We start from the raw sequence: 57,218 nt of genomic DNA, 5'->3' as shown, positions 1-57,218 counted from the left end.
TCATAGGAGTCTTTATGGTCAGGGTCGATCTCCGATAGAGCGTCGCGCGCGTTTTCGACCATTTGAATGCCTACGATCGGATCAAGAAAAGCATGAGGATTAATCTCCTCGTCTTTTCCGTCGGCGGTCGTAATATATTTCGGTTCCACACCAGCCATCAATTCATATACATCATTCTCATCTTTTCCGACGGAGGCGATCAGTTTGGAAAACCAACCAGTTTTTCCGCCTTCTAAATTCAGGCCATTGTAAAAGATTGCATCCGCATCAGCCGCTTTTTTGATATCTTCGGGCAACGGTTCGTACTCATGCGGGTCAGTGCCTATCGGAACCATGCTATGCACGGCGACCCGGTCGCCTCCCACTTCATTTACGATATCGGTTAATATGGAAAATGTAGCTACGATTTGGATTTCATCCTCCTCCGCCCCCTCTTTTTTCCCGCCGCAAGCACTGAGAAGCAGTGCCATTATGGACACAATGCTAAGTGTCAAAAGTTTACGTTTCATTCAAAAGACTCCTTCTTTCTAATAGTTGCTCCATTTCTATTTTTACGGATCCTGACATAACGCCAAAAGATGCCTTGTTTAGGTGAGAATACAAAAGCGATCAGGAACAAGACAGTTGTAACGAGAACAATGACCGCACCGGATGATAAATTATGCTCAAAACTGAAATAAAGTCCGACAATTGCTGAGAACGCGCCGAATGCCGCAGAAAGCACAATCATCACGGACAATCGGTTCGTCAATAAATAAGCTGTCGAAGCGGGAGTGATGAGCATCGCCACAACGAGAATGACACCGACCGTCTGCAGAGAGGCCACTGTCACCAATGTCAGAAGAATCATCAGGACATAATGGATCAGCCGATTCGGCAATCCGTAGGAAGCCGCAAATGTCGGATCGAACGTGCTGACGAGCAGTTCCTTATAGAACAGAATGACGACGAGCAACACGATCGTCCCGATGACCAAAGTCATCCACATATCTGAGGATCTAACGGAAAGTACATTCCCGAACAAAATGCTTGTCAGATCTATGGTTGATTTCGCTTTGGCAATCAAGATGATGCCAAGTGCGAAAAAAGAGCTGAAAACGATACCGATTGACGAATCATTTTTCACCCGGCTGTTTTGTGAAATGAAACCGATGCCTACGGAAGTCAAAAGCCCAGTGAAAACTGCCCCGTAAAGATAATTGATGCCAAGCATATAGGAGACCGCAATGCCAGGCAAAACCGCGTGTGAAATGGCATCTCCCATCAACGCCATGCCTCTCAGAATGATAAAGCAACCTATCACTCCACATATGATGCCAACCATAATTGAAGTAAACAATGCCTTCTGCAAAAATACATAATTTTGGATGTCGGAAATGAAGTCCATTATATAGTGACCCCCAATGTATCCCATAATCCATATTGTGACTGGTATGCGGTTTTCAATGATTCTGGCTGCATGACCCGTTCCACCGGACCAGATGTAATCAACTCTTTATTGAGTAGCAGAAGTTCATCGAAATAATCTTCCACTTTTGTTAAATCGTGATGAACGACAAATACCGAGTTCCCAGCATCTCTCAGCTCCTTCAGTATGCCGATGATGAGTGCCTCACTCGTGACATCAATGCCGACGAACGGTTCATCCAAGAAGAATATATTCGCTTTCTGTGCAAGTGCCCGTGCTAAAAACACACGTTGTTGCTGCCCACCCGACAACTCGCCGATCTGCCGCTTTGCAAACTGATCCATTCCGACCTTTTGCAGGCATTCCAGTGCCCACTGCTTTTCGGACCTTCCAGGACGTCGGAAGATGCCGACTTGTGGATAGGTCCCTAACTGAACAGTCTTCTGAACTGTTATCGGGAAATCCCAATCGATTGCAGCCCGTTGAGGGACATATGCGACTTTTTTTCGGACATCTTTCATCGGTTTGCCGTCTATTAACACCTCTCCATGATCTCGATGAATCAAATCCAAAACTGCTTTCATCAAAGTGGATTTGCCAGCCCCATTCGGCCCGATGATGCCGATCAGCTTACCGCCGTCAACGTTGAAATTAATATTTTTCAATACATTTTCCCCATCATAAGAAACCGATAAATCTTTCACCTCTACTTGATAGGTCATTTTAGCATCTCTCTTTCTGAATTCAATTTAGTTACTACTGTATGTCTGTATGTCGCAGGAAGTTTCCCGAAGGCAACTTTAAGCTCAAAAAAATAAATCATCCAAATGTTTCCCTAAGGAAACTTTGCTTCTCTATAATAATCGATTCATTTCACATTGTAAAGCAGTATTATTCATCCATATAAAAAAAGCCGATCGCCCATTTTTACATCGGGTGATCGGCTGCTTTCAGTTATTCGAAAAATACTTTATCTACATTATATTTTGCGCGCAATGTATTGATGATATACGTTTCATAGATTTCCCGTTCCATCGGATCTTCGATAACGATGACGGAGATTTTGTTTATTTCATCTCGGTGATTTTTCACAGGTGACACATTGTCTTCAAGATGTTTTTTTACGCGCTGACGAAGCTTTCTTGCTTTCCCCGCGAATAGTAGTTCATCACTTTTATTGTAAAAAAGGATAAGTCCCCCTTTGTCGCGCGGGATTTCATGCAGATCGATAAAGCCGTTGATCGGTTTGATCGGCGCTTCCTCTGCTTTCATTTCTTGCTGGCGCTGCTGAATGGTGACATCCGGCTTCGGAATTGTAATTGAGATCATTCATTTTCACGTCCTCTTCTTTTGTGAATCTAAATCCTACCATAATTTTGAACGAAATGCTAAATGTTATGCAGTATGTCCATAAACCGATGTATTTTTTCAAAGAAGTCATTTGTCATTCCTCTTCTCATATACTAGAGGACTTACGGAAAAGAAAGGACGTTGCCGAGTTGGATTTTCCGGTTTCCATATTGACGAAGAAACTTCCTCATTCCTCGCCCAAAATCAATGTCTATTACCCTGTTGTGACACAAATGAAAGATGCACTCATTCAACGGAAAATAAACAGCGCCATCATCCGCACCCTCAATGAAGTCCTTGTCGATCAACAGTTTTACAATCCTGTGCTCGTCGAACTGCTGGCCAATTTCGAAATAAAGAACAATCAGCGTGGGATTCTCAGCTTAAACTTAATTGTTTACTCTTTCACTGGTGGCGCTCATGGGCATACAATCATCAAGTCGCTTACGTTTGATACGAAAACCGGCAAACAATATGCACTCAAGGACCTATTCCAACCGGGAAGCGATTATGTAAAGAAGTTATCTGACATAATCCGAATAGACATTACTAAATGGGACATCCAGTTATTGGACCCCCCATTTACAATAATTCGACCTGATCAGGATTTCTATATTGCCGACACTTCACTAATCATTTATTTCCAGTTATACGAAATTACACCATATGCATGGGGGTTCCCATACTTCCCGATTCCCATTTTAGATATTGCGGATATCATTCTACCTCAAGGACCGCTCGATCAGATGATGGCATTCACATAACAAAACGCGCAGTGATCGTTAGCCGCGCGCTTTTTTTCGTTTATTCTTATATCGGAAACCAAGAAAAATAGCAAGTAAACCAAGAACGAAAAGTCCGAACACCCACCATCGAATGATGCCTTCATCTAAAGTTTCCTCTTGACTGCCATCATTGCTAACTTCCTGACCTTCTCCTAGTTCGTTCAAGTCTTCTGCCGCGTTGGAAAGTTCAGTCGTCCTATGACAAATCGTCGTGGATAAAGTGCCCGGTACATACATGTTACTTGCCGATGCATAAACAAGATATTTCTGCCCCTTTTCAAAGGAGTATCCACAATCCCCGTCATCATATCCGGTAGTAATGGACGTCTCGGATTCTTTTATTCCCTTCCAGGCTTTATCCACTTTGAGATGGACTGTTCTGCCATAAGCGCCCCCAAAGAACTTCTTATTCTCGACAATTTCCACCACTTCGCCACTGAATACTGCATCCGCCTTATCTAATGCTTCTTCCGGCGATGGCGGCATGATGCATGAGCAAGCAGAAACATCCAATGGTTTCCACCATAATAAAACCAACAACATTAGGCCGACAGGAAGTATATTCTTGCATCTCAAACGATTCCAACCCCTCTCCCTCATTAACAAGTAGACGTTAATTAGGAGAGATTCGTTTCAAATTTCAATCAACAAACCGGAACAATAAGATTTGCTTCATTATTCTTCGGTGAATTCACAGCAGATGAGACACTATAGGCATCCATCTGCTTCTCATCGAACGAACGTAACATATTCCCCAGGAAATCCACATCATCATTTAGCGGGTCAAGCCAAGCCGCCTCGTCCTCCCTCTTCAAAATGACCGGCATCCTGTCATGGATCGGTTTCATCAATTCATTCGGCGCGGTCGTAATCGCGGTGCATGTATGGATGACCTTACCGTCAGGAGATTTCCATGATTCCCACAGCCCAGCTATGGCGAACAACTCATCATTCTTAAGCCTGATGCGCATTGGAATCTTCTCTCCGTCTTTCCTTTGCCATTCATAAAATGAATCCGCCGGAAGAATGCAACGCTGTTTTTGGAAAGCTCTTCGGAAGCTTGGTTTTTCGGCTACCGTTTCAGCCCGGGCATTGATCATTTTATAACCGATCTTCTCATCTTTTGCCCATGGAGGAATGAGTCCCCAACGAAGATGTCCCAAACGGTTTTTCCGACCATCATTGATGACGGCAACCACTTGTTGAGAAGGGGCGATGTTGTAGCTCGGTATATAGTCACTTTCGGCAAAGGCCGACTCAATATCGAATCGATCGATAATATCGTAATACGGGGCGAATAAAGTGAAACGGCCACACATAGGCATCCACCTCTTTCTTTAAAGATTATTTAGTTAATGGTACCATTATCTATGGAGAGAATCATGAATAGTGATGCAAAGAGTAGGTGAATTTCATGTCAAACAAACCGTATAAAGCGTTAGTGACAGATCGAATCTTCTTCGGCGGTGTTGATGCAATTGATGAATTAGTGGCTAATGAAAAGATTGATGTCATCTATGATTTGCGAGCAAAAGTGGACGGACCATTGCCGAGCGACCTAAGCGTCCATCAGCCTCTATTGGATGATGCAGATGAACAAGATAACTCCATTCGCGAAGCCGTGAATAAAGTAATGGATGCATACCACGACGGAAAAAATGTCTATTTCCATTGCAATACAGGAAGAGGACGAGGCGGTACACTGGCGGCAGCCACTCTACTTGAGTTGGGAAAGGCGGAAAATATTGAGGAGGCAGAGCTGATGACACAAGCAATCCGCCCCGAAACAAATATTAAGCCCGCATTCAAAGCCGCATTGAATCGGATTTATACAAAGTGAAAAAGTGGAGGCCGGGGATTTTCCCCACCTCCACTTTTGATGTTACTAGAAAGAAGATTAATCCCGCTTCCTTCTTCTTGCCTTCTTTTTCACTTCCTGCTCAATCTTTTCAAATTGACGAATGTCAGTTGGCCTGACCGTAATCGGTTCTTTCCCCAACAACTTCCCTAAGGACATCATGAGTAAAATGAGAAAGAGCGTAAATGGAAGGGCAGAAACGAGAGACGCCGATTGCAAAGCCTCCAAGCCGCCTGCATAGAGCAAAACTGCTGCAATCGCAGACATGAGGAAACCCCAAATCATTTTGACTACTAGCGGAGGAAACAAGCTCCCTCTCGTCGTCATACTTGCCAAAATATATGTTGCGGAATCGGCAGATGTAATTAAAAACGTGAAAATAAGAACGACAGAAAGTAAAGACATGACTCCTGTAAATGGCAAGTGTTTTAGAGTTTCGAAGATGGCTGAAGTGACATCTGCATCTACCGCTTCAGCAATCCGCGTCCCGTTGTTCAAGTCGCTGTACAATGCCGTCCCGCCCAATGTGGCAATCCACATGCAGGCGAACACGGGCGGTATGATCATCACTCCCGCAATGAACTCACGGATCGTACGGCCTTTAGAAACACGAGCAACGAAAGCACCGACGAACGGAGACCAAGCAATTGTCCATGCCCAATAAAAGATCGTCCACTCCTTCACCCAAGTCCCGCCTTGATAAGGCTGCAGCCTCAAACTATATCGAATGAAATTATTTATGTAGTCTCCAATCGCCAATGTGAAGCTCTCCAGGATGAATACTTTCGGACCGACGAAGAAGAAAAAGACAAGCATCGCGATCGCCATCGCTAAATTAAAGTTGCCCAAATATGCAATCCCTTTACCCAAACCGGAAGAAGCAGAAATCATATAGGCAACAAAAACAACGAAAATAATGAGCAGCTGCACCCAATATGTATTTTTTGTTTGGAAGACATATTCTAATCCACCGCTCATCTGCAACACACCCATCCCGAGCGATGTCGCTATTCCCATAACGGTTGCAATAACGGCAAATGAGTCAATTCCCGTCTTCAAATACCGGTTGGAACCGACCAAGGGCTCCAATGCAGTCGAAATAAGGCCATCCTTCTTTTTCCGGAACTGCAGAAAGGCGATGACAAGCCCCACAATGCCAAAAATTCCCCATTGCGAAATCCCCCAATGGAAAAACGAATAGCCCATTGCAATTCTGGCGGCATTTTCGGATTGCGGCTCGACGCCATTCAGAGGCGAAGCAAAATAATGACTCATCGGTTCCGCCACTCCCCAAAAGACAAGTCCTACTCCAAAGCCGGCTGAAAAAAGCATCCCGATCCAAGTGAAAAACGGATATTCAGGCCTTTCATCATCCCCTCCTAAACGGATTGCACCAAACTTACTGATTGCCAATCCAATTAAAAAAGCGATGATAATGAAAACGGTCAATAAATAAAACCAACCAAACTTTGCCGTCGTGAATCCGTATAATTGTCCTGCAACCGTCTCAAACGGTTTCGGTATGACTGCACCAAGAACAACTAGTACGAAAATGACGACTGCCGATATGGAAAACACCGGGTTCTTCCAAAACTTCCTATCCAAAGCAAAATCGACTCCCATAAACATAGTTACTGAGTCTATACCCTAAACTGAAGCAAGATAACGTGCAACTTCAATATCCAGTCCAATTCGCCTTCAGCGTTGCCGTTTCCGGTTAACCAATATATATAATGCAAGCACTGCAAGCACGAGAATACTTGATAGCAAATACATATTGCGATAGCCCATCTGAACTGCGACAATCCCTAAAACATAAGATCCAACTGCTAGCCCGGAATCGAATAACGTGAAAAACGTCGCGGTCGCATATCCGCTCCTTTGATGTGTTGTCGATTGAATCGCAAGCGTCTGCATGCTCGGTACCAATGCTCCATAGCCAAGCCCGACAAATGCTCCAGCTATAAGAAATAATCCTGGGGAGCTCATGAAAGAGAGTATGAACAGACCGAAGAAGAATAGCAGGAAACCGGGGATCAGAATATATGCCGGCCCTTTCTCATCAAAAATCCTTCCTGTAAATGGACGGGTAATGAGCATGACCGCTGCAAAGACGACAAAGAAGAAACTGGCTTGCGCCAATAAGCCTTTCTCTTGAGCGTATATCGATAAATAGGAAAGGACACTCGCATACGAAAATGCGATTAAGCTTGCCAATATCGCAATCGGCATTGCTTTCTTCTCAAATAAATCGTTCCATGTAAATCCTTTCGACTTATTCACATTGTGGCCTGTTTCCAACTCTGGAATAAGGAGTGCCACGAGCGCTCCAATGGTCATTAGGACACTCAGCAAGAGGAATAATGCATCGTAGGAATATGACTGGATGATGAATAGAGCGATGAACGGCCCGATGACGACAGCCAAATTTGTGGACATGACGTAATAGCCAAGCCCAGCTCCGCGTCTGGTTTTCGGAACGATATCCGCGGCAAGTGAACCTGCTGCTGTCGTAACGATGCTGAACCAAATACCTTGGAAGAAACGCAATGCAAGCAATCCTCCGAATGGAGTAATGAAATAGTAAAGTATGGTGCAAATGAGATAGAAGAACAAGCTGATCAACAACATTTTCCGCTTCCCTACAATATCTAGCAACTTACCACTAAATGGCCGGACAATGATGGCGGATACTAAGAAGATCGTCATCAACAAACCTGCTTCTTCGTCTGTCCGGCTTAAAGCATCTTTTGCGTAAAGCGGCAATGTCGATACCAAACCGTAAAACACGATGAAAACGGACAAATTCGTTAAGAATAGACTAATGAACGGCTTTGTCCAAATCGGATCTTTATAATTCATGAAAACAGTCTCCTTTTTTATAGTTTTTCAGTACTTTCATGAGGATCTTCTCCTCATTTGATAAGCCTTGCAAACTTTGCTCCTCAATATACGCCCATTCGAATCTCTTGTAAAGGGATCAAAAAGGCCGCCAAATGAATGGCAGCCTTAAGCGTAAGCACCTTTCCAAGCAAGCGACTCCTCCCTATTTAATCGATAAGGGAAGTATTTATCACTCTGCAGAAGGCGCCATGATTTTTTGATCCTTTGGCAGAGCCAATCCGACTAAGCCGATGAATGGCAGGAAGGAGGCAATGACCATCGTAGGGAAGATGCCGATTGTATCCATCATCCTTCCGATAACAACCGCCCCAATCGCTCCCATCCCAAACGCCAAGCCGACAGTCAAACCGGCCATAGTCCCAATTTTACTCGGGACAAGCTCCTGCGCATAAATGACAGTGACAGTGAAGCTAAGCATAATGAAGAATCCGATTAACACCAACAGTAGCCCTACTGCCCAAATCGGAACATGCGGCAGGAGAACGCAGAGCGGCAATGGAACTAACAATGACAACACGATGACATTTTTCCTTCCGATCCGATCAGCCATCGGTCCGCCGAAAAATGTGCCCGCAGCACCAAGCGCCATGAATAGGAATATGTATAGCTGGCCTTGCTCAATTTTCAATCCATAGTCATTCATTAGGTAAAAGATATAAAAGCTTGTAACATTCGTGACGTAGAATGATCTAGCAAATATAATTGTCAACAATAAAGCGAGAGCAATCCCGATTTGCTTTTTTGTCAAATCGCCTATTGAAGAAAGGATCACCTTTTTCCGGTTGTTAATTTTCTCCAGCTCTAATGTCTGCTTATACCAAGCGGAAATTTTGGTCAAGATGAAAATCCCGAGAGCCGCGACTGCAATGAAAATAGCTGCTCCCTTTTGACCTAGCGGCACTAAGACAAAAGCGCTGATCAGCGGTGCCAATGCTTGTCCTGTATTTCCCCCGACTTGATAAATTGATTGGGACAGGCCTCGTTTCGACCCGGCTGCCAAGAAGGACACACGGGATCCTTCCGGATGGAATACCGCTGATCCAAGCCCCAGTATGATGACGGACAGGAGAATGAGCCAATAGCTTGGCGCGATTGCCAATCCTGCCATCCCGATTAAGGAGAAAGTCATCCCGATAGGAAGCGCATACGGCATCGGTTTTCTGTCACTGAAATAGCCTACGACCGGCTGCAGTACGGATGCAACCATATTCAAAGCGAAAAATATGTATCCGAGCTGTGTAAAACTTAATCCTCTTTCCTTTTCCAACACCGGGAACATCGCCGGTATGACCGCTTGAAGCGTATCATTCAGCAAATGGCAAGCACCGATGGCAAACATGATCGGGTAGACCGGGTTGGCTGGATTTTGTGTCTGTTTACGAGATGTCAACGAAATCCCCACGCTTTTTTATAAATTTAAACAATAACTCCAGTATACAGCAATCTAAAGAGTGAATGTTAAGAATCCGAAAAAGTCATTTTTTCATCCGCCTCCCGTATTAAATCACGGGATTTCCGGGTAGATTACATGGTACTAGCATTCGAAAGGATTGAAGTTGAAATGGCTGGCTTTGGCAATATGTCCGTAATGACTTTGTTTCCGGTAACCCTTCTGTTGCTCACTATGGAGATCGTTTTCTCCTCCTACAAATCCTTATCTCCCAAATGGACAACGAGGCTGGCATACGGCAATCTTATCATTAACGCCGCTTGGACAATCGTTATCATTGTCCTTCTTCTCAATCCATCGCTCATCTTGCCTTATCTGGCTGACGTCCTCGCTGGAGTGTTCCAGAGGTCGCCCGAAGACATCATTCCACAGGTCCGTTTAATTATCATGATTATTGGACTCGCGTCAATTGCAACAGTAATAATCGATGCATTTTCCGGCTTTAGAAAGCTCAGAGACGAAAATGGCGATGTGAATGAAGCAACGCGGGAATGATATGAGCTCTAAGCAATTAATGGAGCCTTTGTGCTAAGAACTGCGTGTTTAGTAGTGTTGATTCCGGGAAAACAAAGTACGGAAACACTTTACTAAATCGGAGGTGATTCAAATGGCGAAAATTGCAGTTGAAAACCCATTTGACGATGTGAAAGTGGCATTGGAGGAAAAAGGGCATGAGGTGCAAATGTTTGAAAGCGATGAAAATCTGAACGGCTATGACATCGGCGTTGTACGTGCGGTCAGCGATGTGAACGTCGATCAATTCGATTTTCCAGTCGTCAGCATTCACGGAATGTCCGTTCAAGATGTTGTGAACGAAGTTGAACAGCGCTTAGAACGTTAAAAAGGACCGGAATCCAATTTAGGATTCCGGTCTTCTTATTTTCATTCGCTATCCAATACCTTCTCCGTGCCGGCAACAACGACCGCCGCGGAAGCATCCCCGACGACATTCACCGATGTTCTCATCATATCGAGCACCCTGTCGATACCGGCAATCAATGCGATTCCTTCAAGCGGCATATTTACGGATGTCAGCACCATTGCAAGCATGATCATGCCCGCTCCTGGAACTCCAGCTGTCCCGATTGATGCCAGAATGGTAATGAGGACAACCGTCAGCAACTGGAGGAATGACAATTCCAGGTTGTAAAATTGTGCGATAAAAATGACGGCAACCCCCTGATAAATGGCCGTGCCATCCATATTTACCGTTGCTCCGAGCGGAAGGACAAAGCTCGATATCCTATTCGGAACGCCCAGATTTTCATTCGTATTTTTAATTGTTACAGGAAGCGTGCCCGAACTGCTGCAAGTACTGAAAGCGACTAGTGCTGCAGGGGAAATCCCTTTAAAAAACCTTTTCGGACTCATTCCGGCGAATGACTTGACCGCCATCGAATAAACGACGACCGCGTGAAGGATACAGGCAATGTAAACTGCCAGAATCACTTTGAAGAGCGGCAAAAGAACGGAAAGCCCGTATTGTCCGATAACTGGAGCTAGTAGACCTAAAATGCCGATAGGAGCAAATTTCATGACAATCCCGGTAATTTTGTACATAATTTCGGCAAAGCCTTCAAAGAACGTATAGACGGGACGCGCCTTTTCTCCGACCAATGTTATGGCTAGCCCGACGAACAATGCAAAGAAGATGATTTGTAAAATGCCGCCCGTCGCCAAAGCAGTGAACGGATTTTCCGGTATGATATTCAATATAGTCGTGATTGTACTTTGCGGTTCTTGCGTCGCTGATTCCGGAGCGACCAATCCATCGGATGAAATTGATAATCCTTTTCCTGGCGAAATCATGAATGCAACGGTAAGCCCAATAATAATGGCGATTGCGGTAGTCGCCAAATAATAGGCGACTGTCTTGACACCCATTCTCCCTAGCTGCTTCGGATCTGACGTACCTGCAACACCGACGACCAAGGTAGATAGAATGAGCGGAGCAATGATGAACTTAATTAAGCGTAAAAATAAATCCCCGAACGGCTTAAGAAAATTGATGGAACTTCCGAACAAACTGCCCAAAATAATGGCTAACACGAAGGCGATAAAAATTTGCGTCACGAGATTGAATTTGATCTTCATGCCTCTCCCCTTTCTTAAATTTGTACGAATCTTTGCTACTACCAACATATACAAAACAAGTGCGTAACATGAATGAAAATGGACAATAAAAAACCCCCAGACCGCTTTCGCGAAAAAGGGGGGGACGATCAGATCCATCTACCGACAATTGGATAATTATAAGTCTCACCTTGCAATGATTTTACAATCCCTAAGATTGGTACGATGATTGTCATCAGACCGAAAACGATGATCATCGGAATGCCGATTAAGAAAATGATTAAAATCGCAGATATGAAAATCAATGCGCCCATCACTAATTGGAACAACAGCGCCTGAATGGATATTCTCTTCACTTCTGGATCATCCACAACCAAATAAATTATGAACGGAACAAGGAATGGTGCGAAAAACGCGCTAGCGTGAACGAGCACTTTCAATCCCGTGTTTTCCATATCGTCTACCTCCTTGTTTTCTACTGTACTAGTATATATATACGGATAAGCAAGGAGGAAGTTTCAATTTCATTTCATTAATTCAAGGAATTTCTTTTCAATCAAATTTAAATCAATCTCTTCTATTGGATCATCTTTCAGTTTATAGCGTTCCTTCAACCTTAATATCCGCCTGACGCTTGCATCAATTCGTTCCTCGGAAATCGTCCCTGCTTTCACGGCGGCCATCAATGCATTGATTGTACCGACCTGGTTTTCATAATCACCGGCTATCAACAGCAGATCACTGCCAGCATTGAAGGACTGCACAGCTGCTTCTGGCACTGTATAGTCATTGACAATTGCTCCCATCGTCAAGTCGTCCGTAATGACGACACCTTCAAACTGCATTTCCTCGCGTAATAGATCCGTTATGATCTTTTTGGATAAAGAAGAAGGATAGTTATCATCAAGTTCAGGGAACATGATATGCGCCACCATGATCGCATCGGCCTGTTCTTCAATCGCCCGCTGAAAAGGGATAAGTTCGATTTCACGCAGTTCATCGAGCGTCTTTTCTATGACTGGCAACGATAGATGGGAATCCACATGGGTGTCCCCGTGCCCCGGAAAATGTTTGACGACCGAAATGATGCCATTGTCCGTCATGCCTTTCATCACGGCCATGCCTAAATCCGCTACTGCATGGGGATCGGATGAGAATGATCGGTCCCCGATGACAGGGTTTTTCGGGTTGCTATGGACATCCAAAACAGGTGCATAGTTCATATTGTAGCCAAAACCGTGCAACAGATCCGCGAGATATTCACCAGTTTGATAGGCAAGCTTTTCATCATCGATACGTCCGAAGTATTCCGCCGCAGGCAATTTCCTCATGCTCGAGGGCAAGCGGGACACGCGCCCCCCTTCTTCATCGACCGAAATGAACAACGGAATCTCATAACCCGAATTCGCCCTCTTGCTTTCATTCAATAACTTCAGTATCCCCGCAGGATGCGAAATATTCTTGCCTAGTAAAATGATTCCCCCAACATGATATTGACGAATTAGATGGTCCAACTCATCGCCAAATGTTTTCTCTTTCATCCCAACGATGAGCAATTGGCCGATCTTTTCTTCCAGCGTCATATCTTCTATCAATAAATCCACCTTGGCAATCGTAATTTCCGGCATCTCGGTCACTTGCGCCCTTTCGCTGAATGAGGGGGGGTTATTTCCAAATCCCTCTACTGCCGGACTGCACCCTACCAAAAGTAAAAGGATGCAAATAACTAACAATCCTATATAGCGAGAGGCAGGGTTCTTCCAATTCAACTCCAAATTTCTTTTGCTCTATCCAGGGAATCGAGTGAGATGCGGCCCTTCAACATCGGTGGGGGACAATGTCTATTATGTTCAGCAATTTTTTCATTCACTTCATCCACACGCTTTTGTAGATTGTCCTGTTCTCCGTTCGATGAAAGTGTTGAGATCACACCGATCATGCCACTAATTTCGTGCTGCAATTTCAACCAATGCGGTTTATAGCCTGCGTCTTTTGCAATCCGCTGAAAATGCTGGAACGTGTCGCCCGAAAAATACTCTTTCGGCAATGGTTTTCCGAAGCCCTTCAAATTCTCCATGCCGTTTTCACTTTCACGCTTTTTTAACATGTCGCCGATCAGGTCATTGTATGGAGGCATCGAATTATCGGACATCTTTATCCCACTCTTTCGTCGATTTTTAGTAGCTCATTTTTGCCGGATGTATAGTCAAGCTTCATCTGCTCCAACTCAAGCTTCATCTTTTCGGTTTCGATGATGAAATTCTGTTGTTTCAGCTTCTCCAGTTCGATTTCTTCCCTTACCATTTCCGCCTTGAATTTCATCGTCTTCCGTTTATAGTCCGTCAAGATGGCGGTTATCGGCACACACATAACAATCGCTACAATTCCCATTACGTATAGCATCTTTCCAACTCCCCCTCTCCTTTATCACTAAAGACAACTGAATATTTCCATATACTGGTTTAATTCCCTGTGAATGTCGCTGGCATGACCACTCCGACAACTTCCCCGGTTGCACAAAGAACGTCATCTGCAAATACTTCCACATTCACTTTCCACTTCTTTGGATGGATCTCTTCGACCATGCCGACTGCCTTCAGTAATTTTCCTTGAGGAGTCGGCTTCAAATAGTTCACATTCAACGAGGCGGTTACGAATCGGGGAACTTCCGCATCATCTCCAGGTTCATGGCCGTTCTTCCGATACAAAGCAAGTGCGCATGATCCCGTTCCATGGCAATCAACGAACGAAGCGATTAATCCACCATATACAAATCCCGGAATTGCCATATGCTTTTCCAAAGGTTCATAGTATGTAACCGTTTTCTCACCATCCCAGCCAGTTCGGAAGTGGTACCCTCCCTCATTCAGCCGCCCACATCCGAAGCACCAGGCGAAGTCATCTGCATAAAAGTCTTGGATTGCATTTTCAATCTTTTCCATTTCACTACCCCCCCGTATATTCTTTATTGTTTGAATACTATTATAACAGTAATCATCAAGTATCTCTTTCAGTAGCATTTCGCGACCTTCAAAAAGTATTTCATTTATCTCGCTTCGCCATTAATTATTCTTCCCGCTAAATCATAGCATGAGTACTATTCCATATAAGCAACCGCTGCGTATACTATACAAACGGAGACTGGAGGAATTGAACATGAAAATGCGGGCCTTCTTGCTCATTGCACTCATTATCGGTGGGATGTATACAATGATTGAAACCATCAATGATTTCAAGGAAAAAAGTTTCACTGAATTCATTGATACAGTTGATACCGAATTCGCTATGCTAACCTTCACAAAGCCGATGATGCACGGCTCTCCCGCAGAAACGTGGAGCATCGATGATGAACATAAGGTCGATGAATTGCTTCAATTCCTGGAAAACTATCATGTTAAAAAATTAAAACCGGAAGAAATTGACCCGGATGACAATATCGATGAACTAACCATCAGCTTAAGAGATTCAGAAGGAAATAACATTACAATTGTCGTTGCTGAAAATCTGATCATCCAAAACTCGCTGCTCTATTATGAAATCGTAGATGGGCCACTTGATGTCGATTGGATCGTCCGTTTCTTCGTCAGCAATAAATCCTGAAGCTGTAACATCACCTGCCAGCTGCCGAATTCACGCATAAAACCGTCGAAAGACGCATAAACGCAGCGATTCACGCATAAATTCCAGGAAAAACTCATAACTGCAATTAAATGCGCATAAATCTCCACAAAAGCTCATAAACTCCCGCAATTACGCATAAAACTCCTGACTTGCTCATTTATGCGTAGCTGCATATTGCAGAATCATCGTCCGTATTATCGGACTCAAGTTATCAGGCAGCTGCTGCAAATTAAAGAAACCTACTTCTGATGTTTCAACGCCGTCTGCTAGCAGTTCACCGCCACGAATATCATCCGTTGCATAAACTATTGTCACCGAATAATATTCGTGGCCATTGTCTAAAACGGTATGAGTTTGTGCGCCGGATACAACGGTTACAAGGTCCATCTTTCCGATTTTCATGCCCGTCTCCTCGAGAACTTCCCTCCGAGCCGCTTCTTCAGCAGATTCCCCAAGTTCCATAAATCCTCCTGGAATTCCCCAACGTCCATCTAATTTTCTTTGCAGAAGGATTTCCCCTTTTTTATTGAACACGCCTACCCCTGCGCCAGTCAGCAGTAAAGGACGGTTCCCGACAACTTCTCTCAATTCCTCTATATATCCCACGGTGTATTCCCCTTTTTATTAATAAACTTAACGGAAAACCTTCGAAGCAATAATTGTAAATGTTCCTGGAAGCCTATCAGCAATCCCTTCCGGTGAATTTGGTGGAAATGCCCAGTGAACTCCCTTATCCTCTTTCATTTTTCTTATCTTCAAATCGGAATTAATAAGGGCATTGACGACTTCGGATAGCATCCATTGCCGAATTATATTTTTCTCCATTTTTTGTCTGCTTTGTTTGGGAAGTAAAGTTGAATAGGCCACCTCAACTTCCAAATACTTATCACTAAAATAGTTACCATCCAGTATCACTTCTCCATCTATGATACGTAACGTTTTAGAAACAATTGGATGATAATCTCTTACAATAAATATAGCTCTCTCTTTCATAAGCGTGGATACCTTTTGAAATAAAGGATGTAAATCAACGAAGTAATGAAGTACCCCCATTTCAAGAATGACAATATCGAATGGTGTAATTTCTTCTTCGGTCAATTCAAGCACATCTTTGACAATATAAGTAATCGAAACACCTGCCGCTTTTGCTAATTCCATTGCATAACGTTTATTTTCGGAAGATAGGTCGACTACTGTGACATCAGCTCCAAGAAGCGCAAAACAAACTGCTTTATTTCCTTTTGAGCCAAGTAAATTTAGTACTCTTTTTCCTTTCACTTCTCCAATTTCGTCCAAATAATAACTGACCTTTCTAGACGGATCTGCCATTAATTCGTTTGCGTAGTCATTAGGTGAGCCATGTCGTGTCACCCATGCTTCATAAGCGTTTTGGTTCCAGCCTACTTTATTTCTCCCGCTCATTTGCTGTTGATTCATCAAGCCTGCACTCCTTGAAATGTATACGCTATTGACGTTTCCAGCAGCTTCTCAATACCGCCTTCATAGTAAGGCATGGCTTCATTCGCGAATGAAAGATCTTTCCACTCGGCTTCTAAAATGCCGCCTTTATCTTTGATTTCCACTTCACCTTCCACCACTTCCGCCATAAAAATAAAAAATAAAACATGGTTATTTTCCTTCTGCCTGAATGCCTCGTTTACCGTCAGCAAACTCCCTATTCTGACCGTAAGGCCGGTTTCCTCCCAAGCTTCACGCTGCGCTGCCTATTCCAACGTCTCCCCTTTTTCAACGCCACCGCCTGGCAAGGTCCAGTTATCATATTTCCTATTCTTCACCATAAGCACTTTTCCCTCTTTTAGGATGGCTGAATAAACAACGTCGACTCGTTTCACGATTGAAATCCCCCATTTCATATATACTTAGAATCATAACTTATCACCGGAGGGATGGAAATGGAATTCAGAAATATCGATGAACAAATCATACAGAAATACAGGGAGGATGAAACGCTGATGATTCGCCTGTTCGTGCAATGGTGCGCAAACAATGAATTGGATCCTCAACTGCTCTACAAAAAAGCGTATCCCGAACAAGTAGCAAACACGGCATTACAAGAAGTAATTGAAGACGATGACGGATTTGACGACCTTCATATAGACAATGAAACGATGCTCGATGTCCTTCAACTTTTCGGCAATGAAGACCTCGCTTTCGTAGTCGCCGATGAGATCGAACGGCTTGCGAGAAAGTGACGATATACCATAGAGTGCAGAAATGACTATTCATTTTTACTTTTCTATAAGTTTGCTATATACTATTCATTAGTTCGACACCCGTAATAATTATGATGGTAAAGGGAGAGATGAGAATGGTAAAAAGTTTACCGCCGCGTTCAGCAGTGAACATCGAAGAAACATGGAACTTGGAAGACCTATTTAAAACTGAAGAGGACTATAATGCAGCGATTGAACAGCTCGAAAGTGAAGTAGCATCCTTCGAAGAGCGCTTTAAGGGAAACATCAATGATGAGAAAACCATCATCGAAGCTTTAGATGGATATGCTTCCCTCATGGGCAAAATGGTGCCGATCGGAACATACACAAGCCTAGCGCATAGTGTGGATCAAACGAATGATGAAGCGCAAATGCGCGCAAGCAAATATGGCTCGATCGCATCCAAACTCGGGAGCCAGCTGTCATTCTTCACAAGTGAACTTTCAGAAGTGTCGGGTGAGTTATTGGAAAACGCGATGAACCAATCCGAGGAGTATAAAAACTATCTTGAAGAACTGATTCGTCAAAAGCCGCATAAGCTTCATCCCGAAGTGGAAAAGACATTGGCGGCATTCTCTTCTGTACTGAATGCGCCATACGGATTGTATAATACGACAAAATTAGTCGACATGAACTTCGATGATTTTGAAGTCGACGGCGAAAACTACCCCTTAAGCTATACGACTTTCGAAGGCGGATGGGAGTCCGAAACAGATACGAAAAAGAGAAGGGCCGCATATGATGCTTTCCATGCAAAGTTGAGAGAGTATCAGCATACGACTGCAAAGACATACGATATGCATTTGCAGAAGGAGAAAACGACTTCCGATCTTAGAGGCTATAAAGATGTGTTCGAATACCTCCTCTTCACCCAGGAAGTAGACCGCTCCATGTACGACCGCCAAATCGATTTGATCATGAAAAATCTTGCGCCGCATATGCGCAAATACGCAAAGCTTCTTCAGAAAGTTCACGGCCTTGACGAAATGACTTTCTCGGATTTAAAAATCTCGTTGGATCCGAACTATGAGCCGAAAATCACAATTGAAGAATCGAAGAAATATATCAATGACGCGCTCTCCATCATGGGTGACGATTACATGAATATGATCGTTCGTTCCTATAAAGAGCGCTGGACTGATTTTGCACAGAACGCAGGTAAATCGACAGGCGCTTTCTGTTCAAGTCCTTATGGCGTCCATCCTTATATTTTGATTTCCTGGACAGGCAGCATGGAAGATGTCTTCGTTTTGGCGCATGAACTAGGGCATGCGGGACATTTCTATAACGCCCACCAACACCAGAACATTTTCAATTCACGCCCATCCATGTACTTCATCGAGGCACCTTCGACGATGAATGAGATGTTGATGGCGAATCACTTGCTTTCCAATTCGGATGATCCGAAATTCAAACGCTGGGTCATTTCTTCCATCGTGTCGAGGACGTACTACCATAACTTCGTCACACACTTATTGGAGGCGGCGTACCAACGTAAAGTATACGAGCGCATCGATGCAGGCGGCAGTGTGAATGCGAATGTGTTGAATAGCTTGAAGCGCGGCGTCCTCGAAGAATTCTGGGGAGACGACGTGAAAATTAACGAAGGCGCGGAATTGACATGGATGCGCCAACCGCATTATTACATGGGCTTATATCCCTACACGTATAGCGCGGGCTTGACGATTTCCACTCAGGTTTCGAAACGTATTTTGGAGGAAGGGCAACCAGCTGTCGAGGATTGGCTGAAAGTATTGCAAGCAGGTGGCACGAAGTCCCCTGCCGAGCTTTCCAAAATGGCAGGAGTCGATATTACGACGGAACAGCCTTTACTTGATACGATTGCGTATATCGGTGAATTGATTGATCAGCTCGTTGAATTGACTGAAGAGATTGAAGCTGCACAAGTGAACTGATTTTGGATGAGCTGTCCCTTTTAAGGAGGGACAGCTTTTTTATTGAAGTTGTTATTCGTTTTTCCATCCGATATGATAAATACAAATCTAGTCGTGTTGCTAGTTGATCATTTCTGAAATGAGGGGTTCACTTGTCTTCCACACAATCCAATTGGTATGTCCGGTTCGGCTGTCTCGCGCCTATCATCGGGATAGCTGCCATGTTTTATTTCATTAAGCGCGATGCCTTCCTTCCCGGCTTTATCTTTTTCGCCTTATTCTTCGGGTTTGCAATACTCTTTTTATCCCTTTCAACACGGACGGAAGAAAAGTTGAAAGCTAGTCAGAAGGAATACTTGGACACTTTCCAACCGAAATCATCGAGTTATTTTGAATCGCATGCCTTTATTGCCGATGATTTACTTACAAAGATCGCTGTTGACGAAAGGAATCGAAGAATCCATTTTTGGGAGCCTGCTCCACTTATCGATGGCAAGCGAGTAACAAAAGCATTTCACAAAATGCCGTACATACTTTCTGACTATCCTTATTCTGCGCTATTGGCAGTGGAAGTTTATGAAAATGGCACACGCCAGCAAACCGTTGTGAACGAAGCCGACGGGACAATGGAACGCATCGAAGCGCTCGGACAATCCGTCGCACAGGTCATCAATAAAAAGATACCGATTGCAAAAAAGGCGATTCACCGTAGAGTTGCCAATGTTGAATTGAAGATGATTATCGAAGACGAGACGAAACCGGTCCGCATCATTCGTTTATACTCCAATCTTGATAAACGGCTGAGAAGGGATTCCAAGGAATATATAGACTTGCAACGACAGGTCGATCATTGGGTTTCTCTTTTGACTTTCATCATGAATAATAAACAGAATAATTGAAGCCGCCACCCGTTTCGAAACGGGTTGCGGCTTTTCATTTCCCGCAGAAAATCATGTTGAGTTTCCTCAGACGCATATAGTAGAATGAAAGAACAACATAGTCAGACGAATCTAAAAACTATGAAAACGAGGTAGTTACATGTTGATTGCAAACCGTGTACGAAACATGCCACCCCATTTCTTTTCTTCATTAGTTAAAAAAGTCGATGCGGCCAAAGCTGCAGGCTTGGACATTATCAACTTAGGAAGGGGCAACCCAGATCAGCCGACACCTGCTCATATAATCAAAGCTTTGCAACAAGCTTCGGAGCGTCCGGAAACTCACGGATACTCCCCATTCAATGGCATTCCGGAATTCCGGGAAGCTATCTCGGAGTTTTACAAACGTGAATATGATGTGGATGTGGACCCGAATACAGAAGTCGCGGTTCTAGGGGGATCCAAAATAGGACTAGTCGAAGTTCCTTTGGCAATGATGGATGAAGGCGAATTGCTATTGCTGCCCGATCCCGGGTATCCCGATTATTTATCTGGAGTCAGTCTTGCAAATATCACTTATGAAACGATGCCTCTCCTGAAGGAAAATGGGTTTATGCCCGATTTTGGAGCATTATCTGAAGACGTGAAGTTGAAAGCGAAAATCATGTATTTGAATTACCCGAACAACCCTACAAGCGCAGTTGCGACCGTCCCCTTCTTTGAAGAAGCGGTTTCATTTGCCAAGGAGAACGAGATTTTCATTTTGCATGACATGGCGTATGGCGGAATTGGTTTCGACGGTGAGAAGCCTGTCAGCTTCCTGCAAGCGAAAGGTGCAAAAGAGATCGGAATTGAAATGTACACATTATCGAAGACATACAACATGGCCGGCTGGAGAGTCGCCTTTGCGGTCGGAAACCGCCAAATGATCGAAGCGATCAATAAACTGCAACATCACTTGTTCATCAGCCTTTTCCCAGCAGTTCAACATGCAGCGATTGCTGCTTTGACAGAAGATCAGGCATGTGTGCGCGAACTGACTGCATTGTATGAAAAACGTAGAAATATACTCATTGCAGAATGTAAACGGATCGGATGGGATGTAGAAGCACCCAAAGCGTCCTTCTTCGCCTGGCTGCCCGTTCCGCCAGGCTATACGAGTGAGGCGTTTGCGGATATTCTTCTACAACAGGCGGGAGTCGTCGTTGCTCCTGGAAACGGCTTCGGCACGCACGGCGAAGGTTATGTGCGGGTCGGCCTGCTGGCAAGTGAAGAACGCATTGCTGAAGCCGTCCGCAGAATTGAGAAGTTGGGGATATTTTCTGTGAGTGAAGCATGACATGAAAGGGCCGCCTGCAGAAGAGGCGGCCTTTTTATGTGTGGGGAGGTGGTGGCTTTGAACGCGGGAGTCGACTCTTTGAGCGTACGGCGGACGGCTTTGAGCGCGGGGAACTCTACTTTGAGCGCGCGGCGGACGCTTTTGAGCGCGGGGAGCTCTGCTTTGAGCGCGAAGAGCTCTACTTTGAGCGCGAGAGACGGCTCTTTGAGCGCAGAAGCCGATTTTTGAGCGCCGGAGACGACTCTTTGGGCGCGCCATGCCCTTTCTTACTTTTCGAATCCAATATGAAGTGAATCAACGATATGTTTGTAGCCGATTTCCTTATAAATCTTATTCGATGTAGGGTTCATCATATCCGTATAGAGCACGCAGAATTCATAGTCTTTCAATAGCTCCTTCGAACCTTGCGCGACCATCGTGCGGGCATAACCTTTTTTCCGTTCCTCTTTCGGTGTAAACACGAGAGACACGGTGACACTGTTTTTTGTAGGTCTTGATTTCTTCATCATCGAGACGACTTTCCCTTCATCCTCCCATAGGAAAACTTCCCGGGCATCGAGGAATGCCGCGACCCTTTCTTGAATGAGCGCCGGTAATGTCCTATCCAGATTGGCATCTTCCTCGAACAATGCAAACCAGTTTTCGATTAGCGGAGCATCCTCGCCAGAAGCGAACCTCCAGCTTCCCGGGCTCATCTCTAGCTTCTCCTCAACTTCATCCAACCGATAAAGTCCCTGATCCATGAGCAGTCTTTGCTTCTTCCCTGTTTGACGCTCCCAAACGTCTGCGAATGCAATCGCCCATTGCTTCACGCTGATGATAGATGGAACAGGCACTGAAGCCGATCGCAATTCCCGTACGATGAAATCTATCGTCTCATCCTTCCTGCTTTCATCCACAATGACGAGATTTAACGGATGTGGCGGGGTCATCTGCAATAAAGCAAGTACCTCTCCCCTATCCGAAACAACTGCCATGAAAGGATTTTCATATTTCCCCGCTTTTATTGCTTGCAAAATACCGTAGAAAAGGCTGAATACATCCTCGTTTTTCTCGATGACCGGCTCCGCCACCTCCGCAAATTTCTCAGCATCCTCATATTGAACAAACTCCATCCAAATCCCCCCTTTCGTTTCTGAGCATTATATACTCTAGTAACTGAATTGTCACGGTATTTTTTCAATGATTAAAAAAGGACATGCAGCAAACGACTGCACATCCTCATGTTATGTAATCTAGTATTCATTTCACCAAAGCATCGGTTTTTGCACCATGAGCCAAAGCATAACGAGCATTAATCCTATATAGATCCAAGCAGTCGTCGTCAGGACGGTCAGAATTTCCCCTTTATTGCTATCGGGTAAATGATATTTTCGGAGAACCTTCGTAAATCCGCTTGACAGGAATACGCCGGAGGCTAGCAAAATTGCCAGGGTCGTTATCACCCAGGATGTATGCCATGGCCATGGACCGGTGAGCAAAAGCAATGCGCCGGAAATGACGAGCAGATGACCGGCATGCATGACTAGCCTGATAATGATTTTGATGATTGTCAAGTATGCATTTTCGGTGGGAAGATCGACGTTCCGCAGCCTTTTGATTGTCGGCAACAATAGGAATAAGGGGCCGATTGCAAGGACTGCGGAGACGACGTGGACAAATACAATTGTCCCATACATGTATTTCATGTCATCTTACTTTGAGACTGGGCTGAATTCGTGAACCCAGACGCTCATTGTCGGAAGCCATGGCATTTTTGGGTGCAAAGCAAGTATTGATTGCTTGTACTCCTCCATGTTAGCAAACCCTTCCTGCTTCGCATGTTCATCAGTCATTTCACCAAGTGTTTGCTTGTATAGCTTATCGACTTTAAACTCTTTGCCGTCCAACACCATGATTTCATCCGGATACGCATAGACGCCATTCCGTCTCGTTGCAGTTTTTTCACCTTTTAATACTCTCTCAACATCTTCTGGAACAGTGACGAGCCGTTCAACCGAGCAAGTCTTTTCTGGTAATCCATTCACAATGCATCGCTCCTCTTCTGAATCTACCTCTATCATATCGATTCCCTGTTAATACTTCCAGACGTAACGATTGTAAACTTTGCAGCATCATACTGGAATTTCACGATACAGTCACAATCATTACGATTGAACTGGAATGAATTCACTTCACTTCGAATGTAAATTCCTCATGCTCATGCAAGCCGTCTTTATTTTTCACATGAATCTTCACTGTGTACACCCCAGCTTGCTCGAATGGATGAACCGCTGTAAATTCCCCTTGTGCAGTTTCCTCTGCATCAATCCAAAGATGCTTTTCACCGAGGACGTCGCTTGAAACTTCATATCGGACATCCGCATTTTCTAGGGGCTGTCCGTCAATCTCTAAATGGGTCATCAATTCCGTTTCTTCACCCGCCGTAGCATTTTCCGGCTTCACGAAATGGAGAGCAAAACCGTCTGTATGTCCATGATCGTGTTCATGTCCTTGTTCCTCGCCTTCAGCATGTGCGCCTTGACCGATTGTCACTTGTTTCACCGGCATCGTATGCAAGTCTTTTGCGTCCACATGTACTTGGATATTGAACAAGCCGTCTTGGTCAAATGATGTTTCCGCTGTATAGGTGCCGTCCTTTTCATTGATGGAGTCGATCATGACCGAGTCGTCTTTCTTCCCTTCTTCCCACACTTCATAGACGACTTTATCGGCGTCACTCACCTTTTCATCTCCGTATGTAACAAGGGCTTCCATTTTCACTGTATCTCCGATTTCAGCCTGTTCGGTCACTGTCAATTCAACTTCCAAAGGCAGCACTTCCACTGCAGAGCCGTCATCCACGTCTTTTTCGCAAGCGGATAAAACAACTAATCCGATCATCAGGCCAAGCAGTTTGTATTTCTTATTCATGATGGTCCCCTCCACTGTTTCTTCTTTTTGAATAAACGGATTAACCTAATATGATATTATCAAGTAAATGCGAAGTAATTATGAAGTGTAGCTGTTCATAAGTATTTCACATCTGCCGAGTAAATTATAATTGATCATATCTGTGAAATGAGGATATTTTGATGAAGCCATATACGATTTTAATTATAGATGATGAACCGCAAATGAGAAATTTAGTACGCACTTTCCTTGCAAAAGACGGTTATGTCGTCGAAGAAGCGACCGACGGCATGGACGCTTTGACGAAAGTGTACAATCTGCAGCCCCATTTATGTATTGTAGATGTCATGATGCCATACATGGACGGATTCGAATTTGCCAAAGAACTAAAGCGGAAGACGAACATTCCTATAATTTTTTTATCCGCCAAAGGAGAGGAATGGGATAAGGTGGAAGGCCTTAAAATTGGAGGCGATGATTATATCGTCAAGCCATTCATGCCGGGCGAGCTGATTGCAAGAGTCGAATCCGTTTTAAGAAGATCATATCAACACCAACATAAATCGCAGGAATTAACAGTTGGTCCTCTCGTCATCGATCATCTTGCGCATAAGGTCACTTTGAACAATGAGCCGATTTCATTGACGGTGAAAGAGTTTGGAATCCTTGAGACGCTCGCTAGAAATCCTGGCCGTGTCTATACGAGAGAACAGATTTTGAGCCTCGTTTGGGGGGATCGCCACAAGAGCACCGATCGTACCATTGATACGCATATCAAGACATTGCGGTTAAAATTGGGAGAAGCGGAAAGCATGATTGAGACGGTATGGGGCATCGGCTATAAGCTTGAGGTGAAATGATGAAAAAGCTCACATTGAGCAGAAAGATTTTAGTTGTCCTATTATCGAGTCTCGCTTTCACGATCCTATTTTCATTTTTCTTTATACACTTCCTTTATTCCAAGCTGTATCTCTCGAGCATTGAGGAATCGATCGTCTATCAAGGAAAGCGGACTGCATCCCATTACCATTACGGCGAGTTGAGCGATGAAATCATTGAAAAGATCCAATGGTACAATATCGTCTCAGAATACGAGGTAATTGTTGTAGACCACTTGGAAGACCTGACTTCGTACTTTCCCTATAAGATCAATTATGAAAATCTTGTCAGCAATGAGGATCGGGAAAAGCTCAATAAAGGTGCTTACATTATGAAGAAAGGCTATGTAGAAGAGTTGGACCGGGAAGTTTTAGGAGCCATTTTCCCGATAAAGGGCGAAACGGGTCTAATCGGATTCATTTACATATATGTCCCGCTCGCAGCGATTCAAGATGTCTTTCGGGAAAGCATTCCCCTGCTGATTTCTGTAGGCACTTTATTCTTTTTCGTTCTGTTTCTTGTCCTGAATCGGGCATGGCAGTCGCTGTTCAGACCGTTACAGGATTTACAGCGGCTCTCGGCTGAAGTTTCTAAAGGGAATTACAGCAGCCGAATCGAAACCGACCGCGAGGATGAGATCGGCCAATTGGCGAATGCATTCAACTCGATGAGCCTTTCATTGGAGGAGCAGGAAAATCGGAAAAAGGAATTTACGTCCAACCTCGTCCATGAGCTGCGGACTCCATTGACGTATATCGGCGGCTATACACATGTCTTGAAGGAAAAGATCTATTCATCACCCGAAGAAGCGGAAAGCTACTTGACGACGATTGAAAAAGAGACTGTGCGGTTGAATAAGCTGATCAATGATTTGGTCGAACTGAATCACCTCCAGGAGGATCTGTATGTACTTATCGATGAACCTATTGTCATTGCGCAAATCATCTTGGACACGCTGGATTTATTCAATATCCTGATTTCCGAAAAAGGAATGGAATTGCGGATCGATATTGAGGAAGACCTTATTTTGACAGGGGATCCAAAAAGGATTCAACAAGTTTTCTACAACATCATCGACAATGCCGTAAAATATTCCGTCGATGAAGGGATAATATCAATTCAGCTGAAGTCTGTCGGGCAGTATGCAGAATTCAAAGTGACGAATGAAGGGATTAGTATTCCTGAAGACGATATCGACAGGATCGGAGAGCGATTTTTCCGAACCGACAAGGCTAGGAACAGGACGACTGGAGGGTCTGGACTTGGCCTGTCGATCGTGAAGGAGATCATCCGTCTGCATGGAGGCACCTTTTCCATCGAAAGCGATCCAGCGGCAGGAACGACGGTGACTGTCCGTCTTGTAAATAAAATGAAAGATGGGGATGTCTTTTGAAAACAACCAGATTGCTTTTCATGCTTGTCATTACCGTGTATCTGTTATCCGCTTGCGGTCAACCGAAGCAAACGGGCAGGCAAGTGACCTCTTTCTCATTCACCGATCAAAATGGAAATTCGTTCGGCACCGATCAGCTTGCGGGTAAAGTGTGGATCGCGGATTTTATTTTCACCACCTGTAAATCGGTCTGCATTCCGATGTCCCAAAAAATGTCCGAGCTGCAATCAACATTCAAGGAACAAGGCATTGAAGTTGAATTCGTTACATTCACCGTCGATCCGGAAACTGACACGCCGCAAATAATGAAGGAATATATTGGACAGTTTTCGGAAGATGAGTCGAACTGGCATTTATTGACGGGTTACTCACAGGAAGCAATCGAGAAATTGGCATTGAGCCAATTCCAGACGATTGTGCAAAAGCCGAATGAATCCGGTCAAGTCATCCATGGAACGAATTTTTTCATCATAGATCAGCAAGGGCATATCGTGAATGAATACAGTTATTTCGAAGAGTCGTTTGAAGAGCAGATGATGAGTGAAGTGGAACGCCTTGTGAGATGACAGCGGATTAATTGGCGCTCGAGCATAAAACTGATAGCATGAATGAAATAGACAATTCCCGGGAGGAATCCGCTTGAAAGAAACCGTCTCTTCTTTACATTATTTCACAATTGAGCGGTCAATCGATTGGTTTACACAGAAACACGAGCAAACGACCCGCACTCTTCTTTTATCCAAGGAATCAATTGTCACATCGGAACATACTTTTTCATTGGAGCATGTCCTCGATGTTTCGTATCGCCCATTCTCAAATGGTACAGGGCTTTTCTACCTGCATACAAACCGTGGAGTTTTCACTTTTGGCGTCAATGAAGATCCGAATGAATTCATCAAATCCTATAAGCGGTTAAAAGGAGATCCTTTCGCTCTTTGACTTATGGTACTGCTCTTCCATTTGTTTAATTTGTCTTATTTGAGGTATAGATAGTACAAATACATTTGGGAGGTAATTTTACTATGGTTTTGAAAAAAATCGTTGAAAATGCAGTACAGGCAAAGAAGGAAATTGATGAATTGACGACACAAGGATACACACATGACGATATTTATATTTTTGCCCATGATAAAAAAAGGACCGAGCATATTACGGAAGCACTTGACACAGAATCTGTCGGCATGAAGGAACAAGGATTCCTAGACAGTATGAAAAACATGTTCACTTCCCGTGGAGACGAGCTACGCAGCAAAATGGAGGCAGCCGGATTGACAGCAGAGGATGCTGCTGATGCGGAAAAAGAGCTTGACCATGGAAAACTTGTGTTGATTGCAAAAAAATAATACAAATACTTGTTTGTCCAACGTAATTTAATTCAGGCGGCTGTTCCCCCCACTTTCCATGGGGAGCAGCCGCCTTTTCATTTTTATCGCACCTACATCCTACACGGGACGCTATTTTTCCGTTATGATATGTAATGAAAGCAGGTGCAATTCTTTGGATAATAAATTATGGAAAATTGGATTTTTTACAGCTCTGACGTCATTTGTACTACTTATCTTAGGGATTCGGACCATACTAGGGACGGAATTGGTGTTCAAGAACTACTTGACGTTCGGTGTATTCAGTCTGACCGTCGGCATACTTGCGTCTTCTTTGCTCTTCTATAAAATGAAGATCGCCTTCCGGATTTTCATGGCCGCCCTCCTATTAGGATTCGCTGAGTTTTTCCGCAGCTTCCTCATGGACCAGAACGGATTTGGAGACCTAATTGGAGTCCTTTCGTTATTCATCATCACGACGTTCGGTTTCGGGCTCGGTATCATCGTGCAATTCATCGTTATCGGCATCCGAAAATTAAAAGAATAGGAATGGATGAATGGCCGCCTCATATATATGGAGTGCGGTCTTTTTTCATCTTCAAGGAAAACTATTGCAAATTCATTGAATAGTAGGTTTCCAATGGATATAGTGAAATAGGGAGAATCTTTTTCAAAAGGGGATGTTTATATTGAAAAGAAGAACTGCTGAACCTTACAAGATTAAAAGTGTGGAGACGCTTTCCATGCTAACTTATGAGGAACGCAAAGAGTCACTTGAACGAGCTGGATATAATACGTTTTTAATTGATTCGCAAGATGTATACATTGATCTGTTGACGGACAGCGGGACGACGGCAATGAGTGACGCGCAATGGGGAGCGCTGATGACTGGCGATGAAGCCTATGCCGGAAGCAAGAGCTGGAAGCGGCTGGAGCAGGCAGTCCGTGATGTGTATGGCTATCGCTTCGTATTGCCGACGCATCAGGGCCGAGGTGCGGAAAATATTTTGTCTCAGCTGAAAATCAAAAAAGGCGATTATGTACCTGGCAATATGTATTTTACAACGACACGTGCCCACCAAGAGATGAACGGGGCAACGTTTGTCGACATCATCATTGACGAAGCGCATGATCCATCCATCGATCTGCCGTTCAAAGGAAATGTCGATTTGGATAAACTACGGAATTTGATTCATAGGGTCGGTGCTGAAAAGATTCCATACATGTGCCTTGCCGTCACTGTTAATCTTGCAGGCGGCCAGCCTGTCAGTATGCAAAATATGAAAGAAGTCTATGAACTGTGCAAATCTCACAATATCGACGTCATGCTTGATGCGACGCGCTGTGTTGAAAACGCTTACTTTATCAAGGAACGTGAGGATGGATTTGCGGAACGGTCTGTTTCGGACATTTTGAAGGAAATGATGTCCTACTCTGACGGTTGCACGATGAGCGGGAAAAAGGATTGCCTTGTCAATATCGGAGGATTCCTTGCAATGAATGATGAAGATCTTTATACACGTTCACGTGAACTCGTTGTCGTCTATGAAGGGATGCCCTCCTACGGTGGAATGGCTGGCCGGGATATGGAAGCGATGGCGATCGGCATTCGCGAAGCGGTCGATGATCATTATATCGAGCACCGGATCGGCCAGGTGAGATATCTCGGACAACAACTTTTGGATGCAGGCATTCCAATTGTGCAGCCGATTGGCGGCCATGCGGTCTTTTTGGATGCGCGCGCTTTCCTCCCCCATTTGAGCCAGGAGGAATTTCCGGCGCAGGCACTTGCAGCTGCCCTTTATTTGGATTCCGGAGTCCGCAGCATGGAGCGCGGAATTATATCTGCTGGTCGGGATAACAAGACCGGCGAGCATAACCGGCCGAATCTTGAGTTGGTGCGTTTGACGATTCCGCGCAGGGTGTATACGAATAATCATATGGATGTCGTCGTCGATTCGATTTTGGCGCTATATGAAAAACGGGATGCGATTTTCGGGTTGAACATGGTCTACGAACCGCCGACGCTCCGTTTCTTCAATGCACGCTTTGCGCCGCTTTCGGAAAATGGTGAGTTGATCAGCGAGGAGAATAGGAAGATTAATGCGTAGGCTGAGCATTTGTGATGATAATTGAGCCCTTGACCGGCTAAAGGAGTCCTTGGTCCGTTTCAGACTGCAGACAAACACCATGAATTTTGGTGTTTGCCTACAGTCTTTTGTCTTTTAAAATAGAGATTGAGCTAGAAATAGTTGAAGAAGGAGCAGTTCCACGACTTTCAAGAAAACGAGCATTAGGCAAAGAAGAAAAAAGAGCAGTCTAAGCAACTCAATGACCCTTAACTAAAGCACCCCGTTTAAAAAGAAGTTTATAGTTGAATAAGAAAAAAGAGCCGTCTACGCAGCTCAACGATCTTCAAGTGAAGCAGCCATTCGTTAACAACTATGCCCTTAAAAAACCGCCTTCCGAGTTAATTATTTGTCCTGTAATCCATTGAGCTTCTTCACCAGCAAGGAACGAAACTAATCGAGCTGCATCTTCCGGCAATCCAATTCTACCTAATAAGAACTTAGGCATTAAATCTCCTTTTATTTCAGCAGTCATCCAGCCTGAATCCGTAGGACCCGGGTTTATTGCGTTTACTGTAATGCCCAATGGTGCCAACTCTGCCGACAACGAAAGTGTGAAGGCCGATATAGCCCCTTTAGTTGCAACATAGGCTAATTCATTAGTCATCGGTCCAAGTGCTTGACCTGATGTTAGATTTATAATTCTGCCTGGCATTTTTTGTTGTTGCTTATAACGACGAGCAAACTCAACACTTAGAAGGAAAGTAGCTCTCATATTTACTGCGTAATGGGCATCAAGTGTTTTAGCGTCTAATTCCATATATCCATCTCTGGTGGAATGTGCTGCATTATTAACTAATATTGTAGGTATGCCAAGTTGGTGAGTAACCATCTCAAGTATTTCAAATGGGGAATTTGGTTGTGACAAATCAATTTCAGAGTTGCCACATCGAACTCCGTTTTCTTGTATTATTTCATCTTGGAAATGCATCGCCCAATTATTCTTAGAACCCCAATGGGTAAAGAAGATATCCGCCCCTTCTTTTGCTAACTGACGACAAATAGCCGTTCCAATTCCTTGACTATGGCTTACACCAGTTACGATTGCTATAGACCCCTCTAATTTCATAATATCCCTCCTTGCATAACAAACGATACTGCCCTTTTTGCTAAAGCGCCCGTTAAGTCTTATCGAACTTCAATTACAAAAGCATAACTCGAACTCCCTTTTTTCCAACTTGCATGGACATCGTAAATGTAAAGACCTTTTTCTTTTGGTGCTATCAAAACATTATTACTTAATGAAACGCCTTCCACTTTATTATCATTAAACCATCTATTTACTCCCAATGTGTTTGCGTTAGGTTCTTTTTCAAAATCTATTTTCAACTCAGATTCAGGCGCTACAATTACAGGTTTAATTTCATGATGTTCAATTAGCATTGGCGGAGAAATCGTATCCGCACAAATAGAATTTAATAAACCATCCCAACAATATGAACCTCGTGCCACTTCTAGTTTCTTTTCATCAACAGTTATAGTCGGTTCTGGTGGATTATTATTAAATAACCCGATAACGAAGTAAATCCCAACACCCAAAACAACTAAAACTATTAAAGTGATTATCGCCTTTTTCATAAATTCCCCCTTATTAGTATTGAATCATCCTTTCGCTAACGCTACTGCCTCTTTAGTACAATAAGAAAATGCTTTACTCTTTCTTGATGTAAAGCATCCGTTAGCTTACTATCATTTTTTATGTCGCATTAATAAAAAACCTTCCCTGTGGAACTTTAATTTCAAAGATGTATTTTTCACCATTCTTTAGCCCATCCAATTTTGTACTTTTTCCAGGTGATACCTGAAACTCATCTACTACTATATCTCCATTTATATCTTTTACCCTTAGTAATACATCACCTTCACTGTTTGCGTCATTTATTCCAGAAAATGCTGTCGAATATCAAGTCATTTTCGTCGTTAAAACTTATTTTTCCCCATTCTTCCATGCTATCTTGTGAATCTACAATAGCGGTAACCATTGGAAAAAATATTTGATTTATAGAACCTACATTTTGAATAACTAAACTACAAGATATTATTATTACTAATGCCAAGGCCAGTGCAATTATAGAAGATAATATCGTTTTCTTCGATTTCATAACATAAACACCCCCATATTAATCCTCTCCTTTATTTCAACAAGGAAGGTGATAACCCCTTCTTGTTCTATATGCCCCGTTAATTGAATAAGAAAAAAGATTCGTTAATCAGCTCAACGATCTTCAAGTAAAGCATCCGATAGTTGAAAATCAATTAACGACTTAATCCATTTACAACATTTTGTAATTTACTGTCTATTTCACTATTTAGTTCTTGTTCAAACACATAAAACAGCATCACATTATTCACGTCATAAACTTTATATCCGACCGTATCCATACTTGCTGTTTTTTCACGCCAATCTTCCAAACCCTGGTCTCGTTCGTCACTTGAATCATAGATATAAACTAATATCTTTTTCCCATCTAATTCATAAGAAGAAGGACTAACCCTATTAAGTTTCATTCCAAAAATATGTTCCTTTTTCACTTTACTTTTTCTTAGTGACAATTGCTGTTCTTCAAATGAAGATAGCACTTCTTCCAATGTAATTGAATTGGGATTATTCACTTGGCAAGCGGTTAATAAGAAGACAAGTAATATAAAAGTGAAAGCTAATTTCTTCAATATATCGCCTCCTTGAATTGTTTGACGAGAAGCAAGCCTAATTAAATACCAACTAGAGCGTCTCATCTAATTTCTGAATCTTTGAGTCGGAAATTAAATAAACACTGCCCAAAATGTCGATTTTGTCTCCTTTCACACGTACTGCGCAATCTTTGTTCGACGCATAAATATTTATTTCTTCCGATAGGGGAGATAGTTCCCTCTGAACCAGTGCTAAGTTATTTTCAAGATCAAAATGAGACAGGACGGAAAAATTGTCAAGACCGATTCCGTCGTAAACAGAGCTCATTTCAACTTCATCTCCAAAGTTTTTCGAGGATAACCATTTAGCGGACATGTTGATTGCTCCAGCGCTTGCTCCCATCACAACGGCGCTGCTTTTTTTAATCGAATCCGATAATTCATATTCCATCAAAAAACCATTTAGATTAAGAATATTGCCACCCAACAAGAAAATGACGGAAGCATTTTGAATAATCGTTTGGGCATCTTCCTTCTGTACGCCGTAATTAATTAAATGATACTCATCAAACATAATGCCAGCCTGATCGAGCCACGACCGTTCAGTAGCACCATCATCTTCATAAATAGATGGATTCGAGCTAATCATAGCAAGCGATTTTCTATCAGTTATATCCATCTTTAACACTCTACTCAGATTCTCCGGAAAAAAGTTGTTAAACCAACCTAGATAATAGTGAGTCTTCATAAGTACCCCCTCGGCAAAGTGTAAATAACATTTATTACTTGCGTCACTCAATCTGTTTTTGTCACTCTCAATTTGCCCGATTGTGTTAAACACAATTTTAACAACACTCTTCACCAATCAACCGTTTCTGTTAAAGATGTAGTTCCTCAATTGTAATAAAAATTCTCGAATATAATGCTTTTATGTGTTCATCAGTCTTTTCAGAGTTGTATAAACCATAGCCCCAATTTTTCACGACCTCTTCATCCTCTTCTTGTATCGTCAGAACACCAACAGCATAGCTTTTCCCGACAGTCCAATCCCAACTGGTATCATACTCTACGTCTTCCACAGTAAAAGGAATAGGGCTGTTAGCTGAAATAAAAAAGAATGGAATGGTTGACTGTAAGTACACATCCGCATACTGGCTCTCTGAAGCTTCGACAAGGTTTTCTTCTGTAATAATGACGGCATTATAAGAATCGATTGTTTCACTCGTTAATTCGTCGAAGGAAACTTTATCAAACCTTATTTGTTCTTCTTCCACTTCTGGCGGTTCTCCAACTACTGCTATTCTCAATGGTTTGCCTTCATACAATTTGAATTCAGGTTTTGAATTGCACGCTGATAGTGTTAGTAGTAAGAATATCAATGTGAATAGTAAACATCTCATCCCTTTTGTTCTTTTCATATACATCCCCCTCTACTTAAATTTTAACATAAAATCCCATCGCAAGAAGGCAGAAATGTAGCTACAAAAAAAGAGACACTAATTCATATGCGAATTGTGTCTCTTTGAATAGGTTGTTATTTGATTTTCCCCCAACAACCGAACCCGTTACTCTTGTCGGCGTTCGTTATTATGGTTTACTTCGCTACTTTATCTTTTTTGATCTGCTTGCTTCGCAATTGTCCGCAAGCTGCGTCGATGTCTGTACCTTGCTCCCATCGGACGCCGCAGTTGATACCGCGTTTTTTCAACGTATCGTGGAATGACTTGATTGCTTCAGGCTTGCTTCGTTGGTACTGCCCGTGCTCATCGACCGGGTTGTACGGGATGAGGTTGACGTAAGACAAATGGCGTTTATTATACAGTAGTTTTGCCAATTGCTCGGCTTCAGCTACGTGATCATTTACGTCATCCAACAGAATGTATTCGAAAGTGATCCGGCGGTTTGTCGTTTCCAAATAATAATCGATCGAGTCCATCAGCTTTTCAATCGGATATGCTTTATTGATTTTCATGATTCTCGTCCGCAGATCATTGTTCGGCGCATGAAGGGATACCGCCAAATTGATTTGGATATTCTCTTCAGCGAACTCACGGATTTTCGGTGTCAGACCGCTCGTTGAAACTGTGATGTGACGCGCACCGATCGATAACCCTTTCTGGTCATTGATGACACGGAGGAAATTCATCAAATTCGTGTAGTTGTCGAACGGTTCGCCGATGCCCATGACGACGATATGGCTGACACGTTCCCCATTGCCAACCTCGTCAAGATGCTGTTGCACTTTCATGATTTGACCGACGATTTCCCCGGCATCCAAATCCCTGTTTTTCTTCAATAAACCACTGGCGCAAAAACTGCAGCCGATATTGCATCCAACTTGGGTTGTTACACATACTGAGTGGCCGTATGGGAATTTCATCAAAACGGTTTCAATTAAGTTCCCGTCCTGCATTTTGAAAAGGAATTTGATTGTCCCGTCGTCCGAAACTTGCTTCACTGACTGTTCAAGAGTCTGTATCACAAAAATTTCATCCAATAATTGGATGCATTCTTTATTTATATTTTTCATGTCTCCAAAGTCGGTGACACGCTTTTTGTAAAGCCAGTCCCATACTTGTGCAGCACGGAATTTCTTTTGTCCATTTTCGACTAGCCAATCTGTCAGCTGTTCGAGGGTCAAGCCGTAAATTGATTTTTTCATGTCAATTCCTCACTTCTCACTTTTGCATTCGGTTATTATACCATGAAAACGGCGAAAACAGAAGAAAAAAGCTGCCTCATCTATAGACAGCTTACATTACTTTGGCTCATTCGCCTTATTTTTATCCTGTTTTATTTTCATGGTGAGAACGAATACATTCATAAGTGCCAAGACTGTGAAGAAAATGGCGATGCCTGTCTGCCCTTTCGTGAAACGGTCAATTGCAAAATAGCCTAAGAAGATGATCAATGCGATATCGATGAATTTCGGTGTAGTCATTTAAATGCCTTCCCCCTTCACGCCAAACTGCTTTTGACCTCAGTATAGCAGTTCCCGGTCCCGCATTGCCATCCTCTTTTTTAAATATGGCTATCGACTGCAAGCAATTGTTCCAGTTTTCGAAGCAGGCTATCCATCTGTTCGTCCGTACCAACCGAAATGCGTAAATAGTTATCGATTTCAGGTTGATTGAAGTGACGGACGAGTATTCCTGCATTTTTCAATTCTACATAAATTTCAGCGGCTGCCTTATCTGTATGCTTGGCAAATACGAAGTTCGCTTGTGACGGCAAAACGTGAAAGCCCATCTCCTTCAAAGTATGAATAAGTCGGTTCCGTGTCGCTGTGATTTTCAACACCGTACTGTTGAAGTATTCCCGGTCCTTGAATGCAGCCGTCGCCCCCGCAATCGCCAGCCTGTCGACCGTATAGGAGTTGAATGAATCCTTGATCCGTACAAGCGCCTCAATTAAATCCGGATGGCCGATTGCATAGCCGACGCGCATGCCCGCAAGCGATCGGGATTTCGATGTCGTCTGGATGACAAGCAGATTTTCATACAATCTCACCAATTCCACAGCAGATGCGGTTGCAAAATCAATATACGCTTCATCGATAATGACAACTCTATCGGGATTATTAACTAAAATCGTTTCAATCGATGATAGCTCCATATAGAGGCTCGTCGGCGCATTCGGATTCGGCATGATGACGCCGCCTTCAGATCCGAAGAAGGATTCCGCGGGCAAAGTGAAATCTCCATTCACACGAACTATTTCATATGGAATGTTGAACAGCTTTGCGTAAACCGGATAAAAGCTATATGTGATGTTCGGAAAGCGGATCGGTTTATCCGGATGGAAGAACGCCATGAATGAAAAAGCAAGAACCTCATCCGACCCGTTTCCAACGAAAACTTCGTCCGGTGAGACGTCGTAGGTATCTGCAATGGCTAGTCGCAGTCCGTCCGCTGTAGGGGATGGATACAGCCGGAGCTTTCCATCCAACTCTTCCACTATCGCCTCTTTTACGCGTGGACTTGGTGGGTACGGGTTTTCATTCGTATTCAATTTAATGATATCCGGATCATTCAGTTGTTCGCCCGGCACGTACGGCTCGGTCCGATTCACCATTTCGCTCCAGAATTTATTCATCCAGCACCACTTCCTTCTTCGGCCTTCTCTCCCGTAGAATCGCCTTCACGTCATCAACAGACACATCGAGCAATTCCATAAGGACAAGCGTGTGATATGTCAAATCGGCAAGTTCATTCGTCACTTCATCCTTATCCCGATTTTTTGCACCGATGACGACTTCCGTCGATTCTTCCCCAATCTTCTTCAATACTTTATCCACTCCTTCACGGAACAGATACGAAGTATAGGATCCTTCAATCGGGTCCGCTCGTCGCTCTTTGATTTCATCTACAATTTCATGGACGATGCCGCGCACTGAATGACTCTCTTCAAATCCGATTGAATGAAAGCAAGACGTTTCACCCATATGGCAAGCGGGACCGGCCGGCTCGACTTGGAGGAGGATCGCATCCTGATCGCAGTCGACGGATATCCGTTTGACAGCTTGCCGATTGCCGGAAGTCGCGCCTTTATTCCAAAGCTCCTGCCTGGAACGGCTGTAAAACCAAGTCTCTTTCGTCTCAAGCGTTTTTTGGAGGGATTCCCTGTTCATATAGGCGAGCATGAGCACTTCCCCTGTCCGCTCATCCTGTACGATAGCGGGAACCAAACCATTCTGATCATATATAAGTGCGTCTATATCGATATTCATCATGATTCATTCCCAACAACTTGTTTTTGTTCGTCCAAATACGTCTTCAATTCCCCAATATGAATTTCTTCGAAGTGGAATACTGAGGCAGCAAGGGCGGAGCTCGCCTTTCCCTCCGTCAATACTCTTGCAAAATGTTCGGGTTTGCCTGCTCCACCACTTGCAACAATCGGAATGCTGACCGCGGCCGCCAACGATCTGTAGAGCTCGATATCATAGCCATCCTTTACACCGTCCTCATCGATGCTGTTGACGACGAGTTCACCTGCTCCAAGTTGCTCACCCTTCACTGCCCACTCGATTGCATCCAGCCCGGTCTCTTCCATACCGCCTTTTGCAAAGACAACCCACTTTCCGGGACCGGCCTTTTTAACGTCCATTGAAAGCATAATCCGATCGGAACCGAATTTCTCCGCAGCTTCTCGGATCAATTCCGGGTTCAGCAAAGCGGCGCTATTAATGGATACTTTATCTCCGCCGACACTAAAGATCTTCCCAATGTCTTCGATTGTCCGAATGCCTCCCCCCACGATGAAAGGAATCGGTACCTCTTGCGCAATCTCTTCAATTAAATCAAGGAACATTTCCCTGTTCTTCGTAGAGGCGGATATATCATAAAAGACGAGTTCATCCGCACCATCCGCTACGTATTTTTTCGCAAGAGTAAGTGGATCTGCAACTTCTTGTACATCGAGGAACTTCTTCCCTTTCACGACTTTCCTGTTATCAACGTCCATGCAAGCTATGATTCGTTTCTTCATCGCTGTCCCTCCATTGCTGTTGCCAAAGATAGATTCCCTTCATACAATGCTTTCCCGATAATTGCACCATACAGATTCATCAATTTCAGCTTTGCGATATCCTCAATCGTCGAAACACCGCCGGAAGCGATGATGTCCATATCGGATGCTTTGCTCACCACATATAACTCATCGAAATTCGGTCCTTGCAGCATGCCGTCTTTCATAATGTCGGTATACACGACCGTTTTGACGCCTGCACCTTCAAGCCATCGCAGCAATTTGACCGCTTTGACATCCGTCGTTTCCGTCCAGCCATCCGTCGCGACGAATCCATTTCGTGCGTCGATCGACACTGCGATTTTTTCGGCATACTTGGCGACCGCTTCTTCGACGAACTGTGGGTTTTGAATAGCAGCCGTCCCGATAATGACCCTGCTTACCCCGCTTGCGATAAGTGAATCGATCGTTCCCATCGACCGAATCCCTCCACCGACTTGGACAGGGATTTTCACAGCCTCCACGATTTCCCTAATTGCTTCAGCATTCAATGAATCACCGGTTTTCGCGCCGTCCAAATCGACGACGTGTATGTACGCGGCGCCTTGCGTTTCCCACTCCTTCGCCACTTCCGATGGTGATTCATGATAGACGGTCTCCTGGGCATAGTCGCCTTGGATAAGACGGACGCATTTGCCTCCTCTAATATCGATTGCCGGAAATAAAATCATTGTCGACTCCCCCTTATAGAATCCCCTTTGTCGATGGAACCCCTTTAATTTCAGGATTTATTGAACTCGCGATGCGCAGAGCTCTTCCAAAACTTTTGAAAATGGATTCGATGATATGGTGGCTGTTTTTCCCGTATTGCAAATTGATATGCAACGTCACATTTGCTTGCCGGGTGAAAGCGAGGAAAAACTCTTCTACCAGCTCGGTGTCAAAATCCCCTACTTTGTCTTTCAATCCTTCGACGTTATAGACGAGGAAGGAGCGTCCGCTTATGTCGAGTGATACGGTTGAAAGTGCTTCATCCATCGGCGTCGACACCGTCGCATACCGTTCGATGCCTTCTTTTTTTCCAATACTGAGATTGAAGGCCTGGCCTAGCACGATGCCGATATCTTCGACCGTATGGTGTTGGTCGACGGCGAGATCACCATCACACTCAACCGTCAAATCGAATCTGGCGTGGTTCGCGAACAACGTCAACATATGGTCGAGAAATCCGACCCCCGTCCGAATTTCCGTTTTCCCTGTTCCGTCGATAGCAAATTCCAGTTCAATTGCCGTTTCTGCAGTGCTTCTACTAATTTTCCCGCTTCTCATTGCGCTCCCCTTTCCGCAGCCGGATCGACTCGGCATGGCCCGTCAACCGCTCCGCTTCCGCCAAAATGATGATGTCATCCGCCACTTCCTCAAACGCTTCCTCCGTATACTGGATGATGCTCGACTTTTTAAGAAAATCGTAAACACCTAACGGAGACGAGAAAGCAGCCGTTCCGCTAGTCGGCAATGTATGGTTCGGTCCTGCCATATAATCGCCCAATGCTTCCGGTGAGTAAGCCCCGAGGAATATGGCACCCGCGTTCCGGATGAATGGCAATTGCTCCACCGGATTTTCCACCATGACTTGCAGATGCTCCGGTGCAATTTCGTTCACTACTTCAATCGCTTCCGTTAGCGAATCAACGACGATGATACGTCCGAAATCGTTTATGGAGCGGCTCGCAATTTCCATCCGGTCCAATTTGGGAAGCCGCTCTTCCACTTCCGCTATCAGTTTTCCTGCAAACTGTTCGCTAGTCGTCACACAAATGGCAGCCGCCTGCTCGTCATGCTCCGCCTGTGACAATAGATCTGCCGCAACGTATGCAGGGTCTGAGGTTTCATCCGCCAAAACGCAGATCTCACTTGGACCCGCAATCATATCGATTCCAACGTCACCGAATACCCATTTTTTCGCCCTTGCAACATATGCATTGCCAGGCCCTGTAACTTTCATCACCTTCCGGATCGTTTCAGTGCCGTAAGCCAATGCTGCAATCGCTTGTGCGCCGCCCACTTTATAGACGACGTCCACGCCTGTTTCCTTCGCAGCCACCAATACATGCGGGTTTACTTTCCCGTCAGACTGCGGTGGAGTCGCGATGGTAATATAGCCGACTCCGGCGATTTTTGCGGGGATGGCGTTCATCAGGACTGTTGATGGGTAGGCTGCCTTCCCGCCAGGCACGTAAATGCCGACCCGTTCAATAGGGGTCACTTGTTGGCCAAGCAAAATTCCTTTCTCTTGCCGGATGAACCAGGAACGTTCCTTCTGCTCTTCATGAAAGTCGGTAATTCTCCGCTTCGCTTTCTGGAGAGAGGCGATGAAGTTTTCCGAAACGAGCGTATAGGCTTCATCGAATTCATCATCTGCGACAATGAAATTCTCCAACTTCACGCCGTCGAACCGTTCGGTATACATATGTAGAGCCGCATCCCCGTTCATACGGACATCGTTGATAATCGAAAGCACTTTCCGGTCAAACTCCAGATCTATGGACTGCTCATTCCGTCTCTTGATTTCCACCTTATAGTCTGCAGCAGTGACAATTTTCATGAATACACCTCCAGCCCCGTTTTGACATCGGCAATGAATTTCTGGATACGATCTGTCTTGATGGCAAAACTGGCTTTATTCACAATCAACCTTGCGCTTACTTCCGCAACGTCTTCAATTACGACTAGGCCATTCTCCTCCAATGTTGTGCCCGTTTCGACGATGTCGACAATACAATCTGCCAAGCCAATGAGCGGTGCCAATTCGACTGACCCATTCAGCTCGATAATATTGGTGCGGATCCCTTTTTGTTCAAAATGGAGTTTTGCTATCTTCGGATACTTGGAAGCAACCGTCAACTGGGTTAGTTCGTTGAGCTTTGTTTCCGGATATCCCGCAACGGACAATTTGCATTTTCCTATAACGAGATCCAACAGTTCATAAACGTCCTTTGGATCTTCCAACAGAACATCTTTTCCAATTACCCCGATATCCGCGGCGCCTCGTTCTACGTACGTCGGCACATCTACCGCTTTTACGAAAATCAATTTGATGGAGTTCGAATCATCCATGAAGATGAGCTTTCTGCTTTTATTGGTAAAGTCTGAGAAAAGAATCCCGGCCTCCTCCAAAAGTGCAATCGCCTGATTCGCTATCCTTCCTTTTCCCATTGCAACAGTCAAACAATTCATCAGACATCCCCCTTTTGCTTCTGATTATCGGAAGCTTTCACTAATGATTCGATTTCACAAGCAAATCCAATTGCCGGCAAGTCAGCTCCGAATTCGTGGCCCAATTGATCATACCGCCCGCCCATCAATACCGGTTTGCCAAAACGTCCGACATATCCTTGAAACAGGATGCCCGAGTAGTAGTCCATCCGGTTGATCAACCCAAAGTCGAGGACGAGATGCTCGTCAAAGTCCCTTAACCGGCTGCAAACTTCCTTAATATATGAAAGAGTTTCTTGCATGCGTGATGTAGTGGAGATTTCTTCTGCACGTTTCAGCACTTCTTCCGGTTTTCCATAAAGATGAGGAATTTGCATAATGGCATGTTTGACTGCATCGTCTGCATCAACGCTTGACAGCAGTTCACCAATCTCAACACTGTTCTTCGCCTGTATACATACTTTCAACTGATCGCTTTGTAGTTCTGTTAATGGGAGCTGCGACATCATTTCTTGGAAGAAGGCGGTATGCCCAATTTCAATTTTAATGTCATTGAACTTCAAATCCCTCATCGTCTCCAGCGCCAAAAAAATTGTTTCCGCATCCACATCTGGCGATCGTTTGCAGAAATATTCGATCCCCGCTTGTGTCCGCTCAATTTTCTCAGTCGGGTCGGCTGACCGGCGGAACACTTCCTGTATATAATAAAAGCGGTGTTCACTTGTCAGCTTGCGGTGAGCGTGAGACAATTCCTGTGTAATCGGTATCGTCACATCGGGTCTAAGGACAAGAACTTCTCCAGATGGATCGATCACTTTCACCATCTCTTTCCGGTTAACGGAACTCGTCACTTTGCAATAAAGATCATATCGTTCGAAAGCCAGTGTTGTAATCCGTTGGAATCCATATGTAGAAAATGAGTTGGATAACGTATTAATCACTTGCTCGAACGTCTCAGCTTCTTTCAATCCGGAATTCATCTGCATACCACCTTTACTTCATTGCTTTACTACGTTAAAGTTATAACGTACTATAAATCTATTTTTCTCATTTGTCAACTGATAGGAGGATTTTTTATGTTTGATTACCATATGCATAGTTCATTTTCGGGAGATTGTAATGTTGATATGGAGGAGATGGTGAAGGGGGCGATAGCAAAAGGCCTTTCAGAAATCTGTTTTACTGAACATATCGATTATGATTATCCCGAAGATTCAATTGAATTTGATTTTGATAAACGGAAATATGGTGAGCGGATTGATGAACTGCGCAAGCGGTCTAATGGGAAGATTCGCATCAAGAAGGGCGTCGAGATTGGTGTACAGCCGCATTTGTTGGTACGCTACGATGAAATGCTGAAAGCGGAGTCGTTTGATTTCATCATTTGCTCGATGCATACTGTCGAGCGGAAAGGCTTGCATTATGGGGATCTTTTCAAGGGGAATACCGTAGAGGATGCCTCATTGAAGTATTACAATGAATTGCTGCATTGCGTGAAGAACTTTACGAACTATTCCATTTTAGGACATGTTGATTTAATCAAGCGGTATGCTTCGAAAACTGTGGAAAATGATTTCCATGATGTGTTGCGTGAAATATTTGATGTGATCATCCCTGCTGGAAAAGGGATCGAGTTGAATACGTCCGGTGTCCGTTATGGGTTGCCGAACGGATTGCCGAGCGATGATGTGTTGAAGCTGTATAAGGAATGCGGCGGGGAGATCATTACGCTCGGATCTGATGCGCATAAGCCTGGAGATATCGCTTTCGATTTCAAGGAGTCGCTGGAGCTGTTGCGGTCAATCGGTTTTGATTATATTACAACGTTTGAAGGGTTGAAACCGACTTTCCATCCGATTGATGCATTTTAATCATATTGGAACGTGCATGGTGGCGCGCTTTGGGCGGAGGAATTGCTTACTTTGGGCGCGGGATCATGTTCTTTGAGCGCTAAACCACGGGCTTTGAGCGCGATACCGCGGGCTTTGAGCGCGATACCGCATTCTTTGAGCGCGATTCCACATTCTTTGAGCGCGATTCCACGGGCTTTGAGCGCGGAACCACGGTCTTTGAGCGCGATACCATGGTCTTTGAGCACGGAACCACATTCTTTGAGAACAAAACAGCCCGCTTTGGACGCGGGCTGCTTTGCAATATTACTTTCCTACAATGACTGTCTTGATTAGTGCGAGACGTTCCCTTATGTGGTGCTTCGCTTCCACTGACTTCGGTGTCTTCGCAGGCAATGCGTCTGTCTCGAGATCCATGCTATCCGCAATCATCCTTGCCCTCGCCAAATGAAAATCACTTGTGATGATTGTGACTGCTTCGACATCATCTGGCAGGAGTCTTTTTGAATAAAGGATGTTCTCATACGTCGAAGTCGACTCCGTCTCAAGCAGCAGACGTTCTTCCTGCACGCCATGCTCCGTCAAATATCTTCGCATCGCTTCCCCTTCTGCAATATCTTCATCCGGACCTTGGCCTCCTGACAAGATGAATTTAACGTCAGGATATTCTTCCGCGTAGGAGAGCGCTTCTTCCAATCGATAACGCAAAGTGAGTGACGGCGTCTCCCCATTGACCCTAGCCCCGAGGATGATGGCATATTCCAACGAACCATCCGCCAACGGCTCCATTCCATCAGTCATCCACTTGCCCAACAACAGCCAAGTTCCTAAGCCGAGCAGCACTGCCGCAATTCCAATTGTCATCCCCAACCTCTTTGTTTTCTTCACTTGATCACCTATTCAATCAATTTTAGTATATGAGTTGCCGGGGTGAAAAATGGCTGATTCCGTCACGTCAGCTGTTCCACTTCAATTCCTCGTTCCTTCAGCAACGTTGGATAAAACGGATCGTCACCGATCGAATAGACACGGTCGCACACATTCGTAATTTCATCCATGTCATGCGACGTATACAGAATCATTTTGCCTTCCTTTTTGGCAAGGTTCAGCAAATAGCTGCCGATTTCCGTTTTTGATTTCAAATCGATGCCGACTGTCGGTTCATCCAATAAAAGAAGTATTGGGTCATGTAATAGGCTGATCGCCAAATTGAGCTTGCGCTTCATTCCGCCGGACAGCGAATGGACCGGTTCCTTCCACTGTGTCAACTGCATATCGAGACAAAGGTTCCTGCACTCTTCCGGCGACCTTCTTATCCACGAAAGCTTTTCGAAAAAACGCATATTCTCCTCGACTGTATACTCTTCCCAAACCGATATATCCTGGGGCACATAACCGATAATTTGCCGTAACTGCTTGAAATCATCCTCATACCACTTACCATCTAAACGCAATTCACCAGCGGTAGGTTCCATTGCTGTTGCCAAAATTTGCAATAATGTTGATTTTCCGGCACCGTTCTCCCCGACAAGGCCGACAATTTCCCCTTCTTTCATTTGAAATGAAACATCTTTCAATACACTTTTCCGTTTGTATCGTTTTTGGACACCTTTCACTTCAAGCAATTCGTCTGCCCCCTTTCATTAACCAAGATGCCAGTACTACAAGTAACAACAAAAGCCAGGCTACTGGAATTGAAGTCGTCATCAGTGAACGCACTGGACTAATAACCTCTACCCATTCCCATCTTCTAGACAACGAATCGAGCGGCACGACAGCCCCACCTGTTACGGTCAATAAAAGCGCTGAGGCGATTCCTGTCATGTAGTACATAAACAATTGGCGGTAGACTATCGCAAGCAAAAAGGCAAATAGATTCAATGTCACCCTGAATGCCAGCATCGGTAGGATGAGAGACAAGGTGACTGTCTCCTCCAATACAGAGTGGAAAACAAATAAAGCAAGGATATCTGATAAAACCGTCAATAATGAGTACAAGCCTAACATCCGTACTGCATGACTTTTAAACGATGTAGACGTATAGAGCCATCGCACTTGCATGGAAGGACGGCTTTCCTTAATCATCCAATCGAACAGGAAAAACGCGGAGATGATTGTGAAAAAGGCCCAGACCGCCCTGCTATTCAATAGTTCGATTGGTTGTTCTTCAGACGGACCTGTTTGTTTGCCATATGAAAAACTTGTGCGAAGAAGGCTCTCTTTTTTTTGCTTTTCTTCACTTCTGCCGATAATCTCTTCATAATTCCATTGATCTTCCATGCCATATTCATGGAACAGTTGCCGAATGACCGAGGCAGCTCTCGACCTGGCAAGGTCCTGCTGGGCCAGTGACATGACCGTTTCTGAAATTGCCGGATATGCGAAAGATCGATTTGAAGAATAAGCGTCAATCAGCCCATTCCGCCGATTTTCCAGCACAGATTCCCCATAGCCTTCCCGGATGACAAATACACTGTCTAGTTGGTGCTGCTTCAACTTATGCAGGGCATCTTCCAGCCCCATACTACGCACAGAAAACATGTCGTTTTTCTTAATTTCAAGTGCCAATTGCTCTGCCAACGGAGATGAGTCTTCAACGATAAGCACAATCGGCACCTTCGCCTCTTCCTGTAAAGCACCGAATGTCTTCATAACCACAAGCGTCAATAGAATCGGGGCGAGCAGCCAGAAAACAACACTTTTCCATTCTTTTTTCAGCCGAAAAAATTGTGCGGGCATTCGAATCATCGGCTCCACCTCTCTTTCCAGCTAAGCGACATACACAAGACAAGAAATGCAATAGACGAATAGAAAGCCAAGGATGTGTAATTTGCATAATTACGGCCTTCCAGCACTAGATCCATCATCCACCCAAGGGCGATCGGTGAGAATAAATAGGGAAGGAGTCCTTGGATTGACTGTGGGAAATACAATGTCGGAATCAATGACCCACTCATGAGAACGATGATAAAAACAAAGATGCATTGCAAAAACAGCCCAATCTTTTTAGACGGAAGCCATGTATCAATTACTGCAATACCACAAAGTAGAATGAAGGCGTATAACAACGTAAATAAACCAAATCTCATCATGTCCACAGCGTAAAATTCAATTTTCAGCAAATGAATCAGTATGAAAAATGCAACTCCAGCGAGCAGTGTACTGACGAGTAACGAAACAAGCAACCTCCCCGCCACCCGCTGGCCAACGCTGACGCCAAGTAGTTTCATCCTAGTGGCCATCGACTTAGACTCTACATCAACCAGTACGATGTAAAACGATAACAGCCAAACGGAAAAGACGATGAACCAACCCGATAACATAAAATAATTCATCGGCGACGATGTTGCCGAGTTCTTCAATACTTCTTCATCCAACAGTTTATCCTTGCCTAATGTAAAGAGCGTGAAATCGACGAATTGCTCAAACATCATCTCCATCCGCTCTTCGCGAGGCATCGGAGTCTCCTTTGCATAGTCATTGATCACCAAAATATTCGCTTGTGCGGCAGCAATGTATCTCGCCAAACTATCGACTAGCTGTTTCGCAATGAAGCTGTCGATTGGTCTGGATGGGTTACCTACCATAGGAATTGTCACCGATTCTCCCTCGTACAGATCGACAGTAAAATTTTTCGGCAATGAAAAAGAAGTGCTAATTTCGTTCTTGCCAATTAATTGCTCTGCTTCCTCTCTTGACGCAGGAAAAATTTCTATGTAATTTTGTCCACTTGCCGTCTCCGTCAGCAACGAGCTGATCAGCTTCGATTCCTTCGTTTGATCCTCATCAATCAATGCAACGCGGATCGGAGAGTTCTCGGCTGGAATGAGTAAACTCGCAGCAAGCCCGACTAACAATCCGATCAAAATAACTGGAAATAGAAAAAGAAGAAGAAGGGTCGCCCGCTTCTTCTTCAGCTGTTTCAAGTTTTCATTCGTAAAAAACAATATTTTCCGTATCGATTGCATCCAGTCCACTTCCAATCATCAGAAGTTTTCAAGCTCACTTTGGAGGTCGCCCATCAGTTCAGTAACCCACTTCTCAAACTCTCGAGCCAACTCTTCTCCAAGGTCATCCATTTCGTCACTGTTCATCTTGCCGATATTCACAGCGTTTTTGGATTCATCCGGCATCTCCACTTTTTTCACGATTTTCCCTTCCTGTTTCAAGCGGAAGTAAATATCAGATGTAGAGATGGCTTCGGATGGGTCGATGATTGTGAACTCGTGATCCGCCTTCATCGAATCTTTTTCATGAGCCGCTTTTCCGCTCCAAACAAGTTTAGGAGAGAAGCCTTCGTCGGCAACAGCGATTTCCCGGTTGAATGTACGGTCTTTCCCATTCAGCTCTTCTTTCCCTTTATACGTAATGGAAACATCTTCCGCGTTGATCGTAATCGTATCGTCCGACTTCCCGTCTTTCCACGTTAAGTCACCCTTGAAATTGACGATCTTCTCTTCCTGCATTTGAGGGTCCGTGCCTGTGAATGAATAATCCCATTTCTGTCCGGTTTTCTCCAATAATTGGACACCTTCGAACTTCAATGTGGCGATTTCACCTTGGGTTTCACCGATCGACATAGCGAATTCCCGCTTTACAATGCTGTTCGACTTATGCCAGATCGTTGATTCGATCCCATTCGGAATATGCCATCCATTGACTTCTTTAATCGCTTCATCCATTGAATCCTCAAAATCACCAATCAACTCTGTCAGTTTTTGATCGGAAACATCATCAGTCATTGTAGAAAATGCAATTTGTTCTTTCAAAAGCGCCTTCAATTTTTCATCATCACGCGCTTTCTTGAAGAGATCCACTAAAAGGGACTTTACTTGTTCTTCGGAAAGATTCATGTTCACTTTTTCAGTCTTCATCTTCTTACCGAATACATCAATCTCTTCTTTTTCACTTGTGAACGCATCCTCAGGCAGCTCATGATAGAGGTATTCCATATACTCCTCTTTCACGTATTTCTGGAATTCTCCGTCCATGGAAAATTGCTCTTCAAACAGGCGGGATAGCCCAAGCTTCTCCGGCCCTTCGTAAAATGCGTCAGTTTCCCTCATCATTTTTCCGAAGTCCTCATCCATGAAAAACAACAGCTTATCCGTGAACGGCAATGCCGCCATCATCTTTTCAGGTGTAAAATACAATGTCACGAATTCCGATGAAACACTTCCGAATTTCCCTCTGAAATTCATTTCCCATTCCTTTTCCACAGGATCCTTCACTTGCGTCATGGAGAATATGGTGTTATTGAGAATCCTCTGCATTTCGACCATATCATAGCCCGCGCTCGGATCATCCCATTCTGCAGATAGATCATATGTAGTTTCAACCGGCTTTGCCTTTTGGACATTCAGCCAATCTACCTCGTTTTTATAACGCTCTTCGAAAAGGTCTCCGACTTGAGTGAACGTCTTTGTTTCGGCCAACAAGTATTTGACTTTTGGCGATTTGTTAAATAAAAAGAAAGCGGAAACGGCTCCAGCACCAATTACTAGTACGGCTGTCAACACGACAATCAATAGTACGGGCGATTTCCTCTTTGCTTTCGTTTCTTGAACATTCTCCACTGAATTTCCTCCCCATCATAAATATCTTCAAAGATTGGTAATCTCATACAAATTTTACTACATTAAAAGGATAAATGTTCCTTATTTCGTAAATTGATTAGTAATATCTAGTCAGCAAGTTTAGTAGTTATTTACTACTCATTAAAAAGCCTTCTGCATTTAACTGCAGAAGGCTTGGTAAATCAGTTCTTCACTTTTTGCTTTTTATTCACCGAGCTATGGACCTCTGTCGGCAGACCCCATAGTTGTATGAAGCCAACAGCTGCCGATTGGTCGAATTCGTCATCTGACGTATACGTCGCCAATTTTTCATCGTAAAGGGAGTTTGCTGATTTTCTGCCTTCTACGATTGCATGCCCTTTGAATAATTTCACACGGACAACCCCATTGACGTATTGCTGCGTCTCTTTGACGAAGGCTTCCAACGCGTTTCTCAGCGGTGAAAACCACAAGCCATTATAGATCAGTTCACTAAGTTTTTGCGATACGAGCGGCTTAAAGTGAGCGACATCTTTAACGAGTGTAATGTCTTCCAATTCCTTATGCGCTTTTAATAGCGTAATGGCACCAGGACATTCATACACTTCACGGGATTTGATGCCAACGAGACGGTTTTCGACATGATCGATTCTGCCGACTCCGTGCTTTCCAGCTACTTCATTTAATTTCAAAATTAGTTCACTCAATGGGTACTTTTTTCCGTCAATGCTGACCGGTACCCCTTTTTCAAATTCAATTTCAATGACATCCGCTTGATCCGGAGCGTCTTCGATTGACACTGTCAATCCGAATGCCTCTTCAGGTGGCGCAGCCCATGGGTCTTCCAAGATCCCGCATTCATTGCTACGCCCCCATAAATTCTGGTCGATGGAATAAGGGCTGTCTAGATTAATTGGAATCGGGATATTCTTCTCTTTCGCGTAAGCGATCTCCTCTTCGCGCGACCAGCTCCATTCACGGACAGGTGCGATGACCTCAAGCGTTGGGTCAAGTGCTTTGATTGCCACTTCAAAACGCACCTGGTCATTCCCTTTCCCCGTACAGCCATGAGCTACCGCAGTCGCATTTTCCTTATGCGCCACTTCAACAAGCTTTTTGGAAATCAGTGGACGTGAGAGCGCCGATACGAGAGGATATTTGTCTTCGTAATATGTGCGAGCCTGCAAAGCAAGCAATGCATACTCCTGCGCAAACTCCTCTTTCGCATCGATGACATAACTGTTTACCGCACCGACTTGCAGCGCTTTCTGTTGGATGAAGTGCAAGTCTTTCCCTTCACCGACATCCAAGCAGCAAGCAACCACATCATACCCTTTATCCGTCAACCACTGTACTGCCACCGAAGTATCAAGACCACCAGAATACGCTAAAACGACTTTTTTATTTCCCATACATTTATCCTCCTCTATACATCATTCTGTATCTTTATTCATCTTTATGTATTTTTATAATACCACATATAATTTGAATATCAATAGATTTGAATGAAAAATTAATTTCCGGGATGAAAAAAACTACCTCACATTCTGTTGTAAGGTAGTTTCTACTAATCATCTTATTCCGTGTGCCACCATCGCATCTGCAACTTTCAGGAAGCCTGCAATGTTGGCGCCCATGACAAGATTGCCCGGTTTTCCAAACCGTTCAGCAGCGTCTTTGCAACTTGTATAGATGTTTTCCATGACCGTTTTCAAGCGCATGTCTACTTCTTCTTCCGTCCAAGCAAGGCGCATGCTGTTTTGCGACATTTCCATTGCAGAAACAGCTACTCCTCCTGCATTAGCTGCTTTTGCGGGGGCAAAGAGGATGTTATTTTCGAGAAAAATATCAATTGCTTCAATATTGCACGGCATATTAGCGCCTTCACCAAGCGCTTTCAGTCCATTAGCGATGAGCATATGTGCTGCAATTTCATCGATTTCATTTTGCGTTGCACAAGGAAGTGCGATATCACAAGGAATCGACCAGATTGCTGAACAATCATCATGGTACTCTGCGTCCGGATGCTCCTTCGTGTATTCCCAAATCCGTTTGTTTTCAACTTCTTTCAACTGCTTTACAGTGTCGAGATTAATGCCGTTTTTATCATAGATATAGCCGGCCGAGTCGCTGCATGCGATGACTTTCGCTCCAAGTTGTTGGGCCTTTTCAATGGCATACGTTGATACATTTCCGGATCCCGAGACAACGACCGTGCTCTCTTTGAAGGAGAGCCCGTTTTCATTCAACATCTCTTCGACGAAATAGACGGTGCCATATCCCGTCGCTTCTTTTCTTCCAAGCGAACCGCCATGTTTCGGATCCTTTCCCGTCAGGACTCCAGCCTCGTAACCGCCTTTCAACCGGTTATACTGACCAAACATATAGCCGATTTCCCGTTTACCGACGCCGATATCTCCCGCAGGCACGTCACTATCGGGGCCGATATGCTTGCTTAACTCGGTCATGAAGCTTTGCGTGAAACGCATGATTTCCCTCTCGGACTTCCCTTTCGGATCAAAGTCCGAGCCTCCTTTTCCCGCTCCGATCGGCTGTCCTGTCAATGCATTTTTGAATATCTGTTCGAACGCTAAAAACTTCATAATGCTATTGTTCACGGAAGGATGGAAGCGGATGCCGCCTTTATATGGACCAAGGTCGCTATTGAATTGCACGCGATAACCACGGTTGACATGAACTTTCCCTTTATCGTCTTCCCAAGCGACACGAAATGAAATGATCCGCTCAGGCTCTGTGATTCGTTCAAGGATTCCATTTCGAATGTATTCAGGATGTTTGGCAAAGACAGGTCGAAGTGAATCGAATATCTCCCTCGTTGCTTGCAGAAATTCCTTTTCATCCGGATTTCTTCTCTTCACCAATTCATATACTTCATGGACGTAGTCATTTGCCCGGCTACGGTTGCCTCGGGAGTTCTCCATATTTGTCATTAGCCTCATCCTTTCTCGATAAATCGCGAAGAAAAAATTGTATGGTGTCTATCAATATCGTGAAAATTAATATTTCAAAATCGTTTCTTCGTTTTATTAAGTATTACTGAAATTATGAATATATACAACATCTTTTTCTGTTTACTGTAGTCCATCCTTGTATTATGTGTCAATTTACTAAATTTTGTCGAAATTCGTCGCACAAAAATAAAATCATTTACATATTTCCAAACATAGATTATTAGTAGGCTTATCAAGAGCCCAGTTACCTGCGATTTGGAAAACAACTACAAAGAGAAAGAGGAGATGCTTTATGAAATTCAGCAAAATTCTGCGAACTGTAATAGGAGCCAATTTAGTGATTGTAATGGCTTTCGCATTCCTACCTGCTCTGTTGATCAATCCGGATGTAGACATTTTCCAAAGCGTAATAAATTATATTTCAAAAGAATAATAGTTGTTCCATCAAACAAACCATATGTGCAGTATGCACATATGGTTTGTTTTTTTTCATATTATCGCTTTCGCACTGTGAAGTTATCAGTGAGTAGCAGCCAGTTTTGAGGGAATGCTAATCCTAGCTTCCAATACATAATTCCACGTAAGTTAAATTCCTTAATCAAATTGAATTTAGCTTGGATGCTGCGTGCATCTTCGAACCAGACGTCATGACGGACTCCATTATTATCCCAATAAAGGAAGAACGGCGCCTGGGCAGTAGCATCATACTGGATATTCGCATTTTGAGTAATCGCTAAATTGATTGCCTGCTGTGGACTAAGTGCTTTTGCCGCGATTCCTGTTTCGGGCGGGTATGGGAATGTCCAGTCATAGCCGTATAAATTCTGCCCAAGGAAAATCTTTTCCGTTGGGATTTGGCTGACTGCAAATTCCACAACTCGACGAACTTGATTAATTGGGCTCACGGGCTGTGGGTCACTATATGAATATCCCCATTCGTACGTCATCAAAGTGACAAAATCGCATATTTCCCCGTGTGCTTTGAAGTCAATGCCGCCATAGACCCCTGTCAGAGCGGGACTCGATTTAGGAGGCAGTGCACTGGATAACGTCAATCCGGCCGGATGGAAGCGTGCACGCGCATTCCTCAGAAAAGTATTATACAATTCCCTATCCGCTGGCCTAATAAATTCAAAATCAAAATGAATGTCACTAAAGCCAAACCTTTTCGCGGTTTGAACAATATTTTCAAATAATCGGTTCTGTACCGTTTGATTCGTAAAGAAGACATTTGCCAGATCCCCACTGAAGGCAAAATTCTCCAAGTTGCTGATGACCATCGCATTCAACGTCCCTGCTCTTGCCGCAATTTCTGGGATATCATCAATTGGCGGGGCTTTCAATGAGCCGTCACGCTGTGCTTCATAGCTGAACATCCCTAAATACGTCAAATCCTCTACTCTGTTTCTCACTTCTTGAACGATTACATCCAGAATCGCTTCCCTCGGCTCTACATAAAGAAAGGTATCAATGACCGGTTTTCTTCTTTGAGGAAGAGACAATCGTTGGCCAATCTGCAAAATGCTGTTTGGTGAAATGCCATTGGCTCTGGCTAGCTCTTCCACTGTCGTTCCATATAACCTGGAAATCACATACAGTGATTGTCCGGGCAGCACCCAATGATAACTACCGGTGATCGGAATGACGAGAGCTTGCCCAACAACGATACGGGAAGGATTAGTCAACTCATTCGCACTAGCGATTTGCTCATAGGGGATTCCATAAGTTTGCCCGATTCCATATAAACTTTGCCCTTGTTGCACGACATGTATCAGCAATTTTATCCACTTCCTTTCGTTGACAAAATGTCCTTTATCCCATGCTATTTTTAAAGACAAGGGATTATGCGCATTTTAAAATTTTTACACGCATACACCGTCTCTTTGAAGCCATACTACTGACGATTGAAAATCATCTACAAAAGGAGGAAACCTATTTTGACGCAAAATCAATTTGGTGAAACACATCAAAACATGCACACAGGAACCGTCCCGCCACAGATGAACCATGGAGGACATGAGGTTTTCGATGTTCATGAGATGCTTTCAGGCGCTGTCGCCACATTAAACCAGGCAATGATTTTACGCCCCCATGTTAAAGACCCCGAGTTGCTCGATATTTTGGATAGGCAATACCGTTTCACTTTGGATGAATACAATATAACAGTGGAATGTTTCAAGACGGGCATGGATCCTTCCCATCCGACAAGCAGCTACAAAATGAAGCAGGGAAATGATTTTGTTTACGGCATGAAGCCGTCACAGCCGAAGAAGCCGATGCAAAATGCAAACGAGATTAATGATGAAATGATTTCGGGCTTCCTTCTTAATTCCGCAAAAACAAATGCGACGGCAAAAACAATGGCTGCTCTAGAATCGACAAACCCGGTCGTCAGACGTGTACTGGCGGATTCAGTGCCGAACTGCATTGAGATGGCGTATGAGCTTTCGATTTATCAAAACAAACACCATTATTACCAAGTGCCTCAGTTGGCTCAACAGGATATGCAATCGATTTTAAATGCGTTTGCAACAGTAGGTCAGCCAGGAATGCCGAATAATACGGTCCAATAAGGAAAAGCTGCCTTGACGCAATGTCAAGGCAGCTTTTTTAAATAAACAAAGTGAAACAATACAGCTCTTACAACGATTTATTGATAAAAGATGAAGGGATTTGCGACTCGAATTTCATTTCTTCATTTGTTACCGGGTGTACGATTGTTAATGCTGTCGCATGCAAGCCCAACCTTTTAATTGGGTTGACGGTGGAGCCGTACTTTTTGTCTCCTACAACTGGATGTCCAATTTCCTCCATGTGCACACGGATTTGGTTTTTGCGACCTGTTTCCAATTTGACTTCCAGCAATGAATATTGACGGTTCGATTTTATTTTCCGGTAGTGGGTGATTGCCAGTTGGCCTCCGTTGTCTGTCGGGTTCGAGTAGACTTTGAACGTCCTCGTTTCCTTTAACCAGGATTTGATCGTGTCTGACTCTTTTCGGACATTCCCTTCAACTAATGCCGTATAGATCCTTTCTTTCACCATTTCATCCCAATTATCCTGCAGTGTAATCTTCACTTGTTCGCTTTTCGCGAATAAGAGGACACCTGACGTATCGCGGTCCAGTCGGTGGACGATAAAGACCCGCTGCCCTGGATCCTGTCTTTTAACATAAGCCGATACTTCACTGAATGCTGTTCTTTCGTTTTTATCTTTTGCAGCCATCGATAAGAGACTGGCTTCCTTATCGACAACGATGATCGCGTCATCCTCATAAATAATTTCCAACCCTGTCAGTTTGCTTTCATTCAAAGCTGCCTTATTCGCAAGGATTTCCACTTTATGTCCAGGCAGCAGTTGATGGTTATGTTTCGTCACTGCCCTGCCGTTAACGGAGACCTGCCCTCTCGTCAACATTGACTTGACGGAATTCCGGCTGTTCTTTTTCATGTTTTCCAATAAAAACGGCAATAGTTCCGCTTCTTCATTTACTGAAAACTGAAAGGAATCTTCCCTTTTCTTCTTTTGATTCTTATGCATGTCCAGTCTCCTCACTCTCTTCTTCAATTATCCACAAATTGCCCTTTGATTTCAAACGCTGTATCATCAAAGGTAAATGTGTTTGTATTATTAGGGGGATGTATATGATGAAAGTAGCAATATTCGATTTTGATGGGACGCTATATTCGAAGGAAACTTTTCAATTATTAATGGAGCATTTGAAGCAGCATCCAACACACCGCTCGAAGTATAAATCTTTCTTTCGTAAAATTCTCCCACTATATATTGGGTACAAAATGAAACTCGTTCCCGAAGCAAAGATGAGAGAAGGATCTATGCAAATTTACGCAAATACATTAGACTCGTTATCGAAATCCGAGCTCAACAATTACTTTGAGGAAGTAAAAGAGAACATGCGGCAGCATTTCAACGCGGAAGTTGTGACGAGGGTTCAACAGCATCATAACGATGATATGCATGTCATGCTTGTATCCGGCGCTTATACTCCACTACTACATTCTGTAACGGAAGGCATTAAGTTTGATACAATTATTGGTACTGACATACCGTTTACTGCAAATGGCGTATTTGACAAAGACTCCGCCATTTATCCTATCCAAGGGAAACGCAAAACCGAGAAGATTATGGAGTCGTTGAAAGGCAACGAAATTGACTGGAAGCAAAGCTTTGCATATGGGGACAGCTATTCCGACCTTCCTGTACTTGAGCTCGTTGGAAATCCGGTTGCTGTTAGACCTGAAGAGCGATTGAAGCGGGTAGCTATTGAGAGGGATTGGGTGATTATGTAACCGATCTTTAAAATAGGACTTCTAGTTTCTTAACGGGAACGGTTAATGGGGAGAAATAGTTTCTGTGCGTTATTATTTTCCGTGTTTTATTGTTGTAATTTGAATATGTATTCCTAAACAATAGTGACCATATCTTGGATACTATTAACACCCGTTGATTTGCGTTACAGCCGGACGCTTTCCTGGGGGCGTGCGGAGCCTCCTCGTTCCGCTTCGCTCCTCTCCGGGGTCTCTCCTCTCACGCTGATCCCCAAGGAGTCGCCGGCTTCCACTCCAATCAACTAAGAGTAATCTCCGAACCTGTTTTCATTCCTTACAGGAATGAAAACAAGCGGGGAAGCAACTTTCTCTAAGTTGTTCCCCGCTTTCTACTATTCACGATAACGCCTTCAATCCAACAACGCCGATAACTATCAAAAGTAGGCTGGCGATACGTCCTATGCTTCTTGATTCACCGAAAAATAGCATATTGATCAATACTGCACCTGCAGTTCCTATGCCAATCCACACTGCGTATGCAGTGCTTACTTGCAAATAATTGAACGACATATAGAGAAATGCGAATGCTGCTCCAAATCCTCCGCCGAACAAAATGGTATTGGTGAATGTCTTCTGTTCACTATATTTATTCAACCCGACAACTCCGACAAGCTCGCTTATTGCCGCTGCGACTACAAATAACCAGCCCATCACTTAACCAATCCTTTCTTTTCATCCACGCCGTCAGCAATCTTCAGTCCGATGACGCCTACAACTAAAATGGCAATGAAAAACAGTTTGCCTGCTCCGAGGGTTTCCCCGAATA

Annotated in this window: 68 protein-coding genes and 1 pseudogene (2 of these 69 cut by a window edge); 19 read left to right on the top strand and 50 right to left on the bottom strand. The window is 44.0% G+C overall.

Annotated elements, in window-relative coordinates:
- The 4 genes from M3191_RS12380 to M3191_RS12365 all read right to left on the bottom strand — a co-directional run.
- A protein-coding gene (locus M3191_RS12380; RefSeq protein ID WP_251700686.1) for a metal ABC transporter solute-binding protein, Zn/Mn family crosses the window boundary here: on the bottom strand, positions 1-509 show its 5' portion. 421 nt of this gene lie to the left of the window's left edge; the window shows 509 of its 930 coding nt (coding positions 1-509); it begins with the start codon at positions 507-509; the stop codon falls past the left edge of the window.
- Complete coding sequence (locus M3191_RS12375; protein ID WP_251700685.1) at positions 506-1,387, bottom strand: metal ABC transporter permease; 882 nt, start codon at positions 1,385-1,387, stop codon at positions 506-508. The genes M3191_RS12380 and M3191_RS12375 overlap by 4 nt, the downstream gene beginning before the upstream one ends.
- On the bottom strand, positions 1,387-2,130 hold the full coding sequence (locus M3191_RS12370; RefSeq protein ID WP_251700684.1) for a metal ABC transporter ATP-binding protein: 744 nt from the start codon (positions 2,128-2,130) through the stop codon (positions 1,387-1,389). The genes M3191_RS12375 and M3191_RS12370 overlap by 1 nt, the downstream gene beginning before the upstream one ends.
- 232 nt (positions 2,131-2,362) lie before the next feature.
- Positions 2,363-2,737 carry a nucleotide excision repair endonuclease gene (locus M3191_RS12365; protein ID WP_251694101.1) on the bottom strand — a complete coding sequence of 125 codons (375 nt, stop codon included), beginning with the start codon at positions 2,735-2,737 and terminating at the stop codon, positions 2,363-2,365.
- 170 nt (positions 2,738-2,907) lie between these two features.
- On the opposite strand from M3191_RS12365, the gene M3191_RS12360 reads away from it, so the two are divergent.
- Positions 2,908-3,522, top strand: coding sequence for a DUF3298 and DUF4163 domain-containing protein (locus M3191_RS12360; RefSeq protein WP_251700683.1), 615 nt, complete (start codon positions 2,908-2,910; stop codon positions 3,520-3,522).
- Between the two features lie 18 nt (positions 3,523-3,540).
- Here the strand turns inward: M3191_RS12360 and M3191_RS12355 are convergent, their stop codons facing one another.
- Both M3191_RS12355 and M3191_RS12350 read right to left on the bottom strand, forming a co-directional pair.
- On the bottom strand, positions 3,541-4,119 hold the full coding sequence (locus M3191_RS12355) for a hypothetical protein (protein WP_251700682.1): 579 nt from the start codon (positions 4,117-4,119) through the stop codon (positions 3,541-3,543).
- A gap of 68 nt (positions 4,120-4,187) precedes the next feature.
- Positions 4,188-4,862 (bottom strand): SOS response-associated peptidase, encoded by a 675-nt coding sequence (locus M3191_RS12350; protein ID WP_251700681.1) that lies wholly within the window; start codon positions 4,860-4,862, stop codon positions 4,188-4,190.
- Between the two features lie 95 nt (positions 4,863-4,957).
- Here M3191_RS12350 and M3191_RS12345 point away from each other — a divergent pair, with 95 nt between their 5' ends.
- Entirely contained in the window at positions 4,958-5,383 is a 426-nt protein-coding gene (locus M3191_RS12345; RefSeq protein WP_251700680.1) for a protein-tyrosine phosphatase family protein, read from the top strand.
- A 57-nt stretch (positions 5,384-5,440) separates the two neighbouring features.
- Here the strand turns inward: M3191_RS12345 and M3191_RS12340 are convergent, their stop codons facing one another.
- From M3191_RS12340 to M3191_RS12330, 3 genes are all read right to left on the bottom strand, one after another.
- Positions 5,441-7,006: a BCCT family transporter gene (locus M3191_RS12340; protein WP_251700679.1), complete on the bottom strand. Its 1,566-nt coding sequence runs from the start codon at positions 7,004-7,006 to the stop codon at positions 5,441-5,443.
- A 93-nt stretch (positions 7,007-7,099) separates the two neighbouring features.
- A complete protein-coding gene (locus M3191_RS12335) occupies positions 7,100-8,263 on the bottom strand; it encodes an MFS transporter (RefSeq protein WP_251700678.1) in 1,164 nt (387 codons plus the stop codon).
- Between the two features lie 211 nt (positions 8,264-8,474).
- Positions 8,475-9,701 carry an MFS transporter gene (locus M3191_RS12330; RefSeq protein WP_435368160.1) on the bottom strand — a complete coding sequence of 409 codons (1,227 nt, stop codon included), beginning with the start codon at positions 9,699-9,701 and terminating at the stop codon, positions 8,475-8,477.
- A gap of 132 nt (positions 9,702-9,833) precedes the next feature.
- On the opposite strand from M3191_RS12330, the gene M3191_RS12325 reads away from it, so the two are divergent.
- Positions 9,834-10,250, top strand: coding sequence for a hypothetical protein (locus M3191_RS12325; protein ID WP_251700677.1), 417 nt, complete (start codon positions 9,834-9,836; stop codon positions 10,248-10,250).
- Positions 10,251-10,362: 112 nt separating this feature from the next.
- Positions 10,363-10,596: a YkuS family protein gene (locus tag M3191_RS12320; RefSeq protein ID WP_251700676.1), complete on the top strand. Its 234-nt coding sequence runs from the start codon at positions 10,363-10,365 to the stop codon at positions 10,594-10,596.
- Between the two features lie 41 nt (positions 10,597-10,637).
- Here the strand turns inward: M3191_RS12320 and M3191_RS12315 are convergent, their stop codons facing one another.
- The 6 genes from M3191_RS12315 to M3191_RS12290 form a co-directional block, all read right to left on the bottom strand.
- Complete coding sequence (locus M3191_RS12315; RefSeq protein ID WP_435368159.1) at positions 10,638-11,843, bottom strand: dicarboxylate/amino acid:cation symporter; 1,206 nt, start codon at positions 11,841-11,843, stop codon at positions 10,638-10,640.
- Positions 11,844-11,977: 134 nt separating this feature from the next.
- Positions 11,978-12,283 carry a DUF4870 domain-containing protein gene (locus M3191_RS12310; RefSeq protein ID WP_251700674.1) on the bottom strand — a complete coding sequence of 102 codons (306 nt, stop codon included), beginning with the start codon at positions 12,281-12,283 and terminating at the stop codon, positions 11,978-11,980.
- A 69-nt stretch (positions 12,284-12,352) separates the two neighbouring features.
- Positions 12,353-13,456: a beta-N-acetylhexosaminidase gene (gene nagZ / locus M3191_RS12305; protein WP_251700704.1), complete on the bottom strand. Its 1,104-nt coding sequence runs from the start codon at positions 13,454-13,456 to the stop codon at positions 12,353-12,355.
- A 137-nt stretch (positions 13,457-13,593) separates the two neighbouring features.
- Positions 13,594-13,980, bottom strand: a complete 387-nt coding sequence (locus M3191_RS12300) for a DnaJ family domain-containing protein (protein WP_251700673.1) — start codon at positions 13,978-13,980, stop codon at positions 13,594-13,596.
- Between the two features lie 2 nt (positions 13,981-13,982).
- On the bottom strand, positions 13,983-14,231 hold the full coding sequence (locus M3191_RS12295) for a hypothetical protein (protein WP_251694087.1): 249 nt from the start codon (positions 14,229-14,231) through the stop codon (positions 13,983-13,985).
- Positions 14,232-14,290: 59 nt separating this feature from the next.
- Complete coding sequence (locus M3191_RS12290; protein ID WP_251700672.1) at positions 14,291-14,770, bottom strand: PaaI family thioesterase; 480 nt, start codon at positions 14,768-14,770, stop codon at positions 14,291-14,293.
- A gap of 214 nt (positions 14,771-14,984) precedes the next feature.
- Here M3191_RS12290 and M3191_RS12285 point away from each other — a divergent pair, with 214 nt between their 5' ends.
- Positions 14,985-15,428, top strand: a complete 444-nt coding sequence (locus tag M3191_RS12285) for a hypothetical protein (RefSeq protein WP_251700671.1) — start codon at positions 14,985-14,987, stop codon at positions 15,426-15,428.
- Between the two features lie 174 nt (positions 15,429-15,602).
- On the opposite strand, the gene M3191_RS12280 is transcribed toward M3191_RS12285, so the two are convergent.
- From M3191_RS12280 to M3191_RS12270, 3 genes and pseudogenes are all read right to left on the bottom strand, one after another.
- Positions 15,603-16,055, bottom strand: coding sequence for an NUDIX hydrolase (locus M3191_RS12280; protein ID WP_251700670.1), 453 nt, complete (start codon positions 16,053-16,055; stop codon positions 15,603-15,605).
- A 27-nt stretch (positions 16,056-16,082) separates the two neighbouring features.
- A complete protein-coding gene (locus M3191_RS12275; RefSeq protein WP_251700669.1) occupies positions 16,083-16,886 on the bottom strand; it encodes a class I SAM-dependent methyltransferase in 804 nt (267 codons plus the stop codon).
- A pseudogene (locus tag M3191_RS12270) lies at positions 16,886-17,302 on the bottom strand (NUDIX hydrolase). Before M3191_RS12270 ends, M3191_RS12275 begins: the two are co-directional and overlap by 1 nt.
- 60 nt (positions 17,303-17,362) lie before the next feature.
- On the opposite strand from M3191_RS12270, the gene M3191_RS12265 reads away from it, so the two are divergent.
- The 4 genes from M3191_RS12265 (at position 17,363) to M3191_RS12250 (ending at position 21,795) form a co-directional block, all read left to right on the top strand.
- Entirely contained in the window at positions 17,363-17,662 is a 300-nt protein-coding gene (locus tag M3191_RS12265; protein ID WP_251694080.1) for a hypothetical protein, read from the top strand.
- Between the two features lie 116 nt (positions 17,663-17,778).
- Positions 17,779-19,599 carry an oligoendopeptidase F gene (pepF, locus tag M3191_RS12260; RefSeq protein WP_251700668.1) on the top strand — a complete coding sequence of 607 codons (1,821 nt, stop codon included), beginning with the start codon at positions 17,779-17,781 and terminating at the stop codon, positions 19,597-19,599.
- A 131-nt stretch (positions 19,600-19,730) separates the two neighbouring features.
- Positions 19,731-20,477, top strand: coding sequence for a hypothetical protein (locus M3191_RS12255; RefSeq protein WP_251700667.1), 747 nt, complete (start codon positions 19,731-19,733; stop codon positions 20,475-20,477).
- Between the two features lie 139 nt (positions 20,478-20,616).
- Complete coding sequence (locus tag M3191_RS12250) at positions 20,617-21,795, top strand: pyridoxal phosphate-dependent aminotransferase (protein ID WP_251700666.1); 1,179 nt, start codon at positions 20,617-20,619, stop codon at positions 21,793-21,795.
- A gap of 266 nt (positions 21,796-22,061) precedes the next feature.
- On the opposite strand, the gene M3191_RS12245 is transcribed toward M3191_RS12250, so the two are convergent.
- The 4 genes from M3191_RS12245 to M3191_RS12230 all read right to left on the bottom strand — a co-directional run bounded on the left by M3191_RS12245 (position 22,062) and on the right by M3191_RS12230 (position 24,708).
- Positions 22,062-22,910: a GNAT family N-acetyltransferase gene (locus tag M3191_RS12245; RefSeq protein WP_251700665.1), complete on the bottom strand. Its 849-nt coding sequence runs from the start codon at positions 22,908-22,910 to the stop codon at positions 22,062-22,064.
- Positions 22,911-23,042: 132 nt separating this feature from the next.
- A complete protein-coding gene (locus tag M3191_RS12240; RefSeq protein ID WP_251700664.1) occupies positions 23,043-23,474 on the bottom strand; it encodes a hypothetical protein in 432 nt (143 codons plus the stop codon).
- Positions 23,475-23,489: 15 nt separating this feature from the next.
- A complete protein-coding gene (locus tag M3191_RS12235) occupies positions 23,490-23,858 on the bottom strand; it encodes an ASCH domain-containing protein (RefSeq protein ID WP_251700663.1) in 369 nt (122 codons plus the stop codon).
- Positions 23,859-23,964: 106 nt separating this feature from the next.
- A complete protein-coding gene (locus tag M3191_RS12230) occupies positions 23,965-24,708 on the bottom strand; it encodes a FixH family protein (RefSeq protein WP_251700662.1) in 744 nt (247 codons plus the stop codon).
- Positions 24,709-24,869: 161 nt separating this feature from the next.
- On the opposite strand from M3191_RS12230, the gene M3191_RS12225 reads away from it, so the two are divergent.
- From M3191_RS12225 to M3191_RS12195, 7 genes are all read left to right on the top strand, one after another.
- Entirely contained in the window at positions 24,870-25,547 is a 678-nt protein-coding gene (locus tag M3191_RS12225; RefSeq protein WP_251700661.1) for a response regulator transcription factor, read from the top strand.
- Positions 25,547-26,959, top strand: coding sequence for an ATP-binding protein (locus tag M3191_RS12220; protein ID WP_251700660.1), 1,413 nt, complete (start codon positions 25,547-25,549; stop codon positions 26,957-26,959). The genes M3191_RS12225 and M3191_RS12220 overlap by 1 nt, the downstream gene beginning before the upstream one ends.
- Positions 26,956-27,525: an SCO family protein gene (locus M3191_RS12215; RefSeq protein ID WP_251700659.1), complete on the top strand. Its 570-nt coding sequence runs from the start codon at positions 26,956-26,958 to the stop codon at positions 27,523-27,525. Before M3191_RS12220 ends, M3191_RS12215 begins: the two co-directional genes overlap by 4 nt.
- A 73-nt stretch (positions 27,526-27,598) precedes the next feature.
- Positions 27,599-27,898, top strand: a complete 300-nt coding sequence (locus M3191_RS12210; RefSeq protein WP_251700658.1) for a hypothetical protein — start codon at positions 27,599-27,601, stop codon at positions 27,896-27,898.
- 83 nt (positions 27,899-27,981) lie between these two features.
- Complete coding sequence (locus M3191_RS12205) at positions 27,982-28,302, top strand: general stress protein (protein WP_251700657.1); 321 nt, start codon at positions 27,982-27,984, stop codon at positions 28,300-28,302.
- A gap of 154 nt (positions 28,303-28,456) precedes the next feature.
- A complete protein-coding gene (locus tag M3191_RS12200) occupies positions 28,457-28,828 on the top strand; it encodes a hypothetical protein (RefSeq protein ID WP_251700656.1) in 372 nt (123 codons plus the stop codon).
- A gap of 142 nt (positions 28,829-28,970) precedes the next feature.
- A complete protein-coding gene (locus M3191_RS12195) occupies positions 28,971-30,392 on the top strand; it encodes a tyrosine phenol-lyase (RefSeq protein ID WP_251700655.1) in 1,422 nt (473 codons plus the stop codon).
- Between the two features lie 331 nt (positions 30,393-30,723).
- Here M3191_RS12195 and M3191_RS12190 read toward each other — a convergent pair whose 3' ends face one another.
- The 16 genes from M3191_RS12190 to M3191_RS12115 all read right to left on the bottom strand — a co-directional run bounded on the left by M3191_RS12190 (position 30,724) and on the right by M3191_RS12115 (position 42,706).
- Entirely contained in the window at positions 30,724-31,482 is a 759-nt protein-coding gene (locus tag M3191_RS12190; protein ID WP_435368158.1) for an SDR family oxidoreductase, read from the bottom strand.
- Between the two features lie 56 nt (positions 31,483-31,538).
- On the bottom strand, positions 31,539-31,988 hold the full coding sequence (locus M3191_RS12185) for a hypothetical protein (RefSeq protein ID WP_251700653.1): 450 nt from the start codon (positions 31,986-31,988) through the stop codon (positions 31,539-31,541).
- 296 nt (positions 31,989-32,284) lie between these two features.
- A complete protein-coding gene (locus M3191_RS12180) occupies positions 32,285-32,512 on the bottom strand; it encodes a hypothetical protein (protein ID WP_251700652.1) in 228 nt (75 codons plus the stop codon).
- 154 nt (positions 32,513-32,666) lie between these two features.
- Entirely contained in the window at positions 32,667-33,080 is a 414-nt protein-coding gene (locus tag M3191_RS12175) for a hypothetical protein (RefSeq protein ID WP_251700651.1), read from the bottom strand.
- A gap of 52 nt (positions 33,081-33,132) precedes the next feature.
- On the bottom strand, positions 33,133-33,789 hold the full coding sequence (locus M3191_RS12170; RefSeq protein ID WP_251700650.1) for a Type 1 glutamine amidotransferase-like domain-containing protein: 657 nt from the start codon (positions 33,787-33,789) through the stop codon (positions 33,133-33,135).
- A gap of 130 nt (positions 33,790-33,919) precedes the next feature.
- A complete protein-coding gene (locus M3191_RS12165) occupies positions 33,920-34,459 on the bottom strand; it encodes a hypothetical protein (RefSeq protein ID WP_251700649.1) in 540 nt (179 codons plus the stop codon).
- A gap of 176 nt (positions 34,460-34,635) precedes the next feature.
- Positions 34,636-35,703, bottom strand: coding sequence for a 23S rRNA (adenine(2503)-C(2))-methyltransferase RlmN (gene rlmN, locus M3191_RS12160; RefSeq protein ID WP_251700648.1), 1,068 nt, complete (start codon positions 35,701-35,703; stop codon positions 34,636-34,638).
- A 96-nt stretch (positions 35,704-35,799) separates the two neighbouring features.
- Complete coding sequence (locus tag M3191_RS12155; RefSeq protein WP_251700647.1) at positions 35,800-35,982, bottom strand: hypothetical protein; 183 nt, start codon at positions 35,980-35,982, stop codon at positions 35,800-35,802.
- A gap of 80 nt (positions 35,983-36,062) precedes the next feature.
- Positions 36,063-37,136, bottom strand: a complete 1,074-nt coding sequence (gene hisC, locus M3191_RS12150) for a histidinol-phosphate transaminase (RefSeq protein WP_251700646.1) — start codon at positions 37,134-37,136, stop codon at positions 36,063-36,065.
- Positions 37,129-37,770, bottom strand: coding sequence for a bifunctional phosphoribosyl-AMP cyclohydrolase/phosphoribosyl-ATP diphosphatase HisIE (gene hisIE / locus M3191_RS12145; protein ID WP_285853341.1), 642 nt, complete (start codon positions 37,768-37,770; stop codon positions 37,129-37,131). The genes hisC and hisIE overlap by 8 nt, the downstream gene beginning before the upstream one ends.
- Positions 37,770-38,531, bottom strand: a complete 762-nt coding sequence (gene hisF, locus M3191_RS12140) for an imidazole glycerol phosphate synthase subunit HisF (protein ID WP_251700645.1) — start codon at positions 38,529-38,531, stop codon at positions 37,770-37,772. The genes hisIE and hisF overlap by 1 nt, the downstream gene beginning before the upstream one ends.
- On the bottom strand, positions 38,528-39,241 hold the full coding sequence (hisA, locus tag M3191_RS12135) for a 1-(5-phosphoribosyl)-5-[(5-phosphoribosylamino)methylideneamino]imidazole-4-carboxamide isomerase (RefSeq protein ID WP_251700644.1): 714 nt from the start codon (positions 39,239-39,241) through the stop codon (positions 38,528-38,530). The genes hisF and hisA overlap by 4 nt, the downstream gene beginning before the upstream one ends.
- A 13-nt stretch (positions 39,242-39,254) precedes the next feature.
- Entirely contained in the window at positions 39,255-39,839 is a 585-nt protein-coding gene (gene hisB / locus M3191_RS12130; protein WP_251700643.1) for an imidazoleglycerol-phosphate dehydratase HisB, read from the bottom strand.
- Positions 39,820-41,115 (bottom strand): histidinol dehydrogenase, encoded by a 1,296-nt coding sequence (hisD, locus tag M3191_RS12125; protein ID WP_251700642.1) that lies wholly within the window; start codon positions 41,113-41,115, stop codon positions 39,820-39,822. Before hisD ends, hisB begins: the two co-directional genes overlap by 20 nt.
- A complete protein-coding gene (hisG, locus tag M3191_RS12120; RefSeq protein ID WP_251700641.1) occupies positions 41,112-41,747 on the bottom strand; it encodes an ATP phosphoribosyltransferase in 636 nt (211 codons plus the stop codon). The genes hisD and hisG overlap by 4 nt, the downstream gene beginning before the upstream one ends.
- On the bottom strand, positions 41,747-42,706 hold the full coding sequence (locus tag M3191_RS12115; RefSeq protein ID WP_251700640.1) for an ATP phosphoribosyltransferase regulatory subunit: 960 nt from the start codon (positions 42,704-42,706) through the stop codon (positions 41,747-41,749). The genes hisG and M3191_RS12115 overlap by 1 nt, the downstream gene beginning before the upstream one ends.
- Before the next feature lie 96 nt (positions 42,707-42,802).
- On the opposite strand from M3191_RS12115, the gene M3191_RS12110 reads away from it, so the two are divergent.
- Positions 42,803-43,597: a histidinol-phosphatase HisJ family protein gene (locus M3191_RS12110; protein ID WP_251700639.1), complete on the top strand. Its 795-nt coding sequence runs from the start codon at positions 42,803-42,805 to the stop codon at positions 43,595-43,597.
- Here the strand turns inward: M3191_RS12110 and M3191_RS12105 are convergent.
- The 9 genes from M3191_RS12105 to M3191_RS12065 form a co-directional block, all read right to left on the bottom strand.
- Positions 43,594-43,824 carry a hypothetical protein gene (locus tag M3191_RS12105; RefSeq protein WP_251700638.1) on the bottom strand — a complete coding sequence of 77 codons (231 nt, stop codon included), beginning with the start codon at positions 43,822-43,824 and terminating at the stop codon, positions 43,594-43,596. The two genes, M3191_RS12110 and M3191_RS12105, sit on opposite strands and share 4 nt — an antisense overlap.
- 58 nt (positions 43,825-43,882) lie before the next feature.
- Complete coding sequence (locus M3191_RS12100) at positions 43,883-44,440, bottom strand: YdcF family protein (protein WP_251700637.1); 558 nt, start codon at positions 44,438-44,440, stop codon at positions 43,883-43,885.
- Between the two features lie 86 nt (positions 44,441-44,526).
- Positions 44,527-45,192, bottom strand: coding sequence for an ABC transporter ATP-binding protein (locus M3191_RS12095; RefSeq protein ID WP_353056527.1), 666 nt, complete (start codon positions 45,190-45,192; stop codon positions 44,527-44,529).
- Between the two features lies 1 nt (position 45,193).
- Positions 45,194-46,324: an ABC transporter permease gene (locus M3191_RS12090; RefSeq protein ID WP_251700635.1), complete on the bottom strand. Its 1,131-nt coding sequence runs from the start codon at positions 46,322-46,324 to the stop codon at positions 45,194-45,196.
- Positions 46,321-47,544 (bottom strand): ABC transporter permease, encoded by a 1,224-nt coding sequence (locus M3191_RS12085; RefSeq protein ID WP_251700634.1) that lies wholly within the window; start codon positions 47,542-47,544, stop codon positions 46,321-46,323. The genes M3191_RS12090 and M3191_RS12085 overlap by 4 nt, the downstream gene beginning before the upstream one ends.
- 18 nt (positions 47,545-47,562) lie before the next feature.
- The gene (locus M3191_RS12080; RefSeq protein ID WP_251700633.1) at positions 47,563-49,152 is read right to left on the bottom strand and encodes a DUF6583 family protein; all 1,590 of its coding nucleotides are present in this window, start codon (positions 49,150-49,152) and stop codon (positions 47,563-47,565) included.
- A gap of 182 nt (positions 49,153-49,334) precedes the next feature.
- The gene (locus tag M3191_RS12075; protein ID WP_251700632.1) at positions 49,335-50,543 is read right to left on the bottom strand and encodes an argininosuccinate synthase; all 1,209 of its coding nucleotides are present in this window, start codon (positions 50,541-50,543) and stop codon (positions 49,335-49,337) included.
- A 159-nt stretch (positions 50,544-50,702) separates the two neighbouring features.
- Positions 50,703-52,082: an NADP-specific glutamate dehydrogenase gene (gdhA, locus tag M3191_RS12070; protein ID WP_251700631.1), complete on the bottom strand. Its 1,380-nt coding sequence runs from the start codon at positions 52,080-52,082 to the stop codon at positions 50,703-50,705.
- Between the two features lie 515 nt (positions 52,083-52,597).
- The gene (locus M3191_RS12065; RefSeq protein ID WP_251700630.1) at positions 52,598-53,881 is read right to left on the bottom strand and encodes a LysM peptidoglycan-binding domain-containing protein; all 1,284 of its coding nucleotides are present in this window, start codon (positions 53,879-53,881) and stop codon (positions 52,598-52,600) included.
- 159 nt (positions 53,882-54,040) lie between these two features.
- On the opposite strand from M3191_RS12065, the gene M3191_RS12060 reads away from it, so the two are divergent.
- Entirely contained in the window at positions 54,041-54,676 is a 636-nt protein-coding gene (locus M3191_RS12060; protein ID WP_251700629.1) for a spore coat protein, read from the top strand.
- A gap of 67 nt (positions 54,677-54,743) precedes the next feature.
- Here the strand turns inward: M3191_RS12060 and M3191_RS12055 are convergent, their stop codons facing one another.
- A complete protein-coding gene (locus M3191_RS12055; protein WP_251700628.1) occupies positions 54,744-55,643 on the bottom strand; it encodes an RluA family pseudouridine synthase in 900 nt (299 codons plus the stop codon).
- A gap of 107 nt (positions 55,644-55,750) precedes the next feature.
- Here M3191_RS12055 and M3191_RS12050 point away from each other — a divergent pair, with 107 nt between their 5' ends.
- The gene (locus M3191_RS12050) at positions 55,751-56,413 is read left to right on the top strand and encodes an HAD family hydrolase (RefSeq protein ID WP_251700627.1); all 663 of its coding nucleotides are present in this window, start codon (positions 55,751-55,753) and stop codon (positions 56,411-56,413) included.
- 375 nt (positions 56,414-56,788) lie between these two features.
- Here M3191_RS12050 and M3191_RS12045 read toward each other — a convergent pair whose 3' ends face one another.
- Together M3191_RS12045 and M3191_RS12040 are read right to left on the bottom strand one after the other, a co-directional pair.
- Positions 56,789-57,103, bottom strand: a complete 315-nt coding sequence (locus tag M3191_RS12045; protein ID WP_251700626.1) for a DMT family transporter — start codon at positions 57,101-57,103, stop codon at positions 56,789-56,791.
- Positions 57,103-57,218, bottom strand: partial view of a DMT family transporter gene (locus M3191_RS12040; RefSeq protein ID WP_251694039.1) — the final stretch only. It continues 226 nt past the right edge of the window; only the last 116 of its 342 coding nucleotides appear in the window; its start codon lies off the right edge, out of view; the stop codon is at positions 57,103-57,105. Before M3191_RS12040 ends, M3191_RS12045 begins: the two co-directional genes overlap by 1 nt.

The organism is Sporosarcina luteola (assembly GCF_023715535.1).
In the GTDB taxonomy this organism is placed as follows: Bacteria; Bacillota; Bacilli; order Bacillales_A; family Planococcaceae; genus Sporosarcina; species Sporosarcina luteola_B.
Note: the sequence above shows the minus strand (reverse complement) of the source record. Positions and strands in the feature narration are given on the sequence as shown.

Coding starts and splice junctions, on each gene's coding strand:
- M3191_RS12375 (WP_251700685.1), bottom strand. CDS start 1,387: ATGGACTTCATTTCCGACATCCAAAATTATGTATTTTTGCAGAAGGCA.
- M3191_RS12370 (WP_251700684.1), bottom strand. CDS start 2,130: ATGACCTATCAAGTAGAGGTGAAAGATTTATCGGTTTCTTATGATGGG.
- M3191_RS12365 (WP_251694101.1), bottom strand. CDS start 2,737: ATGATCTCAATTACAATTCCGAAGCCGGATGTCACCATTCAGCAGCGC.
- M3191_RS12350 (WP_251700681.1), bottom strand. CDS start 4,862: ATGTGTGGCCGTTTCACTTTATTCGCCCCGTATTACGATATTATCGAT.
- M3191_RS12345 (WP_251700680.1), top strand. CDS start 4,958: ATGTCAAACAAACCGTATAAAGCGTTAGTGACAGATCGAATCTTCTTC.
- M3191_RS12335 (WP_251700678.1), bottom strand. CDS start 8,263: ATGAATTATAAAGATCCGATTTGGACAAAGCCGTTCATTAGTCTATTC.
- M3191_RS12325 (WP_251700677.1), top strand. CDS start 9,834: ATGGTACTAGCATTCGAAAGGATTGAAGTTGAAATGGCTGGCTTTGGC.
- M3191_RS12320 (WP_251700676.1), top strand. CDS start 10,363: ATGGCGAAAATTGCAGTTGAAAACCCATTTGACGATGTGAAAGTGGCA.
- M3191_RS12310 (WP_251700674.1), bottom strand. CDS start 12,283: ATGGAAAACACGGGATTGAAAGTGCTCGTTCACGCTAGCGCGTTTTTC.
- nagZ (WP_251700704.1), bottom strand. CDS start 13,456: ATGCCGGAAATTACGATTGCCAAGGTGGATTTATTGATAGAAGATATG.
- M3191_RS12300 (WP_251700673.1), bottom strand. CDS start 13,980: ATGTCCGATAATTCGATGCCTCCATACAATGACCTGATCGGCGACATG.
- M3191_RS12295 (WP_251694087.1), bottom strand. CDS start 14,231: ATGCTATACGTAATGGGAATTGTAGCGATTGTTATGTGTGTGCCGATA.
- M3191_RS12290 (WP_251700672.1), bottom strand. CDS start 14,770: ATGGAAAAGATTGAAAATGCAATCCAAGACTTTTATGCAGATGACTTC.
- M3191_RS12285 (WP_251700671.1), top strand. CDS start 14,985: ATGAAAATGCGGGCCTTCTTGCTCATTGCACTCATTATCGGTGGGATG.
- M3191_RS12275 (WP_251700669.1), bottom strand. CDS start 16,886: ATGAATCAACAGCAAATGAGCGGGAGAAATAAAGTAGGCTGGAACCAA.
- M3191_RS12265 (WP_251694080.1), top strand. CDS start 17,363: ATGGAATTCAGAAATATCGATGAACAAATCATACAGAAATACAGGGAG.
- pepF (WP_251700668.1), top strand. CDS start 17,779: ATGGTAAAAAGTTTACCGCCGCGTTCAGCAGTGAACATCGAAGAAACA.
- M3191_RS12250 (WP_251700666.1), top strand. CDS start 20,617: ATGTTGATTGCAAACCGTGTACGAAACATGCCACCCCATTTCTTTTCT.
- M3191_RS12245 (WP_251700665.1), bottom strand. CDS start 22,910: ATGGAGTTTGTTCAATATGAGGATGCTGAGAAATTTGCGGAGGTGGCG.
- M3191_RS12240 (WP_251700664.1), bottom strand. CDS start 23,474: ATGTATGGGACAATTGTATTTGTCCACGTCGTCTCCGCAGTCCTTGCA.
- M3191_RS12235 (WP_251700663.1), bottom strand. CDS start 23,858: ATGATAGAGGTAGATTCAGAAGAGGAGCGATGCATTGTGAATGGATTA.
- M3191_RS12230 (WP_251700662.1), bottom strand. CDS start 24,708: ATGAATAAGAAATACAAACTGCTTGGCCTGATGATCGGATTAGTTGTT.
- M3191_RS12225 (WP_251700661.1), top strand. CDS start 24,870: ATGAAGCCATATACGATTTTAATTATAGATGATGAACCGCAAATGAGA.
- M3191_RS12220 (WP_251700660.1), top strand. CDS start 25,547: ATGAAAAAGCTCACATTGAGCAGAAAGATTTTAGTTGTCCTATTATCG.
- M3191_RS12205 (WP_251700657.1), top strand. CDS start 27,982: ATGGTTTTGAAAAAAATCGTTGAAAATGCAGTACAGGCAAAGAAGGAA.
- M3191_RS12185 (WP_251700653.1), bottom strand. CDS start 31,988: ATGAAAAAGGCGATAATCACTTTAATAGTTTTAGTTGTTTTGGGTGTT.
- M3191_RS12180 (WP_251700652.1), bottom strand. CDS start 32,512: ATGAAATCGAAGAAAACGATATTATCTTCTATAATTGCACTGGCCTTG.
- M3191_RS12170 (WP_251700650.1), bottom strand. CDS start 33,789: ATGAAGACTCACTATTATCTAGGTTGGTTTAACAACTTTTTTCCGGAG.
- M3191_RS12165 (WP_251700649.1), bottom strand. CDS start 34,459: ATGAAAAGAACAAAAGGGATGAGATGTTTACTATTCACATTGATATTC.
- rlmN (WP_251700648.1), bottom strand. CDS start 35,703: ATGAAAAAATCAATTTACGGCTTGACCCTCGAACAGCTGACAGATTGG.
- M3191_RS12155 (WP_251700647.1), bottom strand. CDS start 35,982: ATGACTACACCGAAATTCATCGATATCGCATTGATCATCTTCTTAGGC.
- hisC (WP_251700646.1), bottom strand. CDS start 37,136: ATGAATAAATTCTGGAGCGAAATGGTGAATCGGACCGAGCCGTACGTG.
- hisIE (WP_285853341.1), bottom strand. CDS start 37,770: ATGAATATCGATATAGACGCACTTATATATGATCAGAATGGTTTGGTT.
- hisF (WP_251700645.1), bottom strand. CDS start 38,531: ATGAAGAAACGAATCATAGCTTGCATGGACGTTGATAACAGGAAAGTC.
- hisA (WP_251700644.1), bottom strand. CDS start 39,241: ATGATTTTATTTCCGGCAATCGATATTAGAGGAGGCAAATGCGTCCGT.
- hisB (WP_251700643.1), bottom strand. CDS start 39,839: ATGAGAAGCGGGAAAATTAGTAGAAGCACTGCAGAAACGGCAATTGAA.
- hisD (WP_251700642.1), bottom strand. CDS start 41,115: ATGAAAATTGTCACTGCTGCAGACTATAAGGTGGAAATCAAGAGACGG.
- hisG (WP_251700641.1), bottom strand. CDS start 41,747: ATGAATTGTTTGACTGTTGCAATGGGAAAAGGAAGGATAGCGAATCAG.
- M3191_RS12115 (WP_251700640.1), bottom strand. CDS start 42,706: ATGAATTCCGGATTGAAAGAAGCTGAGACGTTCGAGCAAGTGATTAAT.
- M3191_RS12110 (WP_251700639.1), top strand. CDS start 42,803: ATGTTTGATTACCATATGCATAGTTCATTTTCGGGAGATTGTAATGTT.
- M3191_RS12100 (WP_251700637.1), bottom strand. CDS start 44,440: ATGACAATTGGAATTGCGGCAGTGCTGCTCGGCTTAGGAACTTGGCTG.
- M3191_RS12090 (WP_251700635.1), bottom strand. CDS start 46,324: ATGATTCGAATGCCCGCACAATTTTTTCGGCTGAAAAAAGAATGGAAA.
- M3191_RS12085 (WP_251700634.1), bottom strand. CDS start 47,544: ATGCAATCGATACGGAAAATATTGTTTTTTACGAATGAAAACTTGAAA.
- M3191_RS12075 (WP_251700632.1), bottom strand. CDS start 50,543: ATGGGAAATAAAAAAGTCGTTTTAGCGTATTCTGGTGGTCTTGATACT.
- gdhA (WP_251700631.1), bottom strand. CDS start 52,082: ATGACAAATATGGAGAACTCCCGAGGCAACCGTAGCCGGGCAAATGAC.
- M3191_RS12055 (WP_251700628.1), bottom strand. CDS start 55,643: ATGCATAAGAATCAAAAGAAGAAAAGGGAAGATTCCTTTCAGTTTTCA.
- M3191_RS12050 (WP_251700627.1), top strand. CDS start 55,751: ATGAAAGTAGCAATATTCGATTTTGATGGGACGCTATATTCGAAGGAA.
- M3191_RS12045 (WP_251700626.1), bottom strand. CDS start 57,103: ATGGGCTGGTTATTTGTAGTCGCAGCGGCAATAAGCGAGCTTGTCGGA.